The organism is Afifella marina DSM 2698 (assembly GCF_900102695.1).
GTDB classification, from domain to species: domain Bacteria; phylum Pseudomonadota; class Alphaproteobacteria; order Rhizobiales; family Afifellaceae; genus Afifella; species Afifella marina.
In genome coordinates, this window is record NZ_FMVW01000012.1 from 1 (window position 1) to 55470 (window position 55470).

General features: G+C 64.7%; 55 protein-coding genes and 1 riboswitch (1 of these 56 only partly in view). Of the genes, 29 read left to right on the forward strand and 26 right to left on the reverse strand.

Annotation, left to right across the window (positions count from 1 at the left end; all coding sequences use genetic code 11):
- Positions 1-297, forward strand: a 297-nt coding sequence (locus BLP76_RS18960) for a hypothetical protein (protein ID WP_210183564.1), incomplete at its 5' end; no start/stop codon positions are given.
- Positions 298-488: 191 nt separating this feature from the next.
- Complete coding sequence (locus BLP76_RS17520) at positions 489-1220, forward strand: YiiX/YebB-like N1pC/P60 family cysteine hydrolase (protein WP_092816356.1); 732 nt, start codon at positions 489-491, stop codon at positions 1218-1220.
- Between the two features lie 290 nt (positions 1221-1510).
- Here BLP76_RS17520 and BLP76_RS17525 read toward each other — a convergent pair whose 3' ends face one another.
- Positions 1511-2371 carry a LysR family transcriptional regulator gene (locus BLP76_RS17525; protein ID WP_092816358.1) on the reverse strand — a complete coding sequence of 287 codons (861 nt, stop codon included), beginning with the start codon at positions 2369-2371 and terminating at the stop codon, positions 1511-1513.
- A gap of 95 nt (positions 2372-2466) precedes the next feature.
- Between BLP76_RS17525 and BLP76_RS17530 the strand changes: the two genes are divergently transcribed.
- The gene (locus BLP76_RS17530; RefSeq protein WP_092816466.1) at positions 2467-3426 is read left to right on the forward strand and encodes a quinone oxidoreductase family protein; all 960 of its coding nucleotides are present in this window, start codon (positions 2467-2469) and stop codon (positions 3424-3426) included.
- Positions 3427-3488: 62 nt separating this feature from the next.
- Here the strand turns inward: BLP76_RS17530 and BLP76_RS17535 are convergent, their stop codons facing one another.
- The 4 genes from BLP76_RS17535 to BLP76_RS17550 all read right to left on the reverse strand — a co-directional run bounded on the left by BLP76_RS17535 (position 3489) and on the right by BLP76_RS17550 (position 7105).
- A complete protein-coding gene (locus BLP76_RS17535; protein ID WP_092816360.1) occupies positions 3489-4094 on the reverse strand; it encodes a LysE family translocator in 606 nt (201 codons plus the stop codon).
- Complete coding sequence (locus BLP76_RS17540; RefSeq protein ID WP_092816362.1) at positions 4084-5379, reverse strand: MFS transporter; 1296 nt, start codon at positions 5377-5379, stop codon at positions 4084-4086. Before BLP76_RS17540 ends, BLP76_RS17535 begins: the two co-directional genes overlap by 11 nt.
- Positions 5380-5638: 259 nt before the next feature.
- Complete coding sequence (locus tag BLP76_RS17545) at positions 5639-6103, reverse strand: NUDIX hydrolase (RefSeq protein ID WP_092816364.1); 465 nt, start codon at positions 6101-6103, stop codon at positions 5639-5641.
- 132 nt (positions 6104-6235) lie between these two features.
- The gene (locus BLP76_RS17550; protein ID WP_200170591.1) at positions 6236-7105 is read right to left on the reverse strand and encodes a LysR substrate-binding domain-containing protein; all 870 of its coding nucleotides are present in this window, start codon (positions 7103-7105) and stop codon (positions 6236-6238) included.
- Between the two features lie 288 nt (positions 7106-7393).
- Here BLP76_RS17550 and BLP76_RS17555 point away from each other — a divergent pair, with 288 nt between their 5' ends.
- Genes BLP76_RS17555 through BLP76_RS17570 form a run of 4 tightly spaced genes read left to right on the forward strand, consistent with a single transcriptional unit; the run spans position 7394 to position 13491 of the window.
- Entirely contained in the window at positions 7394-8554 is a 1161-nt protein-coding gene (locus BLP76_RS17555) for an efflux RND transporter periplasmic adaptor subunit (protein ID WP_092816366.1), read from the forward strand.
- Positions 8555-8566: 12 nt separating this feature from the next.
- Complete coding sequence (locus tag BLP76_RS17560) at positions 8567-11659, forward strand: multidrug efflux RND transporter permease subunit (protein ID WP_092816368.1); 3093 nt, start codon at positions 8567-8569, stop codon at positions 11657-11659.
- A 55-nt stretch (positions 11660-11714) separates the two neighbouring features.
- Positions 11715-12416 (forward strand): response regulator, encoded by a 702-nt coding sequence (locus BLP76_RS17565; protein WP_207145390.1) that lies wholly within the window; start codon positions 11715-11717, stop codon positions 12414-12416.
- Positions 12409-13491 (forward strand): ATP-binding protein, encoded by a 1083-nt coding sequence (locus tag BLP76_RS17570; protein ID WP_244514658.1) that lies wholly within the window; start codon positions 12409-12411, stop codon positions 13489-13491. The genes BLP76_RS17565 and BLP76_RS17570 overlap by 8 nt, the downstream gene beginning before the upstream one ends.
- A 51-nt stretch (positions 13492-13542) precedes the next feature.
- On the opposite strand, the gene BLP76_RS17575 is transcribed toward BLP76_RS17570, so the two are convergent.
- Together BLP76_RS17575 and BLP76_RS17580 are read right to left on the reverse strand one after the other, a co-directional pair.
- Positions 13543-14742: a YbfB/YjiJ family MFS transporter gene (locus BLP76_RS17575; RefSeq protein WP_244514659.1), complete on the reverse strand. Its 1200-nt coding sequence runs from the start codon at positions 14740-14742 to the stop codon at positions 13543-13545.
- A 1-nt stretch (position 14743) separates the two neighbouring features.
- Positions 14744-15643, reverse strand: a complete 900-nt coding sequence (locus BLP76_RS17580; protein WP_092816370.1) for a LysR family transcriptional regulator — start codon at positions 15641-15643, stop codon at positions 14744-14746.
- Positions 15644-15800: 157 nt separating this feature from the next.
- Here BLP76_RS17580 and BLP76_RS17585 point away from each other — a divergent pair, with 157 nt between their 5' ends.
- On the forward strand, positions 15801-16976 hold the full coding sequence (locus BLP76_RS17585; protein ID WP_092816371.1) for a winged helix-turn-helix domain-containing protein: 1176 nt from the start codon (positions 15801-15803) through the stop codon (positions 16974-16976).
- A 42-nt stretch (positions 16977-17018) separates the two neighbouring features.
- Here BLP76_RS17585 and BLP76_RS17590 read toward each other — a convergent pair whose 3' ends face one another.
- Positions 17019-17561 carry a GNAT family N-acetyltransferase gene (locus tag BLP76_RS17590; protein ID WP_092816373.1) on the reverse strand — a complete coding sequence of 181 codons (543 nt, stop codon included), beginning with the start codon at positions 17559-17561 and terminating at the stop codon, positions 17019-17021.
- A gap of 131 nt (positions 17562-17692) precedes the next feature.
- Positions 17693-18790: an N-acetylglucosamine-6-phosphate deacetylase gene (locus BLP76_RS17595; protein ID WP_092816375.1), complete on the reverse strand. Its 1098-nt coding sequence runs from the start codon at positions 18788-18790 to the stop codon at positions 17693-17695.
- Between the two features lie 457 nt (positions 18791-19247).
- Here BLP76_RS17595 and BLP76_RS17600 point away from each other — a divergent pair, with 457 nt between their 5' ends.
- The 11 genes from BLP76_RS17600 to BLP76_RS17655 all read left to right on the forward strand — a co-directional run bounded on the left by BLP76_RS17600 (position 19248) and on the right by BLP76_RS17655 (position 29531).
- Positions 19248-20828 carry a DEAD/DEAH box helicase gene (locus BLP76_RS17600; RefSeq protein ID WP_092816377.1) on the forward strand — a complete coding sequence of 527 codons (1581 nt, stop codon included), beginning with the start codon at positions 19248-19250 and terminating at the stop codon, positions 20826-20828.
- A 164-nt stretch (positions 20829-20992) separates the two neighbouring features.
- A riboswitch (cobalamin riboswitch) is annotated at positions 20993-21205 on the forward strand.
- A 159-nt stretch (positions 21206-21364) separates the two neighbouring features.
- The gene (locus BLP76_RS17605) at positions 21365-22162 is read left to right on the forward strand and encodes a DUF4198 domain-containing protein (RefSeq protein ID WP_092816379.1); all 798 of its coding nucleotides are present in this window, start codon (positions 21365-21367) and stop codon (positions 22160-22162) included.
- A 15-nt stretch (positions 22163-22177) separates the two neighbouring features.
- Positions 22178-22810 (forward strand): cobalt transporter CbiM, encoded by a 633-nt coding sequence (gene cbiM / locus BLP76_RS17610; protein WP_092816381.1) that lies wholly within the window; start codon positions 22178-22180, stop codon positions 22808-22810.
- Positions 22807-23445 carry a hypothetical protein gene (locus tag BLP76_RS17615; protein ID WP_092816383.1) on the forward strand — a complete coding sequence of 213 codons (639 nt, stop codon included), beginning with the start codon at positions 22807-22809 and terminating at the stop codon, positions 23443-23445. The genes cbiM and BLP76_RS17615 overlap by 4 nt, the downstream gene beginning before the upstream one ends.
- 2 nt (positions 23446-23447) lie before the next feature.
- Complete coding sequence (cbiQ, locus tag BLP76_RS17620) at positions 23448-24230, forward strand: cobalt ECF transporter T component CbiQ (RefSeq protein ID WP_092816385.1); 783 nt, start codon at positions 23448-23450, stop codon at positions 24228-24230.
- An 11-nt stretch (positions 24231-24241) separates the two neighbouring features.
- A complete protein-coding gene (locus BLP76_RS17625) occupies positions 24242-24928 on the forward strand; it encodes an energy-coupling factor ABC transporter ATP-binding protein (RefSeq protein WP_092816387.1) in 687 nt (228 codons plus the stop codon).
- 166 nt (positions 24929-25094) lie between these two features.
- Positions 25095-25358 carry a metal-sensing transcriptional repressor gene (locus BLP76_RS17630; protein WP_092816389.1) on the forward strand — a complete coding sequence of 88 codons (264 nt, stop codon included), beginning with the start codon at positions 25095-25097 and terminating at the stop codon, positions 25356-25358.
- Positions 25359-25368: 10 nt separating this feature from the next.
- Positions 25369-26268 (forward strand): nickel/cobalt efflux transporter, encoded by a 900-nt coding sequence (locus BLP76_RS17635; RefSeq protein WP_139163772.1) that lies wholly within the window; start codon positions 25369-25371, stop codon positions 26266-26268.
- Between the two features lie 162 nt (positions 26269-26430).
- A complete protein-coding gene (locus tag BLP76_RS18965) occupies positions 26431-27741 on the forward strand; it encodes a threonine/serine exporter family protein (protein ID WP_200170590.1) in 1311 nt (436 codons plus the stop codon).
- A 155-nt stretch (positions 27742-27896) separates the two neighbouring features.
- A complete protein-coding gene (locus BLP76_RS17650) occupies positions 27897-29132 on the forward strand; it encodes an MFS transporter (protein ID WP_092816391.1) in 1236 nt (411 codons plus the stop codon).
- Between the two features lie 42 nt (positions 29133-29174).
- Positions 29175-29531, forward strand: coding sequence for a TraR/DksA family transcriptional regulator (locus tag BLP76_RS17655; protein WP_092816393.1), 357 nt, complete (start codon positions 29175-29177; stop codon positions 29529-29531).
- Between the two features lie 57 nt (positions 29532-29588).
- Here the strand turns inward: BLP76_RS17655 and BLP76_RS17660 are convergent, their stop codons facing one another.
- Both BLP76_RS17660 and BLP76_RS17665 read right to left on the reverse strand, forming a co-directional pair.
- Complete coding sequence (locus tag BLP76_RS17660; protein ID WP_092816395.1) at positions 29589-30131, reverse strand: cytochrome b/b6 domain-containing protein; 543 nt, start codon at positions 30129-30131, stop codon at positions 29589-29591.
- A gap of 1 nt (position 30132) precedes the next feature.
- A complete protein-coding gene (locus BLP76_RS17665) occupies positions 30133-30417 on the reverse strand; it encodes a PepSY domain-containing protein (protein ID WP_092816477.1) in 285 nt (94 codons plus the stop codon).
- Positions 30418-30575: 158 nt separating this feature from the next.
- Here BLP76_RS17665 and BLP76_RS17670 point away from each other — a divergent pair, with 158 nt between their 5' ends.
- Together BLP76_RS17670 and BLP76_RS17675 are read left to right on the forward strand one after the other, a co-directional pair.
- Complete coding sequence (locus BLP76_RS17670) at positions 30576-31232, forward strand: response regulator (RefSeq protein ID WP_092816397.1); 657 nt, start codon at positions 30576-30578, stop codon at positions 31230-31232.
- Positions 31229-32569 carry a sensor histidine kinase gene (locus BLP76_RS17675; protein ID WP_200170589.1) on the forward strand — a complete coding sequence of 447 codons (1341 nt, stop codon included), beginning with the start codon at positions 31229-31231 and terminating at the stop codon, positions 32567-32569. The genes BLP76_RS17670 and BLP76_RS17675 overlap by 4 nt, the downstream gene beginning before the upstream one ends.
- A gap of 15 nt (positions 32570-32584) precedes the next feature.
- Here BLP76_RS17675 and BLP76_RS17680 read toward each other — a convergent pair whose 3' ends face one another.
- Positions 32585-34111: a UbiD family decarboxylase gene (locus BLP76_RS17680; protein ID WP_092816401.1), complete on the reverse strand. Its 1527-nt coding sequence runs from the start codon at positions 34109-34111 to the stop codon at positions 32585-32587.
- A 97-nt stretch (positions 34112-34208) separates the two neighbouring features.
- Here BLP76_RS17680 and ubiT point away from each other — a divergent pair, with 97 nt between their 5' ends.
- Genes ubiT through ubiV form a run of 3 tightly spaced genes read left to right on the forward strand, consistent with a single transcriptional unit; the run spans position 34209 to position 36716 of the window.
- On the forward strand, positions 34209-34769 hold the full coding sequence (ubiT, locus tag BLP76_RS17685; protein WP_244514665.1) for a ubiquinone anaerobic biosynthesis accessory factor UbiT: 561 nt from the start codon (positions 34209-34211) through the stop codon (positions 34767-34769).
- Positions 34766-35752, forward strand: a complete 987-nt coding sequence (gene ubiU, locus BLP76_RS17690; protein ID WP_092816403.1) for a ubiquinone anaerobic biosynthesis protein UbiU — start codon at positions 34766-34768, stop codon at positions 35750-35752. Before ubiT ends, ubiU begins: the two co-directional genes overlap by 4 nt.
- Positions 35753-35786: 34 nt before the next feature.
- Positions 35787-36716, forward strand: coding sequence for a ubiquinone anaerobic biosynthesis protein UbiV (gene ubiV, locus BLP76_RS17695; RefSeq protein WP_092816405.1), 930 nt, complete (start codon positions 35787-35789; stop codon positions 36714-36716).
- Between the two features lie 31 nt (positions 36717-36747).
- Here ubiV and BLP76_RS17700 read toward each other — a convergent pair whose 3' ends face one another.
- The 3 genes from BLP76_RS17700 to BLP76_RS17710 form a co-directional block, all read right to left on the reverse strand.
- On the reverse strand, positions 36748-37122 hold the full coding sequence (locus BLP76_RS17700; protein ID WP_170130523.1) for a HigA family addiction module antitoxin: 375 nt from the start codon (positions 37120-37122) through the stop codon (positions 36748-36750).
- A gap of 315 nt (positions 37123-37437) precedes the next feature.
- Positions 37438-37920 (reverse strand): hypothetical protein, encoded by a 483-nt coding sequence (locus BLP76_RS17705; protein ID WP_092816408.1) that lies wholly within the window; start codon positions 37918-37920, stop codon positions 37438-37440.
- Between the two features lie 80 nt (positions 37921-38000).
- A complete protein-coding gene (locus tag BLP76_RS17710) occupies positions 38001-38885 on the reverse strand; it encodes an HTD2 family dehydratase (RefSeq protein ID WP_092816410.1) in 885 nt (294 codons plus the stop codon).
- Between the two features lie 426 nt (positions 38886-39311).
- On the opposite strand from BLP76_RS17710, the gene BLP76_RS17715 reads away from it, so the two are divergent.
- A complete protein-coding gene (locus BLP76_RS17715) occupies positions 39312-40112 on the forward strand; it encodes a GntR family transcriptional regulator (RefSeq protein ID WP_092816412.1) in 801 nt (266 codons plus the stop codon).
- A 34-nt stretch (positions 40113-40146) separates the two neighbouring features.
- On the opposite strand, the gene BLP76_RS17720 is transcribed toward BLP76_RS17715, so the two are convergent.
- From BLP76_RS17720 to tkt, 10 genes are all read right to left on the reverse strand, one after another.
- A complete protein-coding gene (locus tag BLP76_RS17720) occupies positions 40147-40977 on the reverse strand; it encodes a tetratricopeptide repeat protein (protein ID WP_092816414.1) in 831 nt (276 codons plus the stop codon).
- Between the two features lie 72 nt (positions 40978-41049).
- On the reverse strand, positions 41050-41334 hold the full coding sequence (gene rpsU, locus BLP76_RS17725; RefSeq protein ID WP_370642386.1) for a 30S ribosomal protein S21: 285 nt from the start codon (positions 41332-41334) through the stop codon (positions 41050-41052).
- A 98-nt stretch (positions 41335-41432) separates the two neighbouring features.
- A complete protein-coding gene (locus BLP76_RS17730) occupies positions 41433-42788 on the reverse strand; it encodes a tetratricopeptide repeat protein (protein ID WP_092816418.1) in 1356 nt (451 codons plus the stop codon).
- Entirely contained in the window at positions 42785-43471 is a 687-nt protein-coding gene (locus BLP76_RS17735) for a thiamine phosphate synthase (RefSeq protein ID WP_092816420.1), read from the reverse strand. The genes BLP76_RS17730 and BLP76_RS17735 overlap by 4 nt, the downstream gene beginning before the upstream one ends.
- Positions 43472-43547: 76 nt before the next feature.
- Positions 43548-44576, reverse strand: coding sequence for a class I fructose-bisphosphate aldolase (locus tag BLP76_RS17740; RefSeq protein ID WP_092816422.1), 1029 nt, complete (start codon positions 44574-44576; stop codon positions 43548-43550).
- Positions 44577-44635: 59 nt separating this feature from the next.
- Positions 44636-45835: a phosphoglycerate kinase gene (locus BLP76_RS17745; protein WP_092816424.1), complete on the reverse strand. Its 1200-nt coding sequence runs from the start codon at positions 45833-45835 to the stop codon at positions 44636-44638.
- A 69-nt stretch (positions 45836-45904) separates the two neighbouring features.
- Positions 45905-47845 carry a potassium/proton antiporter gene (locus BLP76_RS17750; RefSeq protein ID WP_420867630.1) on the reverse strand — a complete coding sequence of 647 codons (1941 nt, stop codon included), beginning with the start codon at positions 47843-47845 and terminating at the stop codon, positions 45905-45907.
- A 56-nt stretch (positions 47846-47901) separates the two neighbouring features.
- Entirely contained in the window at positions 47902-48486 is a 585-nt protein-coding gene (locus tag BLP76_RS17755; protein WP_092816426.1) for a putative glycolipid-binding domain-containing protein, read from the reverse strand.
- Positions 48487-48499: 13 nt separating this feature from the next.
- Entirely contained in the window at positions 48500-49504 is a 1005-nt protein-coding gene (gap, locus tag BLP76_RS17760; RefSeq protein WP_092816428.1) for a type I glyceraldehyde-3-phosphate dehydrogenase, read from the reverse strand.
- Between the two features lie 9 nt (positions 49505-49513).
- Positions 49514-51514 (reverse strand): transketolase, encoded by a 2001-nt coding sequence (tkt, locus tag BLP76_RS17765; protein WP_092816430.1) that lies wholly within the window; start codon positions 51512-51514, stop codon positions 49514-49516.
- A gap of 255 nt (positions 51515-51769) precedes the next feature.
- On the opposite strand from tkt, the gene BLP76_RS17770 reads away from it, so the two are divergent.
- Genes BLP76_RS17770 through BLP76_RS17780 form a run of 3 tightly spaced genes read left to right on the forward strand, consistent with a single transcriptional unit; the run spans position 51770 to position 53288 of the window.
- Positions 51770-52081, forward strand: a complete 312-nt coding sequence (locus BLP76_RS17770; RefSeq protein WP_092816432.1) for a DUF4164 family protein — start codon at positions 51770-51772, stop codon at positions 52079-52081.
- Positions 52082-52085: 4 nt separating this feature from the next.
- Entirely contained in the window at positions 52086-52481 is a 396-nt protein-coding gene (locus BLP76_RS17775) for a cell division protein ZapA (RefSeq protein WP_092816434.1), read from the forward strand.
- 36 nt (positions 52482-52517) lie between these two features.
- Positions 52518-53288 carry a sulfite exporter TauE/SafE family protein gene (locus BLP76_RS17780; protein ID WP_244514660.1) on the forward strand — a complete coding sequence of 257 codons (771 nt, stop codon included), beginning with the start codon at positions 52518-52520 and terminating at the stop codon, positions 53286-53288.
- 23 nt (positions 53289-53311) lie between these two features.
- On the opposite strand, the gene BLP76_RS17785 is transcribed toward BLP76_RS17780, so the two are convergent.
- Positions 53312-54046 (reverse strand): sulfite exporter TauE/SafE family protein, encoded by a 735-nt coding sequence (locus tag BLP76_RS17785; RefSeq protein ID WP_092816436.1) that lies wholly within the window; start codon positions 54044-54046, stop codon positions 53312-53314.
- A gap of 211 nt (positions 54047-54257) precedes the next feature.
- Between BLP76_RS17785 and BLP76_RS17790 the strand changes: the two genes are divergently transcribed.
- A protein-coding gene (locus BLP76_RS17790) for a putative bifunctional diguanylate cyclase/phosphodiesterase (protein ID WP_171904422.1) crosses the window boundary here: on the forward strand, positions 54258-55470 show its 5' portion. The gene runs 1073 nt beyond the window's last position; the window shows 1213 of its 2286 coding nt (coding positions 1-1213); it begins with the start codon at positions 54258-54260; the stop codon falls past the right edge of the window.

Consider the following 55470-nt stretch of genomic DNA (forward strand, 5'->3'; position numbering starts at 1 on the left):
GAAGGTCAGAGGTTCAAATCCTCTCCCCGCAACCATATCAAAACAATCCCCCAAAGCCCCGCACACCAAGCGGGGCTTTTGCGCGTTCTGGGGCCCAAAAAGCGGCGCCCCGACAACGCAACAAAATACCCCGCCGGCCCGACCGCTATCCCCGATCCCGCCGCGGCCAGCGCGCAGGCCGCGATTCCGGCCCGTCAGGCATCGCGGTGGTCTGCCAGCGGGATTGACCCGGGAGGCGCCGCCCTTCTACACTTTCTGATCGCGAATATCGACGAAGTGAGACTTCAGAAAATGTGAAGGGACGGATCCCGCCGGGCCGAGCCTGTGCAAGGTTTTGCTTCGGGACTCGCGACGCGCCTGGCGGGAAGCGACAGGTGATGGGGCCGGCTTTCAAGCGCCGCTCGCGCGCTGAGGGGGAGGCGGAGCGTGGGGCTGCGTCGGGACCTGCCTTGAGCATTGGCTCAACGTAAGACGATGGATGGGTCGTGATGACGACGAAGCTGCGCCGATGTCTTTCCTTGGCCATTGCTGCTGCGGCGGCCATTGCGGCCGCGGCGCTGAGTTTCTCGGTCAGCGCCTTTGCAGAGTCAGGCGAGAGTGTCGTCGAAAGGTACTTTTTCGACAAGATTCCGCCGAGCGGGGCGTTGATCTTCCAGCAGCGCGACGGCCTTGAAGGAACGGCTCTCAGCCTTGCGACGGAGAGCCCCTACACGCATGTCGGGATCATCCGGATGACCGGTGGAGGCCCTTATGTCATGCAATCCTCGCCGGAGACGCTGGGCGTCGACGAAATGCCTCTGGAGGACTTCATAGAGGCGGGCGTCGATCAGAAATTTGCGATCTATGTGACGAAGAAAGATTATCGGCCGGCCGGACAGCTGAACAGTCCCGCCTCGCTCGCGGCCTATGATTATTACTACTTCCCGTACGATGACTTCTATCGGCCGGATTCGGAGGCGATTTACAGCGCGGAGCTGATTTTCAAGATCTTCCGGGATATCGGTCATCCGATCGGACATCTGCGCAAGATCGCGGATCTGAACTTCGACACGGAGGCGGGGCGCCGGTTTCTCCTGAACGACTGGCGTGCGCGCCCCGAATGCCAATCGGGAGGCATGTCCCGGCAAGCGTGCTGGGACCGCATCCAAGCCGAGGCGATCGTCACGCCGAAGGATCTGGCCGAAGACGGGAAGCTGAAACTCTATATGACGACTTTTTAGACGCCGGCGGAACGGGGGAACCCGGGGACGAGAGCCGGGGCGCGGTCTCCGATCCGGGTGCGCGGAGACACGACGGGCATCAGAGGTTTCGGTGGTGGAGCGACCTGGGGCGTTTCACGGCTCGGAGGTGCTCTCCGAAGGCGCGATGTGGCCATCGGCAGCCCAAAACGCCCGGGCGTCCGTTCCGATTGCGCCCAATGACGGATCTTCGAGGGCCGGCATCGGATCGGAGCTTCGCCTTCAGGCGTCAGGGGCGAAGGCCCCCGGAGGCATTCTGAGAGCCTGCGGTCTCAGCTCGTTCCATGCTCTTGCGCAAGTGCGGTTTTCAAAGCCTCGATCGTGACGCGGATCCTTTCCACGGCCTTCATGTCGGAGTGAACCACCAGCCAGATGTCGCGCCGGAAGACAGGTCCATCGTCGCTCACGGCGACAAGCATCCCGTCTTGTTCGGCCATGAAGTCTGGCAAGATCGCAATGCCGGCGCCCGCCTTTGCTGCTGCGAGCTGGATTTCCGCAGTGCTGGCGGTGAAGGCGATGGGTCTGCCTGCTGCGATTTCCCGAAGTCTCACCTCTTGCGGCGCGGTCGCCATGGACCCGTCATAGCCGATGAATGTCCGGTCAGGCTCCGGCGTCTCGTCCAGATAGGACCGGCTCGCATAGAGACGAAACGTCATCACCCCGAGTTTCGTGATCGTAAATTCGCCCGTTTCGGGGCGGCTCAGCCGGACGGCGATATCGGCCTCGCGTCTTTCCAGGGCGGAACTCCGAAACTCGCCGAGGAGCCTTATCTCCAGCTTGGGATGGCGTTTTCGCAAGGCTGCGAGCGGCGCGGCGAGCCGAGCGGTCGCGTAAGCCGGCGGTGCGCTGATGACGACTTCTCCGCTCAGTTCGGCGCGTGCTCCGGCCGCCGCGCGCGCAATCGCTTCGGCGCCCGATTCCATGGTCCGGGCGATGGCCGCGATCCGCTCGCCGTCCGGCGTCAGTGTCAGACGCCGGCCGCGCCGGTCGACCAGCTTGACCTGAAGATGCGCCTCGAGCGCGGCGATCCGGCGGGCGACCGTTGCATGCTCCACCCCGAGGACGCGCGCAGCGCCTGCGAGACTGCCATGGGTGGCAAAAACCGAATAATGGCGCAGGTTCTCCCAATCCATATGTCAATATATTCACAGGCCGGGTGCAGAAAAAGGGAATTTTCTCACGCCGTGTGAGCCGTCATCCTCGTGCCGAACAGATGGAGGCCCAGATGGTGGATATTGAGGTTCGGATCGTAGCACCCGGCGAGCCGGAGATGCTTCAGGTGGTGGAGGCGGAGCCCAGGGCGCCGGGTCCCGGCGAGATTCGGCTGCGCCAGCATGCCATTGGCGTCAGTTTCATCGATATCTATCACCGCCGGGGACTTTACCCGTTGCCGGCGCCGGGGATTCCCGGTGTCGAGGGTGCCGGGATCGTCGAGGCCATCGGGCCCGATGTCGAGGGACTTCGGGTCGGCGACCGCGTGGTCTATGCCGGCGTTCCCGGCGGCTACGCTTCAACGCGGCTCGTGCCCGCCTGGCGGGCCGTTCGGCTGCCGCCGGAGGTCCCTTTCGAGATTGCCGCGGCGTCGATGCTGCGTGGCCTGACCGCGCATATGTTGCTTACGGTCAGTCATCCGGTGCGGGACGGATCAGTCCTGCTCGTTCATGCCGCCGCCGGCGGGCTCGGTGTGATGCTCACCCGCTGGGCCAAAACGCTCGGGGCCGTGGTGATCGGCACCGTCAGTACTGAAGAGAAGGCGGCTTTCGCCACAACCAATGGTGTCGATCACGTCATCGTCGGACGCACCGCCGATGTGGTGCGCGAAGTTCTGAACCTGACAGGTGGACAAGGCGCCGATTTCGCGATCGATGGCATCGGTGGGGACATGCTGCGGCAATCGCTGCGGAGCGTGCGCCCCTTCGGTGCCGTCGCCAGCATCGGCTGGGTGGCGGGTCCGGTGCCTCCGATTGGGATCGATGAACTGGGAACGGCGACATTGGCGAAACCCAGCGTCATGGCCTATGCGGCCGATCAGGCGCGCTATCCGGAAGCCGCGAAGGCGGTCATCGCGGCGTTTGGATCTGGGATCACCGCCGAGATCGGCGGGCAGTACCGGCTGAACGAGGCCGCGAAAGCGCATGCTGAACTCGAGGCCGGCCGCACGACGGGCAGCCTGGTTCTTCTGCCGTGAGGGGCGTCTTGTCGGTCATCGGGCCCGCGACGGCGCGACGTTGACGGGCAGAGCGCCGGATATCATCCCTCCGCGGAAAGGAGGGCAAAACCGACGGATGCCACCAGCATGACCGCAAAGACGACATTCACGGCGCGTCCGATTGCCGGGTCTGTCAGCATACGTGAGAAGATCGCACCAAAGGCGAGCCAGGCCGTGTTGACGATCACGATGACGAGCGCGAGTGCGGCGAGCTTGCAGACGGCATCGGCCGTGAGATCGTCCGCAATGACGGTGTGTCCCGCATAGACGGCTCCGATCGCGGCAAAAGCCTTCGGATTTGCGATCGCCAGACTGAAGCCTGGCACGAAGGCCGGCGCCTCCTCCGCGCGCGGCGCGAGCGGGCCGACGGGGGCCGTCGCGATTTTCCAGGCGAGATAGAGGATGTAGATCCCGGCGAGGATCGTCAGTGCGGTGAGGAAGACCGGCTGGGCCAGGATCAGGGTGGTCACGCCCGTCGCGATCATCACAAGGACGCCGGTCGTGCCCACGATGATGCCGACAAGGTAGCCGAGGCTGGCGCGAAAGCCGAAGGCCATGCCGAGCCCGGCAAGGCTCATCGTGGCGGGTCCGGGACTTCCCATGAGCGGAAGCGCCGCAAGCCAGAGCAGAACAAGGTCATTCGCCATAGGCGAGGCCGATGCGGGGAGCCGCACGCTCCTGAACGAGAAGATGTGCGACGGCCGAGAGGACGCCAAGGCCGATCGCAAGATACCAGATCTGATCGTAACTTCCGTAGCGGTCGAAGAACAGGCCGCCGAGCCAGACCCCGGCAAAGCCGCCGAGCTGGTGGCTCAGGAACACGAAGCCGAACAGGGTTCCCATCGCGCGCGGGCCGAACATGGTCAAAACCAGTGCGCTCGTCAGCGGCACGGTCGACAGCCAGAGCCCGCCCATGACGAGCGCGAAGATCAAGACCGAAGCGGGCGTCACCGGCAGCGAGATGAAGATCAGGATGGCGAGCGCCCGGAGCGCGTAAATCGCGGCCAGCACATAGGGTTTCGGAAATCGGGTGCCGAGATGCGAGGCGAAGAGCGTGCCGAAGATGTTGGCGAAGCCGGCAAGGGCAAGCGCCTGGAGGCCGAGCGCCCGCAGCTCGGCTGCAGAGGCTGTCGAGACGCAGAAATTCTGCACGTAGTTCGGAAGGTGGGCGGTGATGAAGGCGAGATGGAAGCCGCAGACGAAGAAGCCGGCGCTGAGCAACGTATAGCTCGAATGTCCGAATGCCTTTCGGACGGTCTGCGTGATCGAAGCGCTGTCGGCATCGTCGATCCTCGGACTGCCGTCGGCGACGTGTGCACGAAGAAACGGGATGCACAGGGCCATGGGGGCGAGGGCGAAGGTGACGACGACCAGCGTCATTCGCCAGTCGAGCCATTCGATCAGCCAGGAGACGAGAAGCGGCAGGACGACCTGTCCGGTCGACCCCATGGCGGAGGTGATGCCGAGATAGCGGCCGCGTTTTTCGACCGGCGCCGCCCGTCCGACGACGGCGAGGACGACCCCGAACGCCGTGCCGGAAATCCCCATGCCGACGAGGAGGCCGGCGCCCAGATGCTGCGCCAGCGGCGTGGTGCCGACGACGGTCACCAGCATCCCGGCGACATAGCAGAGAAAGCCGAGCCACAGGGCGCGCCGGTCCCCGAACTTGTCGGCGATGATCCCGAAGCCCGGCTGCGCCAGGCCCCAGACGAGGTTCTGAATGGCGATCGACAGCGAGAAGACTTCGATGCTGCCACCGAACAGGTCGCTCGACAGGGGCTCGATGATGCCGCCGAAGACCGACCGCACGCCGAAAGCCAAGGCGAGGACGACGCTGCCGGCGAGCACGATGATCAAGCTGCCGCGATTTTCATTGCCCCGATTGTCACGGGCGCGATTGTCACGGGCGATCGTCGTTCCATTTGCGGTCATCTCGCGTCCGCCTTCCCTTTGTCGAACCGCGGGTGTGCAGGTTGATCCGCATATCGGGATTGACGGGAAAGCTAGCAGCGCCCTACACTTTTGAATAACGAATATTCATGAACTGCGGATTTTGACTTCGTGAAGTATGTTAGGTCTTCCAGGTCGGCGCCAGGCGGTTGGGAAAAGCGACGTCCTGAGGGGGAGCGCCTTCACCGGAAAGCGATGCGGCAGAGGCTTCACCCGATACGAAAGACCCGGACGCTCCCGGTCATGAATGGTCGTTCTGCTGCAGGGTGAGGTCGGCGGCGAGACGGGCAATCCTGGCGACATCGAGACTGAGGGCAAGTCCGGCGCCGTCCAGTTCGTCGAGGCGAAACCATCGCGCCTCAAGGGCGTCATCGCCGGCGACCGGTTCTCCGGCAAGGTGTTCGCAGAGGACTGCGATCAGCACGAAATGCCGGCGAAGCCGACCGTTGTCGTCGTGGTCGAAGGCATCGACCGCGGTGAAGACCTGACGCGCCTGCCCAGAAATCCCCGTTTCCTCAAAGAGTTCGCGGACGGCGGCGGCCTCGATCGGCTCTCCGGCTTTGATCTTGCCGCCCGGAAAGCCCCAACGGCCGGCATCCGGCGGATTTGCCCGACGGACCAGAAGAATCCGTCCTTCGTGGAAGACGGCGGCGATCGTGGCGGCGATGGGGAGAGCCCCGGACGTGTGCTGTGTCGTTGGAGGCATAAGATCTCTCGATCGAGGCGGGCAGAGGCAGCGAGACGGTGAGACCTCTCCCTTCGCCGGCATGATCCTTGGTGCGAGACGTCGATGCATCCGATCCGATGAGGCAGCACCAAACTCATCGGATCGCGGGTCTCAGGGCGCGACGCGGTCGATCGTTTCCCGGCGCAGCGCCTCGCAGAGATCGTGCGCGGCGGGCGTCGCGTTTTGCGACCTGAGCAGCCTCAGTTCGATCGCAGGCAGGCTCGGCAATCCGAGACCGTCGTCGGCACACACAATGTCGCCCGGCAGACCATGTGCGGTTCTGACCGCGATGCCGAGCTTCGAGCGCAGCGCACCCCAGATCCCGGGCAGGCTCGGTGTCGTCACCGACACGCGCCAGCGCCTGTCTGTCTTATCGAGCGCGGCGAGCGTCGCCTGCCGAAAGAGGCAGGGATGATCGAACATCACCAGCGGAATCCTGTCGGGCACCGCCTGGTCGGCCAGAGCTTCGTGCATGAGCCATCGCATCGGCAGGTTGCAGAGATGCTCTCCATCGCCGCCGGCGCCTTCCGGGAAAAAGACGATTGCTCCATCGAGACGTCCGGCCCGGATTTCGTCACTCAGAGAATGGTTCGGACCGGCGCGGACCTCCACATGCGCTTCGCGATGATCCGCCGCGAACGAGGAGAGCGTCGCCGGCATGACATCGTCGAAGAAATCCTGCGGCAGACCCAGGCGGACGGTCTCCGAGGTCACGGCCGCCCCCAATGTGCGCGCGGCTTCGTCATTGAGGGCGATGATCTGGCGGGCGTAGGCGGCGAGAGCTTCGCCGGCTTCGGTCGGAACCAGGCCTCTCCCCTTTCGGACGAAGAGCTGGGTGCCGGCCTGTTGCTCCAGCTTTTTGAGCTGCATGCTGATCGCCGATTGCGACCGTCCGAGCTCGACCGCCGCCCGCGCGAAACTGCGCAACTCGATGCCGGCCACCACGGCGCGCAAAGCCTCGATATCGAAGGCAGGGTTCACTTCTCGATTCCTGAATTGGACGTTTGAATATATTCGTTATTCAAAAGCGTAAGGTGTTGTCGGCTTCAACGTCAATCCCGATGGGCGGGAATTGCGCCTGCGCGGTCGCCCGGCAACCCTCAACAGCCTCGCAAGATGCGGCGGCTTTCTGCGGTCAGAACAGATCTCGATCCCAACCATCCGGTCGGCGAGGCCGGTGGCGTCTCCACGAAATCTCCACCGTTTCTCGACCGGGTGTCGAAGGGCGCATGCCAGTGAGGGGACCGGACCCCGAGACGGATATGTTGCATGTCGCCCCGCCTTTCGATCATCGCCTTTGGCCTTTGCGCCGCCGGGCTGTCGTTGTTTCTGGTGCTTCGAGGCGAGGCGGGTTCGACGCTCGAAAGTGCATCCTCTGAGGCGCAGGGTCCGACGCAGGTCACCACGATGACGCTTGCGCCGGAGCGCGTCGTCTTGATCGACGAATTGCCCGGGCGCGTGGCCGCCTATCGCAGGGTCGAGATCCGGCCTCAGGTCGGCGGGATCATCAAGAAACGGTTTGCGGAAGGCGGGACGCAGGTCGAGGCGGGCGACATCCTGTTTGAAATCGATCCGGCCCTGCTTCTTGCCGATCGCGAAACCGCGCGAGCCGGCGTGACGCGTGCCGAAGGGGCGTTGGAGCATGCGCAGCGCGGCCTGAAACGCGCCGAAAAGCTCGTGGCGAGCAAAGCGACGAGCCGCAAGGATTACGAAGACGCCCTCAACGAGCTGACCATGGCGCAGGCCAATCTCGCCGAGGCGCGCGCGGTCTTTCACCGGCGCCAGCTCGACCTCGATTTTGCCACCATAAGATCGCCGATCAAAGGCTATGTCGGGCGCACGCTCGCCGATGAGGGGGCTCTCGCATCGACTTCCAGTCAGACGGAACTCGCCGTGGTGCAGGAACTGGACCGCGTCTATGTCGATCTGCGCGTGCCGGCAACCAAGCTCGACGGATTGCAAAGGGCAGCGAGGCAGGGGCTCGGGCCGGTCGAGATCCTCGATGCGGAGGGCAGGCCGCATCCCCGTCCCGGCAAGCTCGTTTTGTCGGACGTGACGGTGGATACGGGAACCGGCAACACGACGGTCCGCGTCGAGGTGGAGAACCCCGGCTTGCGGCTCCTGCCTGGAATGTACGTTCGAGCAAGACTGCCGCGCGGGCTCCTGCCCGATGCGTTGCTGGTGCCGGAAGATGCCGTCGTGCGCAACGGTGCCGGCGAGGCGCAGATCGTGGTCGTCGCGGACGACGGGCGGGCGGAACGGCGCGATGTGGTCCTGGGCGACGCCATCGGCCGGCGTCTCGTCGTCACGTCCGGGCTGAAGGCCGGAGAAGCCATCGTCGTTCGCGGGCAGGACCGCGTGCAGGACGGGATGAGCGTGAAAAGGGTCGCCGCCACGCAAGCCGTCTCGCCGGCCACCGGCAAGCTCTAGAGATCAGATCCCATGCCACAGTTTTTCATCGACCGCCCGGTCTTTGCCTGGGTGATTGCGATCTTCATCGCGCTCGCCGGAATTGTCGCCATTCCGCAGCTGCCGGTGGCCCGGTTTCCCGTCATCGCGCCGCCGAGCATCAGCATATTCGCGACCTATACCGGCGCGACGGTGAAGACCGTCAACGACAGCGTGGTGACGCCCATCGAGAAGGAGCTCTCGAGCGTCAAGAACGTGCTCTATTACGAATCGAGTGCCGACTCGACGGGTGGTGCCAATATCACGGTGACGTTCAAACCCGGAACCAATCCGGAATTGGCACAAGTGGACGTTCAGAACCGTCTGAAGGACGCCGAACCCCGCCTTCCGGAGGCCGTCCGGCGCGCTGGCATCAGCGTCGAGGCGGCAGAAACCGGCTTTCTCATGGTCATCACACTGAAGTCTCGCAGTGGCGACACCGAAGAGCTGGCCCTCGGCGACTATCTGACCCGCAATATCAGCGAAGAATTGAAGCGCGTGCCGGGCGTCGGCCGTGTGCAGCAATTCGGCTCCGAACGCGCCATGCGCGTCTGGGTCGATCCGGCGAAGCTGGCTGCCTACGACCTCACCATGGCCGACGTCACGGAGGCCATCAGGCGCGAAAACGCACAAGTTTCTCCCGGCCGGGTCGGGGACGAGCCGACAGTACCGGGGACGAAGATCTCGACGCCGCTAACGGTGCATGGCCAGCTGACCACGCCGGAGGAGTTCGCCGCGATCCCGCTCAGGGCACAACTCGACGGCTCGCGTCTTCTCCTGTCGGATGTCGCGCGGGTGGAACTCGGCGCTCAGACCCTTGCCTTCAGTGTCAGCAGCAATGGCAAGCCCGCGGCTGCCGCCGCGATCCAGATGGCGCCCGGCGCCAACGCCGTCAGCACCGCCGCCGCCATCGAAAAGCGCCTGGCCGAGTTGCAGCTCGCGATGCCCCGGGATATGGCGGTCACGATCTCCTACAACACCGCGCCATTCGTAAAAGTGTCGATCAGCAAAGTCGTCCAGACGCTGGTCGAGGCGATGGTGCTGGTCTTCCTGGTCATTCTGCTGTTCCTACAGAAGATCCGCTATACGCTGATCCCGACCATCGTCGCGCCCATCGCGCTTCTGGGCACCTTCGCGGTGATGATGGTGGTGGGCTATTCGATCAACGTCTTGACCATGTTCGGCATGGTGCTCGCCATCGGCATCATCGTCGACGATGCCATCGTCGTCGTGGAAAATGTCGAGCGGATCATGTCCCGGCAGGGCCTCTCGCCGAGGGACGCCACCCGTCAGGCGATGCGCGAGATTTCAGGCGCCATCGTCGGGATCACGCTGGTTCTGGCTGCCGTCTTCATTCCGATGGGGATGGCCGGCGGTTCCGTCGGTGCGATCTATCGCCAGTTCACCGTATCGATGGCGGTATCGATCCTGTTCTCCGCCTTCCTCGCGCTGACACTGACACCGGCTCTCTGCGCGACGATTTTGAGGCCTTCGAACACGCATGCGAGAGCCGGGTTTTTTGGCTGGTTCAACAGAAAGTTCGATGCGCTGAGCGCCGGCTACACCGGTGTCGTCGGCTGGATGCTGCGGCGGGGCGGGCGGATGCTGGTCGTCTATGCCGTGCTGCTGGTGGCGCTCGGCATCGGCTATGCGCGGGTGCCGACGTCGTTCGTGCCGGAAGAGGATCAGGGAAACTTCATGGCGATGTTCGAGCTGCCGGCCGGGGCCACGGCCGAGCGCACGCGCGAGATCGTCGCAACCTATGAGGCTCACACCGCGTCCCGTCCCGATATCGTCGAGAGCATCGTCATTCTGGGCTTCGGCTTTTCCGGCTCCGGTCCCAACGCGGCGCAAGCCTTCACCAGCATGAAGGATTGGAGCGAGCGCAAGACCACGGTGAACGAAGAGATCGCGGCAGCCGAGGCGGCGATGGCGGATATTCCCGAAGGCACGGCGATGATCATGAAGCCGCCGGCCATCGAATCTCTCGGCACCACATCCGGCTTCGCTCTCAGGCTCGAGGATCGGGCCAATTCCGGTCCGGCAGCGCTGAAGGCGGCCGAAAACCAGCTGATCGCGCTCGCATCCGAGAGCAGGCTCTTGACCGGCGTGATGACGGAGGGTCTGCCCGACGGCCAGAGCATCGCGCTCAAGATCGATCGTCAGAAGGCGCTGGCGCTCGGCGTTTCCTTCTCGGCGATCAGCGATATGATTTCGACCGCGATCGGATCGAACTACGTCAACGACTTTCCGAACAAAGGCCGGCTTCAGCAGGTGGTGGTGCAGGCCGATGCGCCGGCCCGGATGCATGTCGAGGATGTCCTGCGTCTTCAGGTCCGCAACATCGAGGGCGGCATGGTGACGTTGTCTGAAGTCGTCGAACCCTTATGGGAGACATCACCCCTGCAATTGGAGCGCTACAACGGCTATCCGGCGGCGCGCATCTCAGGTTCGGCCGCGCCAGGGGTGTCGAGCGGCGCGGCGATGGCCGAGATGGAGCGCCTGGCGCAACGTCTGCCAAAAGGCTTCGCGCTCGAATGGACCGGGCAATCGCTGCAGGAAAGACAATCCGCAGCGCAGGCCCCCATGCTCCTGGGCGCCTCGATGCTGGTCGTATTCCTCGTGCTCGCGGCCCTCTACGAAAGCTGGTCGATCCCGCTGGCGGTCATGCTGGTGGTGCCCCTCGGCGTCCTGGGCGCGGTCGTGGCCGTGCTGGCGCGCGGGATGGAGAATGACGTGTTCTTCAAGGTGGGGCTGATCACCATCATCGGGCTTTCCGCCAAGAATGCCATTCTCTTGGTCGAGTACGCCCGACATCTCAGGAATGACGGAATGAGCCTCTATCGGGCGCTGCTGCGGGCATCCCGGTTGCGGCTTCGGCCGATCGTGATGACCTCGCTCGCCTTCATCCTGGGCGTCGTACCGTTAATGATCGCACAGGGCGCGGGGTCCGAAATCCAGAATGCCATCGGGACCGGCGTGTTCGGCGGAATGCTTTCCACGACGGTGCTGGCGGTGTTCTTCGTGCCCGTGCTCTACGTTGCCGTCAGCAAGCTGAGCATGCCGAAATCGTGGCGAAAAACCTGAAACAGTGGGTCTCAAACGAGTGAAGATGCAGGTGCAGTGTGTCGGGAATTGAAGAATGGCCATCAACAACGCGTTGATTCTGATCGTCGAAGACGAGCCCGAGATTGCCGACATCATCGCGGCCTACATGTCGCGCGAGGGTTTTCGGACCATCACCGCGGGCGATGGGCGTGTCGGGCTCGAGCATCATCTGCGCCTGCGGCCCGATCTTGTGGTCCTCGACATCAAGCTGCCGGGACAGGACGGTTATGAGGTGCTGGCGGCGATCCGCCGGCGCGGCGATACGCCGGTGATCATGGTCACGGCGCTGGCCGAGGATCTTGACAAGCTTCAGGCGCTGCGCATCGGTGCCGACGATTATGTCGTCAAACCGTTCAACCCGCTCGAGGTCGTGGCCCGCGCCAAGGCCGTGCTGCGGAGAACCATGGGGCGCGGCAGCGAGCAGGTGCTGCGCGTCGGGCCGCTGAGCGTGGACCCACAGGCTTATCGCGTCGAGGTGGAAAGCCCGACGGGCGCAGTGGCGCTCGAGCTGACGCGCACCGAGTTTCGTATTCTCGCACATATGGCCGCGAGCCTGGGCAAGGTGTTCGAGCGCTCCGAACTGGTCGATGCCTGCCTGCCGGAAGGGGAGGCGCTCGACCGGACGGTGGACAGCCATGTCAGCAATTTGCGCCGCAAATTGGCGGCGGTCGGGGCCGACGGGTTGCTTACGGGTGTGCGTGGCGTGGGTTACCGGCTGGACAGCCCCCATGGCTAGAAACCTGAATTCCCTGATCGTCCGCGCGATGATCGCGTTGACCCTGCTTGCCTTCGCCGTCGTCTATTTCGGGCTGACCGCGTATTTTTTCTTCATCTACGAATGGCTCTATCCGGAGTTCACCGAAGACGATTTTCTGCGCACCGGCGACGTCGTCACGTTGGGCCTGCTTCTGGGAATCGGCATATCGACCGTCTCATTGCTCGGCTGGATCCTTGCGCGGCGGATCGTGGAACCGTTGAAATCGGTTGCCGGGGCTGCGCGCCGGGTCGCGGAGGGGGATTTCTCCGCACGCGCCTCCCTGCGCCGGGGCAATTTCGGCGAGGCGGGCGATCTGGTCGACGACTTCAACCAGATGGCGGAACGGCTGCAGCGGGCCGAGGCCGAGCTGCAATATTCGAATTCGGCAATCGCGCATGAATTGCGCACGCCTTTAACCATCCTGCGCGGGCGATTGCAGGGCCTCCTGGATGGCGCCTTCGCCCCCAGCGCCGAACTCTATGGAAGGCTCATCGAGCATGTGGACGATCTGTCGGCGATCGTAGAGGAATTGCGGACCTTGGCGCTGAGCAATGCGGGTCAGCTCGATCTGCAATCTTCGCGTCTCGATCTGGCGGTGGAGGCCGAGGCGGCGCTGACCTCGCTTGAGGACCAGCTCGGCGAGGCCGGGATCGCAACGAGCTTGGATCTGAGGAGCGCCGTCACGAGCGGCGATCGCTCGCGCCTGCGACAGGCCTTCGTGGCACTTCTCGAGAATTGCTGCCGGTACGCACCGCATAGCACCGTCAATGTCGAGACCGGGGTCGCGGGGCAGCAGGTCTTCTTCCGCTGCACCGACACCGGGCCGGGCCTCTCCGACGAGGCCCGGCTGCGCGCTTTCGAGCGGTTCTGGCGTGCCGACGAATCGCGAGGGCGGAGTGGCGGCGGCTCAGGCCTGGGCCTGCCCATCGTCAAGGCGATCGCGCAGGCGCATGGCGGCGATGCCGTGATCCTTGCGTCGGACGGCCCTGGCCTTGCCGTCGAAATCCGGCTGCCGGTGGAGCGCCTGGGAACGCGGATCGACCGGCGGCCGTGACCCGCATCGGAGAGGGATGCGCTCTCTGGCCGTTCGCTCTCATGCCCTCGTTCAGGTGCGACGTACCTTGAAAACCGAGGCTTTTTCGGGCGTCGCTCGTTTCATGCAGATCGTGGCTGCGATGAAGAGCGCGGCGCTTGCGATCAGGAGCGGCGCGTCGAAGGACTGGCTCTGCCGATAGAGCGCATTGGTGACGAGAGGCCCGACGATCTGGCCGACGCCGTAGGAGGCCGTCATCACTGCCAGGATGTTGACGCGGGCTTTGGCTGCGATCTTGCGGGCGGCGGGCATGGCGATGGTCACCGTCCCCATAAAGGTTCCGCCGACGAGAAGCGCGCTTGCGAGAGAGGCCGCCGGCATGTGGATGACGGGCAGGCCGACGCCGACGGCCTGGAGCAGCAGGTTGACGACAAGGCTCTTTGCGGTTCCGAGCCGCCGATGAAGGACGTGCCAGAAAAAGCAGGACGGCACGGCGCCGAGCCCGAACACGGCCCAGATATGCAGCGGGTTGAGGTCCGCAAACGAGGTGCGCACGAGGAGCGGCAGGTAGGTCGCGGTGATGATGTAGCCGAAACCCGCGAGGCCGTAGACGAGAACGAGGCGGCCCGCTCCGAACGGGGCGGAGGCCTCGCCGTCAGCTTCATGCGGCAGGGTTGGAGCCGGGGCGCCGTCGACGCGGGCCTGCAGGATGATCGTGAGGATCGTGAGTGCCAGTGCCGCGGCCGCGAGAACGAGCCAGATGGCAGGACTTGGCAGGGTGAGGAGATCGCCCGCGGCGACGAGTTCGGCGGAGACGAGGATGCCGAGGCCAACGCCGGCAAAGAGGGCCGGGGCGCCGTCGTGATGGCCGCGTTCATGGATCAGCCAATGCGAGGCGGCAACCATGGCGACGGCGCTGAAGATGCCGGCGAAACCGCGCACGACGACGATGAGCCATTCCGGCAGCGGCAGGCCGAGCGCTGCGAGCGCGGCGACCGTCGCGATGGCGGAAAAGGCACAGAGCTTGCGGCCGGCTGCGCCCGTCACGAGGCCCAAGAGCAGCGCGCCGATGAGATAACCGGCATAATTGGCGGATGCGGCGTAGGAGCCGCCCTCGACGGAGATCTGGCCGCTTTTCACCATCAAGGGATAGAGGCCGGTGAAGGCGAAGCGGCCAAAACCCATGCCGATGACGAGGATGAGGGCGGCGGCGATCCCCGCCAGCCGTTCATTGCGCGACATCTCACGGCACGGCATCTCAGTGCGGGGCATCTCATTGCGGGGCATCGGGGCTCTCGGCGATGTCCGAGAAAGCACGAAGCGTCTTCCGAAATTGCAGGACAGCCGGGGTCTTAAAGCCCGGCCTTTCGGCGAGACAGGTCTCGATCGTCATCAACGGCTTGATCGTGAAGCGGCCCGCTTCGGGTACGAGATCGAGAACGCTGCGCGGCAGCAACGAGAAGCAGGTTCCTGCCGCGGTCAGGGCGATCATGGCGTGATAGGACCTGACCTCCTGAAACTGGAGCCGGGCGGATCTGGTGCCGCCATCCGTCACCCATTCCTCGGCGAGAAAGCGATAGGTGCAGCCGGGCGCAAATGCGGCAAGCGCGCGGGGCTTGATCTCCTCGGCGCGTTCGATTTCCGGATGCCCGGGCGGCAGCAGGAGGACGAGCTCTTCGCGGAAGAGCGGCGTCGTCGCCACCTCGTCGGCTCCAAACCACGCTGCGCCGGGCGGCAGGGCGATCAAGGCGCAGTCGATCCGGTGCGTGAGCAGGGCGTCGACGAGCTGACGGGTCGGCGCAGTCGACAGATCGATCGTCACTTCCGGCCATTTCGCGTTGAACTCGGCCAGGGGCAGAGGCAGGCGGGCGGCGACCGTCGATTCCATGGAGCCGACGCGCAGAGTGCCGGCGGGTTCCTTCGGATTGACGAGCTGTTGCGCTTCCTCGGCAAGATTGAGGATGCGGTCGGCATAGTCGAGATACGCCACGCCTTCGGCCGTGAGCGTCATGGCCTTCCTGTCGCGCTGAAACAGCGGCACGCCGATTTCCGCCTCGAGTTGCTGAATGCGCGTGGTGACGTTCGATGGCACGCGCCCGAGCAATTGAGCGGCGCGGGTGATGCTCTGCTCCCGGGCCACCGTGCGGAAGATGGCGAGCGATGCCAGATCCACGAAAATTCCCCAATGCGAAATATAGCGGCCAGGTTGTTCATATAAAAAGAATAAGAGTCAACGGCTTTTTCCGTCCGAAGAACGTTTCTGGCCCGTGCTGGGTATGCGAGACGGTCTGCTAGGGTGTCCGGAAAGATACGGACGCCGCAGGAACGGAATGGATCATCTCGACAGGATCAGCATGGCCGAGGCGCGCCGCATTGCGCTTGCGGCACAGGGTTTTGGTGTCGCCCGTCCGGCCAATCCGAGCTCGGCGAACCTGCGCCGGGTCCTCGACCGGGTTCAGCTTCACCAGATCGACAGCGTCAATGTTCTGGTGCGGGCGCATTATCTCCCGGCTTTTTCCCGGGTCGGCGCCTATGACCGTGATCTTCTCGACAGGCTCGCCTGGGGGCCGAAGCGGCAGCGCAAATTGTTCGAATACTGGGCGCACGAAGCCTCGCTCGTGCCGTTCGAGGTCCAGCCTTTGCTACGCTGGCGCATGGCGCAGGCCGACCGCGGCGAGGCGGGCTGGACGTCGATGCGCCGATTTGCACGCGAGCATCGGGCGGAGGCCATGGCGGTGCTTCAGCGAATCCGTGAGGAGGGGCCGCTTTCCGTCTCCGATTTCGAGGCACACAAGGGCCGTCCGGGCTGGTGGGAATGGAGCGGCACCAAGCGGGCGCTCGAATGGCTGTTCTGGGCCGGTCATCTGACGACGGCGACGCGGCGGGGAAATTTCCAGCGGGTCTACGACCTTCCCGAGCGCGTTTTACCCGCCTCTGTCCTCGATCAGCCGACGCCTTCTGAGGCGGATGCCCATCGCGCCTTGATCGAGCGTGCCGCACGGGCGCACGGCATCGCGACGGATCGCGAATTGCGGGATTATTTCCGGCAACCGCCGGGGCCGGCACAAGAGGCGATATCCTCGCTTGCCGAGGACGGGGTTCTTTTGCCTGTGAGCGTGCCGGGCTGGCGGCACGCCTGGCTCCATCGCGAGGCCCGCCGTCCGCGCCGGATCAATGCGACGGCGCTTCTCGCCCCATTCGATCCGCTGGTCTGGGAAAGAGACCGCGCCGAGCGTCTGTTCGGCTTCCGCTACCGCATCGAGATCTATGTCCCGGCGGACAAGCGGCAGTACGGCTATTACGTGCTGCCGTTCCTGTTCGGCGACAATCTGGTGGCCCGCGTCGATCTCAAGGCGGACCGACCGAACGCACGGCTTCTCGTGCAGGCGGTGCATTTCGAGGCGGATGCGCCGGACGAAAGCCGCGAGGCGCTCCTTGAGGAACTCGAAAGAATGGCGGCGTGGCTCGGGCTCGAGGAGGTGTCGTTGCCGTCCGGATGGTCGTGACGGCAGGGTGCCGGAATGGGGCCCGGCACTCTCCCTTGCGTATCAGAGCCCGGCCTTCCTCTCCCATTCCTTGCGCAGGATCGCGTATTGCATGGTGTTTTCGAAGACCGGATTGCCGGCCTCGTCCTTCATGAACGAGACGTATTCGATGAAGAGGCCCTCCCGGCGCATGCCGAGCCGCTCGCAGAGGTGCTGCGAGGGATAATTGGTGTCCTCCACATAGGCGTAGAGACGGCGCGCGCCTTTTGTCGTGAAGAGATGCGCGAAGAGGCCGCGGGCGGCCTCCGTGGCAAATCCCGCGCCGGAGAAAGCCTTGTTGAAGTTCCAGCCAAGCGCATAGGTGTCGTCGCCTTCGAGCACGGCGAAGAGATCGCCGATCATCTCGCCCGTGTCGCGCAGGCAGACGGCGACATCGCTGTCGCTTTCGGCGCGTCTTTTCACCTCTTCTTCGGCCGCCGCGAGATCGGCAAGCCGCATGGAGAAAAAGCAGCTCACGGCCGGTTCCTTCAAATAGGCGAAGAGCCCCGGGGCATCGCGCGTCTCGAAGCGCCTGAGGATCAGCCGGTCCGTCTCGATAGGCTCCATTCGTCTCTCTCTGCTTGGTTGGCTCTGTGCCGCGATGAAAGCGAGGCGTGGCGCGCGATCATGTCAGCGGTGCGGCAGCTCGATCGGTCGGGACGTCCGGTCGCAAGGAAGTTTGCCGGTGCGGCGGCGCGTCAGATGTCGATGCGGTTCAGATCCGCGTCGAGGGCGAGGATTTCATCGACGGTGCGGCCGGGCTCGACCGCCGGGGGGATGAGCCCGATGGCAGCGTTCGGGATGTCGGTTGCCATGGCGACGGCCTCTTCGAGGGGGAGGCCGACATGCAAGACTGTGTTCCTGAGGCAGGTGAGAAGGTCGACATGGGCGCCGGCAAGGGCGCTAGCCGCATTCACGAGGGCGCCGTCGCACACGCGAATTTCCTCGCCATAGAGCTCGAAATGGTCGGGCCCGCCGACCGTCGCCATGGCGTCGGAGACGAGGAAGGTCCGATTTTTGAGCGGGCGGGCGCGGCAGGCGATCGCGACCATCGGCCAGGAAACATGGTGGCCGTCGACAATGATGCCGGCATAGGCGCTGCTTGCGAGCGCCGTGCCGAGGATGCCGGGAGCACGCGAGGTCATCGGCGGCATGGCGTTGTAAAGATGCGTGAAGCAGGAAATGCCGGCGGCAAGGCCCGCCTCCGTCTCCGCGGCGTCGGCGGCGCTGTGGCCGGCTGAAACGACGACCCCCATCTCCGCGATCTCACGGATGAGGTTCGGCGGGACGATCTCGGGCGCAAGCGTCAACATGACCGGGATGCCCGCCGCGCGAAGACGCTCCAAGATCGCCAAGGTGGCGCGATCCATCGGCCGCATATGGGTGGCGTCGTGGGTGCCTTTGCGCTCCGGGTTGAGATGCGGGCCTTCCAGATGCACGCCGAGGAGACCCGGCATGCCCCAGGCCTCGATGATCGCCTCGGCGGTCGCCCGCATGCGTTCAGCCGTGGTGGTGATGAGGGTCGGAAGGAGGAAGCCGGTGCCGAGGCGGCGCTGGGCGGCGACGATCGTTTCGATCGCGGCGGGGCTCGCATCGGAATTGAGCATGACGCCGCCGCTGCCATTGACCTGAAGATCGGTGAGGGCGGGGATGAGGAGATGCGGCGCGAGATCGGGCGCCTCATGCGGGCCAAGTGGCCGGATGCGGGCGATCGCACCCGCCTCGATCTCCACGGCAAGGCCGGTCTCAAAGCGGCCATCCATCCAAAGACGGGTCGGGGCGATCAGGCGGGTCACGGAATGAGATCCTCTGAGAAAGACCTGGATACGAGCAGTCTGCGGGAGACGCGGCGGCTCAAAAAGACTGAGCGCTGCAGCGCCGCTTCGCGGTCCGAGCGCGAACAGGCTCGGAGATACGCGCGCGGGCCGATAGCGGCAAGAGCGAGAGGCGGGGAACGCCGCCGGCGAACGCTGCCCGATCCGAGATGCAGGCCGCCCGACGCGCCTCCTTTTAGGGGCGGGCACGCGATTGCGGTTGCCAATTGCCGCAAGGCGTGGTTCAAGGGCGTGATGACCCCGCGCGTAGAGGCGTTCGTCGCCGTCGGTGGTCACAAGCAACTTTCCGTATCGATCGTTGCCCCGAAGACGCCCGTTGAGGCGTAAGCTCCCGGCAGCTGATCTACGCAGGCTTCCAAAACCAAGTGACACAGCTCGCGCCGGCCGTCTCAGGCTGGCCGCGACGAGAAAGCTCATATTGACACTTTTCAATGAACTCGGCCTTGCCGAGCCGATCCTTCGTGCCGTTGCCGCCGAAGGCTATACCAATCCGACTCCGATTCAGGAGCAGGTCATCCCGACCATGCTTGCCGGCCGCGATCTTCTCGGTACGGCGCAGACGGGGACCGGCAAGACGGCGTCCTTCGTGCTGCCGCTTCTCGACAAGCTCAGCCGCACCATGGTGCCGGCCGCACCGCGCACATGCCATGCCCTCATCGTCGTGCCGACGCGCGAGCTTGCCCAGCAGGTCGCCGACAGCGTGCGCAATTATGGGCGCTTTGTGAACATGTCCTCGGCGGTCGTCATCGGCGGCGCCCGTCCCGGGCCGCAGGTGAAGGCGCTGTCGCGCGGCGTCGATTTCATCATCGCAACGCCCGGGCGGCTTCTCGACCATATGCAGACCGGTGCCGTCCGCCTCGACCAGACCGATGTCGTCGTGCTCGACGAGGCCGACCAGATGCTCGATCTCGGCTTCATGCCGGCGATCCGCAAGATCCTGGCGAAGATGCCGCGCGAGCGCCAGACGGTGCTCCTGTCGGCGACGATGCCGCCGGCGATCCGCAAGCTTGCCGGCGATTTTCTCCGCCAGCCGGCGGAAATCTCCGTCGCTCCGGTGTCTCGTCCGATCGAGCAGATCGCGCAAAGCGTCATCAACGTGGCAAGCGCCGGCAAGCGCGACATGCTCGTCGATATCCTGGGCGCAGCCGACATGGAGCGTGCGATCGTCTTCACGCGCACCAAGCGCGGTGCCGACAAGGTGAGCCAGCATCTCGACAAGGCGGGCCTGCGTTCTGCGGCGATCCATGGCAACAAGAGCCAGAATCAGCGTGAGAAAGCGCTCGGCGCCTTCCGCAACGGCCGTGTGGCCGTTCTGGTCGCGACCGATATCGCAGCGCGCGGCATCGATATCGACGACGTCTCGCATGTCGTCAATTTCGAGCTGCCGAACGTGCCGGAAGCGTATGTGCACCGCATCGGGCGTACGGCACGTGCCGGCAAGAGCGGCATCGCGATCTCGCTGTGCGATCATTCCGAGCGCGGGCTCTTGCGCGATATCGAGAAGCTGATCGGCAAGAGGATCGACGCGCATGGCGCGACACCTCGGCGCGAAGGTGGCGAGGTGGTTGCGATGCGCGCGGAGGCCGTCGGCGAAGCCGATGAGGCTCAGGCCCAAAACGGGCGCCAGCAGGCGGGCGAGCGGCGCGACGAAAGATCACGCCAGCCCGGCAAGCGCAATTCGCCTTCCTGCAATCGCAGGCGCTCGGGCAAACCGGCCGCCTTCGAGGCGCGCAGCGAGGGCCGCAGTGAAGGCCGTAGTGAAGGCCGCAATGGCGAGACCCAGAAAGAGGGCCGCAATCGTCGGCCCGAGGGCGCGGAAGCAGGCCGTTCGGCAAAGCGTGCGGACGCCGGAGCGTCCAAGAACCGCAAGGGTGGCCGCGATGGTCGGCGCGACGGTGGCCGCGGAAACGAGGGCGCCCAGGCCGGTCTGGAACGGATGCTGCGCAAGAGCGGCAAGTCGAACGCCGGCGCCGGCGACAAGCGGGTCGCCGCGTACTGAACGTCGTCACACCGATTGATTTTAAGAGGCCGGCCGCCCTTGTGCGGTCGGCCTTTTTTTATTCCGCAGGACGCCGTTCGGCGCCGTCTGTTGCCCGCATAGGCAAGCCATGCCGGACATAGCAGCCAGCACCGCACGGCATTGACAATTGTGACCATTAGCCGGCAGATGGGGGCGTCAATGGTTTCCGGACGCAAAGCGACCGGATTAAAAGGGAACACGGTGAGGCGTACCCAGCAGGGACCAAAACCGTGGCTGCCCCCGCAACTGTGAGCGGCGAGCAGGGCTTCAAGATGTCACTGGCGCATGGGCGCTGGGAAGACGAAGCCATGCTGTGACCCGCAAGCCAGGAGACCTGCCGCTGACGCGCGACGCCGGGCGACCGGTGCCGCACCGCAACGGACGCCGGGGTGAGCGTCTGGCGGTGGAACGGCGCCAGGAATCCTTTTTGCGCCCAATCCTCGCCAAAACCCCGATCGTCCTTTCCGCATCGCTGTCGCGGTTCGTCCGCAACAGTCATTGGAGAGACGATACGAATGAAACTTCGTAAGTTTGCCTGTGCCGCCCTCACATCGGCGGCCTTCCTTCTTCCCGCAGCAGCCGAAGCGCATTTTCAGCTGATCTACACGCCCGAGGTGAACCTCGCCGAGCCGGGCGACGTGCCGCTGAAGCTCATCTTCTGGCACCCGTTCGAGAACGGCCATGTCATGGATATGGGTGCGCCGGAAGAGTTCTACGCCCTCTTCCGCGGCAAGAAGATCGACCTCAAGGACAGCCTCAAGCCGATCACCTTCGCGGGGCTCGAAAACAGCGCGCAGGCCTTCGATGCCACGCTGCCGGCCAAGCGGGCCGGAGATTACACCCTCGTCGTCGTGCCTCAGCCCTATTACGAGGAGAGCGAGGACGTCTACATCCAGCAGATCGCCACGGCCTATCTGAACCGGGCGCAATTGCCGACCGATTGGGCCGAGCCCAAAGGGCTTGCGACGGAAATCGTGCCGCTCGATCGCCCGACCAACATTCTTGCCGGCTCCACCTTCACGGGCCGGGTTTTGTCGGAAGGCAAGCCGGTCGCGGGGGCCGAGATCGAGGTCGAATACATGGCGGCCGAGCCCTCCATGGCCGACAACAAGCCCTCCGAACCCAAAGCCTCGCCGATGCCGGGCGGCGCCGTCATCGCGACGAGCGATGAGAACGGCTACTTCACCTTCGGCGTCCCCAAGGCCGGGTTCTGGGGCTTTGCCGCGCTCGGTACGGGCCCGAAGACGGAGTTCGAGGGCAAAGAGCTCTCGCAGGACGCCGTCATCTGGGTGCGCGCCTACGACGTCGAGTGACGGCAGGAGGGATCGATGCATATTGTCGACGGTGCTCTCGCCAATGACGTCGTCATCGGGGGAACGGTGCTCGCAGTCGGGGGCATCGCTCTCGGCCTCAAATCGCTGACGGCGGAAAAGATGCCGGCTGCCGGCGTGTTGAGCGCCACATTCTTCGTGGCCTCGCTCATCCATGTCCCGATCGGTCCCTCCAGCGTGCATCTCATCATGAACGGTCTGGCCGGGCTGGTGCTCGGCTGGGCCGCCTTTCCGGCGCTGTTCGTCGGGCTTCTCCTGCAAGCGGTGTTTTTCGGCTTCGGAGGGCTCACGGTGCTCGGGGTCAATACCCTCAACATCGCTCTGCCGGCGGTGATCGTCTATTATCTGTGCCGGCGCGGGGTCGCCTCCAACTCGCTGACAACCGCCGCGATTTCAGGCGCCATCGGCGGGGGGCTCGCGATCGCGCTGACGACGGCCTTCGTCGCGATCGCTCTGGCGCTGTCCGGCGACGAATTCATCCCGGCCGCCAAGCTCGTCTTCTTCGCCCATATCCCGATCATGATCATCGAAGCCCTGGTAACGGGAGCGGCCGTGGTTCTCGCCCGCCGCGTCAAGCCGGAGCTTTTCGCAACCTTCAACCGATCCACCACCGAGGAGGTCGCGTTATGAGAAAGCTCTGCGCAGCCCTCGTTTTTCTGGCTTTTCTGCCCGCACCGCAGGCTCTCGCCCACAAGGTCATCGCCTCCGTCTATGCGTCCGGCGATGTGGTGGAAGGCGAAATCGGGTTTTCCAACGGCGACATGGCGAGCGATGCGACGGTCGAGGTTTTCGACGACGACGGCAACAAGCTCGGCGAGACCGTAACCGACGAGACCGGCGCCTTCACCTACAAACCCGAAAAGGCGGTGCCGCTCGTCTTCAAGGCAAATCTCGGCGCGGGCCATGTCGCACAAGTGCGGATGTCGGCGGAGGAGCTGCCGGAGATCGGCGGAGCCGAGGCGACGTCGCCGGCGCTTGTCGCGGCCGAAGCCGCGGCCGGTGCCGCGGAGCCTGCGTCTTCCGCTGCGGCGGCGCCAGGGGCTTCCGCCGGAAGCTCCGGCGTCGATCTCGCCGCGCTTCTTGAAGCGCAGCACAAGATGATCACCGAGGCGGTGCAGAAGCAGGTGATCCCGCTCAGGCGCGATATCGACGCCTATAAGGAGAAGCACGACATGCAGAGCATTCTCGGCGGGATCGGCTATATCTTCGGCATCTTCGGCGTCGCCTTCTATATCGCCGCCCGGCGCAAAATGACGGCGGCCTGACGATGAGCCACGTTCTCTCCGCCGGACGGCGCGCGCTCACCGATACGGGCGAGGCCCGGGGCACGCTGATCGATGGCATCGACGTGCGCACCCGCATCGTGGTTGCTGTCGCCTTCGCCATCGTGATGGTGAGCCTGCAGGATCTCGCCGTGCTGACGACGGGGCTTTTGGCCGCGTTCTTTCTGATGCTGTCGGCGCGGCTGCCTGTTGCGCGGACGCTCAAACGCATGGCGATGATGGACAGCTTCATCATCTTCCTCATCGCCATGCTGCCCTTCACCGTGCCGGGCGATGCGATGTTCACCGTCTTCGGGTTTCCTGCCAGTTGGCAGGGGCTGCGGCAGGCGGCAGAGATCGCGCTGACGGCGAATGCCGTCATCCTGGCCTTGATGGCGCTCGTCGGCTCCACCGAGCCGGTGACGCTCGGCCATGCGCTCAGGCGTTTGATGGTGCCGGAAAAGCTCATCTACCTGCTGATGTTCACCGTGCGCTATGTCGACGTGCTGCAGCAGGAATATCAGCGCCTGCGCATGGCGATGAAGGCGCGCGGATTTCGCCCCTCGAACAACCGGCACACCTATCGCTCCGTCGGCTATCTCGTCGGGATGATGCTGGTGCGGGCGATCGAGCGGTCGGAGCGCATTCTCGGCGCCATGAAATGCCGGGGATTCACGGGCCGGATGCCGCTGTTCGACACGCTCGCCTTCACCTACCGCGATGCCGTTTTCGCGACGGGCGTGACGGTCTTCCTCGCCTGTCTCATCGGCGCGCAGGCGATCCGCTGAGGCCATGACGCATGTCTGAACTCATCGCTCTTTCAGATATCCATTTCGCCTATCCTTCGGGGCCGCCGGTCCTCAAGGGCGTCGATATGTGTCTGATGCCGGGCGAGAGGCTGTGCATCGGCGGGCATAACGGTGCGGGCAAGTCGACGCTTCTGCACATCATCGTCGGCCTGTTGCGGCCATCGCGCGGCCGCATCACCGCCTTTGGAGCTCCGCGGCGCGAGGAGAAGGATTTCCACGAGGTGCGCTGTCGCGCGGGCTTCGTCTTCCAGGATCCCGACGATCAGCTCTTCTGCCCGACGGTCGCGGAAGATATCGCCTTCGGGCCGCTCAATCTCGGCAAGAGCCGCGATGAGGCGATGGCGATCGTCGATGAGGTTTTGGAGCGGCTCGACCTCGTCAGTTTCCGCGACCGCATCACCCACAAGCTCTCCGGTGGCGAGAAGCGCCTCGTCACGCTCGCCGCCGTTCTGGCGATGGAGCCGGAGGTTCTGCTTCTCGACGAGCCGACCAACGCGCTCGACGTCGACAACAAGGCGCGGCTGAAAGAGATTCTCCTGTCGCTGCCGCAGGCGATGATCCTCGTCTCGCACGACCACCGTTTCCGCGGCGATGTCTCGACCCGCACCGTCGTCATGTCGCATGGCCGGCTGGTGGAGCGGGACATGCATTGCACGGCAACGGACGAGACCGGCTAGGCTTCAGGACCGGCTGGCTCGACCGTTCGGTTGCCGGCGTCCAAAACTCCTCACGCTTTCAGCCTCTTAAGCGGAAATTCCATTCCATTTGCCGGCTCACGAGCGCGGCAAACGGCGCTGAGATTTTCGATTGTCCTATCCCCTCCCGGAGGATAGGATCATTTGCATGAAGCACGGTTCTCACGGCGACGTCGTCAAGCGGCTGAAACGGGCCGAGGGGCATCTCAGGCATACGATCGAGATGATCGAGGAGGGCCGTCCCTGTCCGGACGTCGCCCAGCAGCTCCACGCCGTCTCCAAGGCGATCGAGCAGGCGAAGCGCCTCTATATCCACGACCACATCGACCACTGCCTCGACGGCAGCATCGAAGACGGGGCGGACCGCGCGAGCCTGGTCGAAGAGTTCAAGGAAATCTCGAAGTACCTGTGAGGGGATCGCCATGGATATGAGCGGGATGATCGCCGCGGGCGGCAGCAATCCGGTCCTTCTCGCGGCCATGGCGCTCGTTCTCGGCGCGCTGCACGGGTTGGAGCCCGGGCATTCGAAGACGATGATCGCCGCTTATATCGTCGCGATCCGCGGCACGGTGGGGCAGGCGGCCCTTCTCGGCATCGCGGCGGCGCTGTCGCATTCGCTCATCGTCTGGGTTCTGGCGATCCTCGGCATGCGCTTCGGGTCCGAGTTGATCGGCGAGAAGACAGAACCCTTCTTCGTGATGATTTCGGGCGCGATCATCCTGGCGATCGCGATGTGGATGTTATGGCAGACGCAACGATCGGCCAGGACGGCCAGAACACATCCGCATGGGGCGCATGATCACGGGCATGACCACGTGCGTGGGCACGATCACGGGCATGAACATGGGCACGATCACGGGCATGGGCACGAGCACCCGCATCCGTACGATCACGCGCACGCTCATGATCACCCGCATGAGCACGATCATGCGGGGCTCGATGCGCATGCCGCCGCGCATGCGCGCGATCTCGAAACGCGGATCGGGGCGGGCAAGACCTCGACCTGGCAGACGATCCTGTTCGGGCTTTCCGGCGGGCTCATTCCGTGCGCCGCGGCGATCACCGTGCTGCTTCTCTGCCTCCAGATCGGAAAATTCTGGCTCGGCATCACGCTGGTGGCGGCTTTCAGCACCGGTCTCGCCTTGATGCTCGTCGCCGTCGGGGCCGTCGCCGCGCTCGGCATCGGCTTCATCTCCGCACGCTCGTCGCGCTTCGACGCGGTGATGGCGAAGGCGCCCTACCTTTCGGCGATGCTGGTGGCCGCGATCGGCGTCTTCATGATCGTCTCCGGCTGGAGCCATGCCGACATGCACCTCCTCTGAGGGCATCTCCGGTTCAGGCAAGCCTCGCTTGCGACGATTTCTCTGAGAAAATTTTCCGTCTTCGTCATCCGCGATCTCAATCGCGCACGATCTTGTGCTACGCGGCAGGCGTGGGAGGGCGCCTTCGGATCAATCCGCCGCGTGGCGGACACAGGAGACGAAATGACGGACAGAAACGATCCGGTCGTGATGCGCCACAGAAATTTGGAAAAGATCGCCATGACGGCGTTGGCTGTCGGGCGGACGCTCGTCGAAACCGGGGCGAAGACCGATGTCGTGCGCCAGGGCATGACGATGGTCGCCGAAGGGCTCGGCGCGGATCAGATCCACGCCCGCATCGGCTTTGCCTCGCTGTCGCTGACGGTGACGAGCGGCGACAACACCATCACCCGCATGCGCACGGTCGGGGCCCATGGCGTCAATCTGCGCCTGAACCACGGCGTGCGCCGGCTGTGCACGCGGGTGAAGCATCATGACATGACGGTCGCCTCGACCATCGAGGCGCTGACGCATCTCATCACCAAGACGCCGCGCCATCCCTGGTATCTGGTGGCGCTCGCCGTCGGGCTCGCCTGCGCCTCCTTCGGACGGCTTTTGGGCATCGACTGGTCGGCGTTCATGCCGGTTCTCGTCGGCGGAGCGCTCGGCCAGGCCGTGCGGCATTTCCTGCTCAAGGCGCACACGAATCCCTTCGTAGTTGCCGCGATCGTCGCCTGCGTCGCCGCCGCCACCGCCGGGTTCGGCTCGGAGCTTTTGGAAAGCCCGATGTTGCAGACGGCGATGTTCTCCTCCGTGCTTCTCCTCGTGCCGGGCGTGCCCGTGCTCAATGCGCAGACGGACATCATGGAGGGCTATCCGACGATGGGCAGTGCACGCGCCATGACGGTGTTGATGATCCTCGTCTTCATCACCGTCGGTGTGTGGGCCGCGCAAATGGCGCTGGGCGTCGGCGGGCCGAAGGCGGCGCCGATCATGCACGGCGTGCTTCATCAGGCCTTCTTCGGGGCGGTGGCGGCCTTCGGCTTCGGCATTCTCTTCAATTTCGGCTGGCGCACGCTGTTCTGGGCGGCGCTTGCCGGTGGGCTGGCGCTCAGCGTGCGCACAGTCGGGCTGGAGCTCGGCTGGAGCCTCGCCGCCGCCTCCTTCATGGCGGCCGGGGCCGTCGGCATCGCGGTTCGGCTTCTCAATCTGCTGCCGGAGCGGTTCGAGCCGGCCGGGAACGTTCTGGCGGTCGCCGGCTGCATCCCGATGGTGCCGGGAAGTGCCGCATCGCAGGGGATCATGGGACTGATGGAATTGACGGCGCAGGCGCCGGTCGATGCCCATGCGACGCTGCTCTTCACGGTGGAATACACCTTGCGCGCCGTCTTCACGATGGGCGCGATCGGAGCCGGTCTCACCATCGTGACCTCGGTGCTGCGGCGGCCCGATTTTCCGGCCTGGAGCGAGAAAGTCGGCCTCGGCGCACGGTGAGGGGAATAAGAGCGGGCGGTGCCGGGGGTTGGCTGCGGCGGAAATTGGTTTAGGTCGGTGAGTGACGGCGGCCGGAAGCGGTCGCCGCCCGCTCAGCCTCATACCTTTCTCGCGCTCTTTCCGGTGCCCCAGGGCGCCTTCTCTTTCCGGTGCTCATGCTTTCCAGACATATTCAATTGTTTCGCGCCGAGCCGCGCATTCTCGCTTTCGGGGCCTCCTCGGCCTTTCTGTCGAGCCCGGGGCAGACCTTCTTCATCGCGCTCTTCGTGGCGCCGATCGCGGCGAGCCTCAGCTATTCGAGCGCCGAGATGGGCGGGATTTATCTCGCCGCGACGCTGACGTCTGCGAGCCTTTTGCCGGCGGTCGGGCATTGGATCGACCGGGTCGATCTCCGGCTTTACGTGACGATCGTGCTCGCCGGTCTCGCCGCCGCCTGCCTCTCCGCATCGATGGTCGAAAACGGCCTCATGCTCTTTGCCTCTTTCCTGTTTTTGCGGATGTGCGGGCAGGGGCTGATGACGCATATCCAGGCGACATCGGTGGCGCGCTATTTCGTCAATCGCCGCGGATTGGCGCTGTCGATCACGGCGATGGGCCTGCCGCTCGCGATCGCCGTCACACCCAATCTCGCCGCCTTTCTGATCAGCGAAATCGGCTGGCGTGCCGCCTATGCGAGCGTCGGTGTCTTCCTCATCGCCGTTGCCCTGCCATGGCTTTTGTGGCTGACGCGCCATCAATCACGGTTCACGACGCCGCTCGCCCGTGCGGCGGGGGCGTCCGCACCAAGGGTTCTCGACGGGCTCAAGATCGTCGCCACGACGCGCTATTTCTGGCTGGCGCTGCCGATCCTCATCTACATGCCGTTCACGGCGACGGCGCTTACCTTCCACATCGTGCCGATCGGCGAGGCGCAGGGATGGCCGGGCGGATTGATCGCGACCGGCTTCACCCTCATGGCGGTGGGCGATCTTTGCGGGCTCATCGTCTCCGGTTTCATCGTCGACCGGCTGACGGCGCGGCGCATGGTGCCGTTGATGAATTTGCCGCTGTTCGTCGGGATCGCCGTGATGGGATCGTCGTCGAGCACGCTTGCGCTCATCACCTTCTTCATCTGTCTCGGCTTGTCGTCAGGCCTCGTGCAGACGACCTTCGGCTCCGTCTGGGCGGAGGTCTATGGCATCGCCCGGCTCGGAACGGTGCGGAGTTTTGCGGCCATGCTGATGGTGGCAGGAACGGCTGCGGGGCCCGCCGTGCTCGGCCTGGCGCTCGACAGCGGCCTGTCGATTGCGACGATCGCGACGGGGTTCGTCGCGCTTGGCCTTGCCGCGGCCTTGCTGGCGGCTTTCGGCGTGTCGCAGAAAGTGGCGCTGCCGGCCGAGGACATCGTCTGAGGCGGGGTCGCAACACACGATCCAGGAACCCTGGGGGGAAGCATGGACGATCTCAATCCCATACAGATCGCCGAATTGCGTCGGCGCATCGAAGATGAACTCGCCGAGCTTAAGGCGCTGTCGGAGGCCGGTTCGGAGGGAAGCCGGCCTGTCGAACTCGACCAGCAGAGCGTCGGGCGGATTTCGCGCATGGATGCGATGCAGGTGCAGGCGATGGCGCTTGCCTCCCAGAAACGCAGGACGGCCCGCATCGACGGGCTGAAGAGCGCGCTCGGACGGTTGTCTGAGGGAGAATACGGCTATTGCGCGAGCTGCGAGGAGCCGATCGCTTTCGGCCGTCTGAAGGCCGATCCGATGGCGCGGCTCTGTCTTGCCTGCGCGCGGCTCGGAGAAACGTGAAAACGGCGAAAAACATGAAAACGGCGCCCCGGCAAGGCCGGGGCGCCGCAACGCTCGTCAAGCGATGTCGGCGGGGCGGGGGGCACGTTTGCTGCCGCCGATCATAGCTTTGACGAGGTTCTCCTTGTGGCGGTAGCTCCCGAGGAGCACGCCGACGACATGCGCGAGCACCATGACCAGCATGATGTTGGCGACGGCTTCATGGGTCTCTTCCACCCAGTCCACGCCCCAATAGGCATCGAGCGTCATCATCCAGCCGGTGACGGCGGTCGCGGCCATGGCGAGGATGAGAGCGAGGACCATCCAGGCGCCGAGCGGGTTGTGGCCGATGTAGCGGGGCTCATCGCCACGCACTGCCGCCTTGAGGTAGCGGGTGATATTGCCGGGCGAGCGGACGAACTGGCCGAAGCGGGCATATTTGGGGCCGACGAGACCCCAAAGGACGCGGAAGGCGACGAGGGCGCCGGCCGCATATCCCGCCCATTCATGCACCGACATCACGTCGTCGCCGGTGAGCCAGGCGATCGTGAAGCTCGCCACCAGGCTCCAGTGAAAGAGCCTGACGAGGGGGTCCCAGACCTTGATCGTCGGTGCGTCCATCTCAGTCGCGGTCCCCACGGCCCTGGCGCACCATCTTGAGGGTCTTCGGGTCGAAATAGGCTTCGACGCGCTTGCCCTGATCGTCGATCGCATAGGCTTCGTAGCAGCCGTCTTCGGTCTTGATCTGGCGGACTTCCCAACCCTTGGTCTCAAGCTGCTGCTGCAGCGCTTCGCGCGGCTGCCTCTCGGCCATCGGGGCGTTGCAGCGCGCGTCGTCGCTTGCAAAAGCGGTGCCGGCGGTCATCGCACCGAGCGTCAGAACGGTTGCGGTGATAAGCTTCTTCATCTTGCTCTCCAGTCGGATCGGCCTGTTCGCATCGGCCATGGGAGCAAGATGGGGGCGGTGCCTGAAGCCAGCCTGAAGCACGATTTTCTGGGCTTCAGGCTGGCTTCAGGTTCCCCCCGTATCGGGGGAAGTTTCGCGCATAAAGTTCGGGGGCGGCGATGCGGGTTCTGCTCGTGGAAGACGATCGGCTTCTCGGCGATGCCGTGCATGAACATATTGCCGATGAGGGACATGCGATTGACTGGGTCGAGGCGATTGCGGATGCGGAAGCGGCGATCCATTCGACGCCTTACGATCTCGTGCTTCTCGATTTGATGCTGCCGGACGGGCCGGGGCTCGGATTGCTGCGTCGGCTGCGCAGCGGCGGAGACGTGACGCCCGTCATCATCTTGACGGCGCGCGACCAGATCTCCGACCGGATCGCCGGGCTCAATTCCGGCGCCGACGATTATCTCGTCAAACCCTTCAATCTGTCGGAGCTGTCGGCGCGGCTTGCGGCCGTGTCGCGGCGCTATGCCGGCAATCCCAATCCGCTCGTCACGCTCGGCGACATCGAATTCGATCTCGCCGGCCGCTCCGTCTATCGCGGCGGGCGCCCGGTGGAGGTGACGGCGCGCGAATGGGCGCTGCTTGAAGGCCTTCTCCAGCATCCCGGGACGCTTCTGTCGAAGACGCAGCTCGAAGAGCGGCTTTATCCCTTCGGGGCGGAGGTGGAGAGCACCACGATCGAGGTGCATATCAGCCGCCTGCGCAAAAAGCTCGGCCATGACGTGATCGAGACCGTGCGCGGCATGGGCTACCGGCTGAAACGATGATGTGGCGGATCTGGACGGGTGCGCCGAGCCTGCAGCGCCGCCTGAGCCTCGGTCTGGCGATCGGGGTCACGGCGATGTGGCTGGCGGCAGCTATCGCGGCCGGTCTCGTGATCCGCGAAGAGCTGGACGAGGCCTATGACAGCGCGCTGCAGGAGACCGCGCAGCGGCTGTTGCCTCTCGCCGTCCTCGATATCGTGGAAAGAAGCGACGGTGCGGGCGGACGCCGGGTCACGCCGATCGGCGAGCACAAGGAGTTTCTGACCTATCTCGTGCGCGATCCGAAGGGCCGTATCCTGATGCGCTCGCACGATGCCGTCCCGTCCGATTTCCCCGACACGCCGGCGCACGGTTTCCGCACCACGAAGACGCATCGCATCTATGGCGAGAAGGCGGTGAGCGGCACGATCATCATGGAGGTCGCCGAAACGCTCGAGCATCGCCGCGAGGCGGCGATCGAGGCCGCCGGGACGCTGTTCCTGCCGCTCATCGGGCTCGTCCCGGCAAGTCTTTTTGGGGTGTGGTGGTTCGTGCGGGTCAGCATTCGGCCGATCCGGTCGTTTCGCGGTGCCATCGAAGCGCGCGGGGAAGGTGACCTGTCGCCGATCGCGGCCGCGGGCTTGCCGGCGGAGATCGAGCCGATCGCCGATGCCGTCAACCGGCTGATGGAGCGGCTGCGGCGGGCGCTCGAAGCGGAACGGAGTTTCACGGCGAACAGCGCCCATGAATTGCGCACGCCGATCGCCGCGGCTCTCGCCCACACACAGCGGCTCATCGCCGTCAGCAAGGACGAGGCGGTGCGCGAGCGCGGCCACCAGATCGAGGAGGGGCTGACACGGCTCGCATCCCTGTCGGAGAAGCTGATGCAGCTGGCGCGCGCCGAAGGCGCCGGGCTGATCGCCGAGGCGGAGCAGGATCTGACGACGGTTCTGGAACACCTCATCGAGGAATTCCGCCGTGCCGAGCCGGAGAACGCCGATCTCAGGCTCGTCGCGAACGGGCGGCTCGTCTCGCATATGGATGCCGACGCGTTTGCGATCTTGATGCGCAATCTCATCGAGAACGCGCTGAAGCATGGCGATCAGGAGGGGGCGATCGACATCGACGTTCGAAGCGACAATGTCGTGCGGGTCGTCAATGGCGGGCCCATCGTCGGGCCCGACGAGCTGAAACGTCTGCGCGGGCGCTTCGAGCGCGGGGCGACGCGCGCCAAGGGCGCCGGGTTAGGCCTCGCCATCGCGCAGGCGATCGCGGCGGGTTCGGGCGCTGTGCTTACGCTTTCCTCGCCGGCCACGGGGCGCGCGGACGGGTTCGAGGCGGAGCTTCGGTTGCCGGAGTAGAGAGCCGCTCGGCTCTCAGCTGGTCTTTCTCAAAGAGCGGATCTGGTCGAGGCCGGTGAGGCCGAGTTTCGGCCACATCTCATCGACGCGCGCCTTCACCTCCGGTGACATGTCGAGAACCGTGCCCCATTCGCGGTGCGTTTCAGCGCCGATCTTATTGGTCGCATCGATGCCGAGCTTGCCGCCGAGACCGAATTCCGGCGAGGCGAAATCGAGATAGTCGATGGGGGTCGATTCCAGCTGCACGAGGTCGCGAGAGGGATCCATGCGCGTCGACAGAGCCCACAGGACGTCGGCGCCGTTGTGCACGTCGATGTCGTCGTCGACGACGACGATGCCCTTGGTGTAGCTGAACTGCGGCAGCATCCCCCACATGCCCATCATGACGCGCCTGGCCTGGCCCGGATAGCGCTTCTTGATGGAGACGATGGCGAGCCGGTAGGAGCAGGCGTCCGGCGGCAGCCAGACGTCGGAGATTTCCGGCATCTGCTGAATGATGAGCGGCTTGGCGAGATAGTTGAGCGCCTCGCCCATGACCGAGGGCTCGTCCGGGGGGCGGCCGGTGAAGGTCGAAAGATACAAGGGATCTCGGCGATGGGTGATCGCCGTCACCCGCATCACCGGGAAGGGCTCGACGGCGTTGTAATAGCCGGTGTGGTCGCCGTAAGGCCCTTCGGGCGCCGTCTCCTCCGCCGACACATAGCCCTCGATGACGATCTCCGCCTCCGCGGGAACCGGGAGCGGGACCGTGAGCCCCTGCACGACCTTCGGCCTTTCGCCCCGGATGAGACCGGCGAAATCGAGCTCCGACAGAGTTTCGGGGATGGGCATCACCGCCGAGAGGAGAGTGGCGGGATCGGCGCCGATGACGATCGCCACCGGCATGTCCTTGCCCTGTTTCGCCCAGGCGCGGTGATGGGCGGCGCCGCCGCGATGGGCGAGCCAGCGAGTGATGAGATGGGTGTCGTCGAGCACCTGCAGCCGGTAGACACCGACATTGAGCGGCCCGTTGTCGGGCGGGCGGGTGATGACGAGAGGCCAGGAGATAAGCGGGGCCGGCTCGCCGGGCCAGCAGGTCTGGATCGGCAGGCGGGAAAGTTTTGCGTCCGCCCCGCGCAGCACTTCCGCCTGGCAGGGGGCGTTGCGCACATTGTCGGGGCGCGTGTTGAGCGCCGCCTTCAGCATCGGCAGATGCGCGATCGCATCGCGCAGGCCGCTCGGCGGCTGCGGCGAGCGCAGTGACGCCATCATCTCACCGAGCTCCCCGAGGCGTTCCTTCTTGACGCCGAAGCCGGCGGCGACGCGTTCGACCGTGCCGAACAGATTGACGACGACCGGCATCGGGGCCGGCTCGCCGGACGCAACGCGCGCATTGTCGAGCTGCAGTGTCGGTCCGCCCGCCTGCAAGACGCGGCGGTGGATCTCCGTGACTTCGTGCACCATGGAAACCGGCGCCGAAATGTGCCGGAAGTCTCCCGCACCTTCGAGATGCCTCAGGAAGTCTCGCAGATTGCGGAAATGTGGCAGGTCTCGAAAGGTCACCGGCGCCTCCTCTGTGGCTCGATGCGGCAGGGGCAGGGCGGCTGCTTTGAGCTAGATCAAGGACGTTCCCGTTTGTTTGTCGCTGGATTGGACGGTGATGCAAACTTCCCCCAATATCGTCGCAGTGCCGGCGCCCGTGCGCCTGCTCATGCGTCCTTTGCCGCTTCTGCCGTTGCGGCTCATGCTGGAAAGACTGGTTTCCGGGCTGATTCGTCGTCGCCCGGGGCTGTTTCTGCGGCTCGATCATCATGCCGAAAAGGTGTTCCTGATCGACCCGACGGATCTGCCTTTCGTCTTTCGTCTGAAGCCCGATCCGGAGCATCCGAGCGTGGAGCCGCTGCGGCGTGAACGGGCAGGCGCCTGGGACGGCCGAATCGCCGGCCCGCTCGGCGCGCTGATGGGCATGATCCACGGCACCTTCGACGGCGATGCGCTGTTCTTCTCGCGCGACATCATCATCGAGGGCGACACGGAGGCGGTGCTGGCGCTGCGCAATGCGCTCGACGACGCCGAGATCGATTTGATGGAGGAGGCGGCGATCGCCTTCGGGCCGTTCCGCCCCGCGATCGAGCCGTTCTTGCGCAACGTGACACCCGTTGCCGCCCGCATCACCGGACTTCCCCTTTCCCGCAGCGATGAGAACGAGGTCTTTACGTGAAACCGCTCGAACTCGTCTGCCCGGCCGGTACTCCGGCCGCGCTTCGCGCCGCCGTCGAGGCGGGCGCCGATACCGTCTATTGCGGCTTCCGCGACGAAACCAATGCGCGCAACTTCCCCGGCCTGAATTTCTCGCGGGCCGAGATGGAAGAATCGATCGATTATGCGCATCGGCGCGGCTCCAAGGTTCTCGTCGCCATCAACACCTTTCCCCGCGCCGGCGCGCCCGAACTCTGGCGGGCGGCCGTTGACGATGCGGCCCGGTTCGGCGCCGACGCGGTGATCCTTGCCGATGTCGGGTTGCTCGATTACGCCGCCAACCACCAGCCGGGGCTGCGCCGGCATCTTTCGGTGCAGGCGGCCGCCGCCAATCCCGACGCGATCAATTTCTATGCCGAGACTTTTGGTGTACGGCGCGTGGTGCTGCCGCGCGTTTTGACCGTGCAGGAGATCGCCGCGATCAACCGCGAGATCGAATGCGAGACGGAGGTGTTCGTCTTCGGCGGGCTGTGCGTGATGGCGGAGGGGCGCTGCGCGCTGTCCGCCTATGCGACCGGGCGCTCGCCGAACATGAACGGCGCCTGTTCGCCCGCAAGCCACGTGCATTACAAGGAAGAGGGCAGCGAGCTCGTCTGCGGGCTCGGCGATTTCACCATCAACCGGGTGAAGAAGGACGCGCCGGCGCCTTATCCGACATTGTGCAAAGGCTGCTTCCAGGCCGGCGATTATCAGGGGCATGTGTTCGAGGATCCGGCAAGCCTCGATGCGGCGACGCTGATCACCGAATTCGCCTCCGCCGGCGTGACGGCGCTCAAGATCGAGGGCCGGCAGCGCAGCCGCTCCTATACGAAGACCGTGGTGCACACCTTCCGCAAGGCGGTGGAGGCGCAGGCCAAGGGCCTGCCGATCATGGCGAACGAACTCCAGCGGCTGACGGAGGGACAGACGACGACCTCCGGCGCTTACAGCAAGACCTGGCGCTGAGCGCCGGTCTCACAAAACGATAAGAGGTGTAACCGTGGCCGGACAAGCATTGCTCAAGCTCGGACCCGTCCTGTTCAACTGGCCGGTGGAGAAATGGGCGGATTTTTACGCCCGCATCGCCGACGAGGCGCCGGTCGACCGCGTCTGTCTCGGCGAAGTCGTCTGCTCCAAACGGCTGCCGTTCTACAACGACGTCATCAGCGAAGCGGTGGAGCGGCTGGAGGCGGCCGGCAAGGAAGTCGTCCTGTCGTCGCTCGCGCTCATCACGCTGCCGCGCGAACGCAAGGCCGGCGCCGGGCTCGCCAAGGACGAGGAGCATGTGATCGAGGTCAACGACCTCACCATGCTGCGCTATCTGGAGCCGGGGCGGAAGATCGCCGTCGGTCCGCTGGTGAACGTCTACAATGAAGGCACGCTGTCCTGGCTCGCCGGCCGCGGGGCCAAGCATGTGTGCCTGCCGCCGGAACTGCCGATCGCCTCGGTGGAGAGCCTGGCGAAGGCGGGTTCTGCCCTCGATCTCGATACGGAAGTGTGGGCTTTCGGGCGCGTGCCGCTCGCCATTTCCGGGCGCTGCTATCACGCGCGCATCCACAAAGTCTCGAAGGATTCCTGCCAGTTCGTCTGTGGTCTCGATGCCGACGGGCTGCCGGTGAAGACGCTCGACGGCGGGGATTTCCTTGCCATCAACGGCGTGCAGACGCTGTCGTTCGCCTATGGCAGCGCGCTTGGCGAGCTCGACATCCTGATGCAGGCCGGCGTCAATTCCTTCCGCCTGTCGCCGCATGATTGCGACATGGTGGCGGTGGCGGAGCTCTACCGCCAGCGCCTCGACCGCAAGATCTCGGGAGACGAGGCGCAGGCGAAGCTCGCCGAGCTGTTGCCGGAGGCGGAATTCGCCAATGGATTCCTGTTCGGCGATTACGGCGCGGAAATGGTGAAAAAGGCCGAGCGTCAGGTCGCCTGACGCATCAAAGAGCTTTTCGGCCGGCTGCCTTTTATGCGCAGGCGGCCGATTTCGCGCGGCGTCTCTCGCGCTCGTGCCAGAGATCGTAGATCATCTGGGCGCGCAGCCAGAACTCCGGCTCATTGTTTGCCGCTTCCGCAAGCCCGAGCGCCGTGCGTGCCGTGATCGGTGCGTCGCCGCGCAGAATCCGGTGCAGCATCTCGCGGGAAATGCCGGCGATGCGCGCGACGTCGACGACCTTGAGATTGCGCCGCTCCATCACCCAAATGCGGTAAAGCTCGCCCGGATGCATCGGCGTGACGTCGTCTGCCGAACGGTAATCGGCAAGAATGTCCTCGACGTCCTGCGCCGAGATCTCGTTCAGATCGGCTTCTCGGGCAGGGCTGATGTCGGTCTCGGCATTCATTTGAGGTCTCCGCATACGAACTCGGCATTCTCGATGTAGGGATCGTTCCATCTGAAACGCAGAGAAGCGTTGTTTCCCACTCTCACGTAATAACCGTCCGCCTGGTCTTTGATCGGTTGGGCATCCAAGGTCGCAAGCGAGCCCCTTTGCAGGAGGATGTTGATTGCGACTTCAAGCTCGATGTCGACGCAGCCGTGGCAACGACTGCATGCCGCTCGCCAAGTGCCAAAGTCCGGAACTTGTCTCAACTTCACGATATCAACGTCCTGGCTGGTGTGTCAACTAATGGTTGACAGAGTGGTTCCGTCCGACATCTCAATGGTGGTCTCGCCGAACCGCTCTGATGGTTCGCATCTCTGCGAGCAGCCTCTCGATCTCAGCACGTTTCGGCCTGATTCCGTGGCGCAGATCGGCGCGTAACGCGAGATTGAGGACGAGTGCGGCGAGTATCGGCAGGAAGCCCGAGACACAGATCCCAAACGCAAGAAGATTGGGAATCTCAAACCGGGCAAAGAACGCCGCAACAATCAGAAGCGCCACATATAGGCCGACCGTGACGACGCATGCCGCAGCGACGGTTTCGTCCTTGTCCCGAAAGCGACCGACCCGGTCTTGCAGAAGGCCGGTCGCATCATTGATCCGGGCGCCGATGTCCAGTGACCGCGGAGAAATGCTCTCCCATATGAGGGAAAGTTCCCGCAGCGCATCTTCTTCGTGGCGGACTGCAGGCGTGCGGATCTCGTGCAGACCCAGATAAATCGTGTTCATCGCAGCGGCCAATTGGATGACCGACTGCATATCGCTCCATTGCAACGCCGCCCCCGCAGTTGAATATTTGACTTTACTGCGAGAGGGCGCGTTTCGGCAAATGCTGTTGCCTACCAGGTGGCGGAGGCCTGCATGGTGGGGGTGCCGTCTGCGGCGACCCAGAGGGAGAGACCGTCGTCCTTTTCCGTGGCGTTGAGCGTGGCCGGAACGCCGTCGAAGAACGGTGTGACACCGCGGAAATCGAAGGTTTTCGGAAGCTCGCCTTTGAGCTCGGCGGCGTAATGCAGGAGCCATGTCGCCTGCATGGGGCCATGGACGACGAGGCCCGGATAGCCTTCCTCTTCTATGCAGTAGCGGCGATCGTAATGGATGCGGTGGCCGTTGAAGGTGAGCGCCGAATAGCGGAAGAGGCGCACCGCATCGGCGGTGACCGGTTTTTGCTGCTCCGCCTGCAGGGCCTCACGCGAGGGTTCTGCCGCAGCCTGCTCGGGGCGGGGTGATGCGGCCTGGTTCTTCGAGGCGGCCTCGCGATAAACGAGATCCTGGCGCTCGCGGATGGCGAGGCCGCGGCTTGTCGAGATCTCGTGGTCGACGGTCACGAAGCAGAGCTCGCCGGTGCGGCCTTCCTTGCGTACGACGTCGCGCACCAGAGAGCGGCGCTCGACCTCGTCGCCGACGCGGATCGGACCTTCCAATTCGAGGCGACCACCAGCCCACATGCGGCGCGGCAATGGCACGGGCGGTAGAAAGCCCCCGCGACTTGGATGTCCGTCCGGACCAAGTCCGGACATCGGCACGGTGGCCGGCGCGAGGCACCAGTGAATTGCGGCGGGGGCCTCATCGCCTGTTTTCGGCGTGCCGGGCTCGACATCCATCGTGGCGCGGAAGGCGGCGACGAGATGCGGGGTGACGACGTCGCGCACCGTCTCGCTGCGGCCGATCCATTCGCGAAGATGCTCAAGATCGAGCGTTCCTGCGGCAGTCGATGGGGGCATGAGAGGACCTTTCAGGCGTTTCCTTTTTATGATGACGCTGTCTAGCCGAAAGGGGACGCGAGCTGAACGGCCTTGGCGATTTATTCTGCGTTCGCCCTTCACCTTAAGATTCAATCCGCCAATGGTCGCAGGCGGTAATCACTCAGGAATATTGATCCAGTCATTCAGCCGCAGTAAAAGGCTTATTGCGGCGGGACATAGAAATACAAAAACGCTCCAGGGGGATATGACCTTCCTTCCAAAGAGCCGGCACGCGTCAGCGGCTCCCGCATTCTATGGAGCAGGGCGAGTGCGGGCCCGCTTCACCGCGACATTTCATCGATCGGGATCCTGCGCGATCTTTCGTGCCGTAACTGTCTCAAAAGAGGCAAACGAATCAGTTGCGCGACCGTGGCGACATCTCCGTCGTGATGCGGGGGGGGCGTCATGCTGACGAAGATCGTCTCCGACGTGGAGTCTTCGACGCCGTTGCGTGCGCGCCTGACGGAGCGGCTGCGCGAGGCCATTGCCTCGGGCGAGCTGCCGCCGGGAACGCCGCTGCGCGAGCGCCATCTTTGCCAGGCTCTCGGGATCAGCCGGACGTCGCTGCGCGAGGCGCTGCGCGCGCTCGAGAGCGAGGGGCTTGCCGTCTCTGTGCCGCACAAGGGCGCGATCGTGGCGCCCTGCGGACGGAAGGAAGCCGAAGACATTTACGCGACCCGGGCGGTTCTCGAAGGATTGCTCGCGGCGCAATTCGCCGAGAAAGCGAGCAAAACCGCCCGCGTCGAGCTCCGCCACATCGCCGACGAGCTTGCCGAGATCGAGCCGCCGCTCGACGGGCCGCGGTTCTTCGAAATCGCCGGCCGTTTCGGTGCGACCATCATGGAGGGGGCGGGCAATCGGCTTGCTGCCAGCGCGCTGAGTTCGATCTATCTGCGGCAGCGGCAATTGCGGGCCGCCGGCGTTGGCGGCGAACGCTATATGGAAGAATGTCTGAGGGGGATGGCGGAAATTTCGTCGGCGATCGGCCGGCGCGACGCAATGGCCGCCGAGGCCGCCTGTCACCGCCATTGCGCCAATCTTCTGAGGATCGCCCTTTCCTGCCTTGCGGAGAAGAGCGGCAGCCGCTCCGCCTCGTCCGACGCGCGGAAGCTCTCCGCCGGGCCACGCAATGATGCGGCAGAAGCTGACGATGCAGACAGAGAAAGCCTGCCTGCCGGTCATTCCGATGTGGATGAAATCGCCTGAGCTGTGATCACGCTGGCGGCGGAAAATCCGCCGCTCAGGTCGAGCTGGTGCGGTGCATGCCCTCTTTGGCCGGCTGATAGCGCGGATTGAGGGTCGAGGCGCGGGCGAAGGAGTTGAACGCCTTCTTGCGGTCGCCGAGGGCCTCCAGCGCCAGTCCCTGATTCGTCCAGGCGATGTAGGAATTGCGATCGCGCTTCACGGCTTCATCGAAATCGTCGAGCGCCGTCTTGAAATCGCCGATGGCCATGTAGCTCTGGCCGCGGCCATTGAAGGGCTCGGAGGCGAGCGGGGAAAGCCCGATCGCCTTGGTGAAGGATTCGATCGCGGCCGTATGGTTGCCCGACGCCTGGTAGGCGAGGCCCTGATTGTGGAAGGCCTGCGGATCCGTCGGATCGAGGCGCACGGCCGTGCTGTAATCCGACAAGGCCTCGTTGAGGCGGCCCTGCTGGCGATAGATCGTCCCGCGCCCGACATAGGCCGTGGCGTAGTTCGGGTCGGCCTGGATCGCCCGGCTGTAATCGTTGAACGCCTCTTGGGTATCCCCGCGCAGGCGGTGGATGAGACCCCGATTGGCATAGGCCGGCGCAAAATTCGGGTCGAGCTGCAAAGCGGTGTTGAAGTCATCCAACGCCCGCTTGTATTCGCCCGCCTTGCCGTACGCTGCGCCGCGCACATTGTAAGCCGCCGGATCGCGCGGATTGCGCTCGATGACCGAAGTCAAAGATCCGATGTTGGCTTCCGACCCCGTATCGGGATCGACCGACATGTTCGACAGCCCGTTATTGCCGAGCGACTGACAGCCGGCCACGGCCAGTGCAAGAGCACCGGCGGCCAGCCAAGAACGCAAAGAGGATGCTTTCGCCATAGAAGCGGTGTTCCTCAAGTCGCGAGCCCAATGGGATAAGGGCAAATAGGGGCGGATGTGTCGAATAGAAGCTTAGCGGCCGCGCCGCTTGCCCGGAATAAGGCCTTCGCGCTGTGCCCGCTTGCGAGCCAGCTTGCGCGCCCGGCGGATCGCCTCGGCCTTCTCGCGCGCCTTTTTCTCTGACGGCTTTTCGTAGAAATTACGCAGCTTCATTTCACGGAAGATGCCTTCACGCTGCATCTTCTTCTTCAGCGCTTTCAGCGCCTGATCGACATTGTTGTCTCTGACGACGACTTGCACGTTGATCCCGTTCCTTTCGTCTCTTTCACTTGCCACAGAAACCCGCGGCGGAAGTATCGGGCAGGTGACAGACCGCGTCCGCCGCCGCATACGCCCAAAGAATAACAGTTGGAGTGCCCGCTGCCGCCGTACGACCGGGCGGAGGCGATATAGCTCTATTCGCCTGGCTTGTCCACAGCAGCTCCCGTTTCCTCGGAAGGCTGCGTCACTTTCTGCGGAGACCCCGAAGGCAACCGGTCAGGCTGCTTGGCTTCGGGGCCGTCACTCCCGCTTGGAGAACCGGTCGCCGCGGCGTCAGGTTCCATTTTTCTTTGTGCCGCCGGCCTTTGCGATGGGCCTTGGCGGTGAGCCGCGTCGGTTCCGGTGGTGGCGGAGGCGGGCTGCGGGGTCGGCACGCCCGGCCATGCGGCCACCCGGGCATCGGCTTCCTTGCGGATGCCGGAGGGGAGGCCCATCAGCCAGCCTTCCATGAACGGCTCCTTGAGGCCGTGTGAACGGGCGATGAGATACCAGCGCGCGGCTTCGACCTCGTCCTTTTCCACGCCGAGCCCGTCCTTGAGGAGCTTGGCGTAACGCAATTCGCCCACCGGATTGTCGGCAAGAGCGGCCTGGCGAAACCATTGCGCCGCCGTCTTCTCGTCTTTCCGCAAGCCCTCGCCGTTGAAAAGCATGATGGCGTATTCGATCTGCGAGGGAATATGGCCGTTGCGGGCCGCGGTCGCATACCAGCGGGCGGCTTCGGCCGGGTTGCCGACGACGCCCACACCCTCGCGGTAGAGGCCGGCCAATGCGTATTGCGCATCGCTGTCGCCGGCGCGTGCGGCATTGCGCAAATGCGCCGCCGCGAGCATCGGGTTCTTCTCGACGCCCTTGCCCTGCAAGAGGAGATAGGCGAGTTCGCGCTCGGCGACCGGCTGTCCGAGATCTGCCGCGCGCTGGAAATACTCGGCCGCCTTGGCATCGTCCTGGTCGACACCGCGGCCGTCGAGATAAAGCCGGCCGAGCGCGTAGAGCGCTTCACGGTCGCCGGCCTTTGCCGCAAGTTCGTACCAGCCCGCGGCTTCCTTGTAGTCCGTCTTGACGCCGAGACCGCGCGACAGGAGCTCGCCGAGAAGCGTCTGGGCCGCCGTTCTGCCGGCTTCCGCCTGCTGCAGGGCGATCGCGAAGGCGGTCAGAAAATGACCGCGCTGGAACGCGCCATAGGCCCGGTCGACATTGCTGTCGGGAACGAGGCCGGCATCCTTCAAAGACTGGTCGATGCGGTTTTCGAGCTGCCGGCTGTCGATCTCTTCGGAGGGGATCTGCGCGCCGAGGCCATCGACCGTCGCGGTTCCGGGCGCTTTCGGGGGAATGGGCGATGGCAGCGTTGCTTTGGGGTGTCCTGGTGCCTGCCCGCCCATCGCATCGGGCGGTGTCAGAGGCGTCCCGCTTTGGGCGAACGCAGACGATGCAAGGCCGGTCGAAAGGAGCGTTGCGGCAACGACAAAAGCAGGGGCGGAGAGAGGCTTCATGCGGCGACCGGTCGCTGCATGACGATGTCGGAGACGCGCCGCATGGCCTCCGCCGGACCTTCCGGCGCTTCCCAAACGGCGCGGCGAAGGGCGACGAATTCCGCCCCCGTCGCCACGGCCTCCGGCAGGGTCTCAAGGCTCGCGCCGGCCATGATCACGGCCGGGACCTCCATCATGCTCGCCCACCATTCGGCAAGGGCGAGCGCCTTCGGATGCGGCTCGTCGTGGCTGTCGCCGTCGGGTTCGCCGAAGAAGAGATAATCGACGTCGAGTTCGCCGGCGAGCATGGCGATGTCGCGCGTCTTGAGCTTGCCCGCCCCGACGATGCGCTGCGGGCGAAAGTTTTCCGCGGCCATGACGAGGTTCTGGTGGCCGTTGGCGATATGCACGCCGTCGGCCCCCACATGCCCTGCCGCGCGGGTGAAATTCTCAAGGAGCGCTGCGGCGCCTGCCGCCTGGATCACCGGGACGAGGCGGCGGGCGCGGGCTTCCGTCTCGCTCTCGCTCGGCGAGGCGGTGATGAGGACGGCCGCCACGGGTGCGACGGAAAGGGCGGTTTCGAGCGCCTCGACGTCCTTGGTTTCGTCCCCGTAAGACGGCGCGATCAAAAAGATCTGCGGAGGGAGCGCTTCGTCTTCCGTGGGCCGGGGGCTCATCTGATCGGCATCGGTTTTCTGGTTCATCGTCCTGGCACATAAACGAAAGGAGGCGTCTCCGCCTCCTCAACGTCGCAAATTCGGCGATTGTTTGAGAGAGGCCTCAGGCGGCCTTCTTCTCCTCGGTTTCGCTCCACCGGCCCGTCGCCGCAAGCGAATTCATGCGCGCCCGGTGGTTGAAGGCCCGCTGACCGGCGGCTTCGTTCTCCATCTTGCCGCCCCAGGCGTTGAGCGCCGCCGTCTGCAGGGCGCGGCCATAGGAGTAGGTGAGCTTCCAGGGAAGCTGCCCCATGGCGTTCATGGCGGAGAGATGCGCCGTCGCCTGTTCGTCCGACTGGCCGCCGGAGAGGAAGGCGATACCCGGAACGGCCGGCGGCACGCAGGATTTGAGGCAACGCAGCGTCTTCTCCGCGACCTCTTCGACACTCGCCTTCTGACCCGAATGGTCGCCCGGGACGATCATGTTCGGTTTCAAGATCATGCCTTCCAGCATGACATTGGCGTCGTAGAGCTCGGTGAAGACCGTCTTCAAGGTCCACTCCGTGACCTCGTAGCAGCGGTCGATGTCGTGTTTGGCGCGCTCGCCATCCATCAGCACTTCCGGCTCGACGATCGGGAGGATGCCGTTTTCCTGGCAGAGTGCGGCATAGCGGGCGAGCGCATGGGCGTTCGCCTTGACGCAGTTCCAGGACGGCAGCGGGCCGTCGATGGTGATGACGGCGCGCCATTTGGCGAAACGCGCGCCGAGTTCGTAATATTCCTTGAGGCGGCCGCGCAGACCCGTGAGGCCTTCCGTGACCTTCTCGCCCGGCGAGAGCGCCATGTCCTTGGCGCCCTGATCGACCTTGATGCCGGGCACCGCGCCCGCATCCTGAATGATCTTGGAAAACGGCGTGCCGTCGCGCGCCGCCTGACGGAGGGTTTCGTCGAAGAGAATGACGCCGGAAATGTAGTCCTTCATCGCGTCGGCGCGGAACAGCATTTCGCGGTAGTCGCGACGCGATTCCTCCGTCGAGGTGAGGCTGATCGTATCGAAGCGCTTCTTGATGGTGCCGGTGCTTTCGTCGGCCGCAAGGATGCCCTTGCCTTCCGCCACCATCTTGTTGGCGATGTCTTCGAGGCGTTCCGTCATTCAATCCTCCGTTCCAAGTGCCCGCAGGATGCAGGCCGGTGTGGCCAATGTTGGGCCGATCAGGCCTTCTTCAAGGCCGTAACACCCGGCAGCTCCTTGCCTTCCATCCATTCCAGGAAGGCCCCGCCGGCAGTGGAGACGTAGGAAAAATCGTCCGCGACGCCCGCCTGATGCAGGGCGGAGACGGTGTCGCCGCCGCCGGCGACCGAGACGAGCGAGCCGGCCTTGGTGGCCTCCGCGGCATGACGGGCGCAGGCGACCGTCGCCTTGTCGAAGGGCTTCGTCTCGAAAGCGCCGAGCGGGCCGTTCCAGACGAGGGTTTCGGCCTTGTCGATCCATTCGTTGACGGCGGCGATGCTCTCAGGGCCGACGTCGAGGATCATGCCGTCGTCCGGCACCTTGTCGAGGGGAAGCGTTTCGCAGGCCGCGTTCTCCTTGAATTCCTTGGCGACCACGACGTCCTGCGGCAGCACGATGGCGCAGGCGGAGGAGGCGGCTTCCGTCATGATGCGGCGAGCGGTTTCGGCGAGGTCCGCCTCGCACAGCGACTTGCCGATGGCGACGCCCTTGGCATGCAGAAACGTGTTCGCCATGCCGCCGCCGATGACGAGGGCGTCCACCTTCTTCACGAGATTGGCGAGAAGATCGATCTTGGTCGACACCTTGGCGCCGCCGACGATGGCGAGGACCGGACGCTTGGGCCGGCCGAGCGCCTTCTCAAGAGCCTCCAGCTCCTCCTGCATGGCGCGGCCCGCATAGGCCGGCATGTGGTGGGCGAGGCCTTCGGTGGAGGCATGGGCGCGGTGGGCGGCGGAGAAAGCGTCGTTGACGTAGATGTCGCCGTTCTTGGCGAGCTCGGCGGTGAAGTCGGCGTCGTTCTTTTCCTCGCCGGCATAGAAGCGGGTGTTTTCCAGAAGAACGATGCCGCCATTGCCGAGGCTGTCGATGGCGTGGGCCGCCTTGTCGCCGATGCAATCCTCGCAGAATTCCACGGGCTTGCCGATCACTTCGGCCACGTCGCCGGCGATCTGGCCGAGCGACATTTCCGGCACGGGCTTGCCTTTCGGCCGGCCGAAATGGGCGAGGAGGGCGACGCGCGCGCCCTTGTCGGAGAGCTCGCGAATGGTGCCCGCCACCCGCTCGATGCGGGTGCGGTCGGTGACGCGCCCGTCATGGACCGGAACGTTGAGATCGACACGCAGCAGGACGCGCTTGCCGGTGATGTCACCGGCGTCGTCGAGTGTGCGGAAACTGGCCATTAATTTTCCCCCATCGCATGAATATTCGCCCGGGAACATACAGGCAGAACGGGCGAAGGCAAGCGGCGCTCAGGCTTCCTCGGCGGGGGCTGCGCGCGTCGGACGCGGCTCCTTCTGCAGGCTGTCGAGATGGGCTCTCCTGCGCGACTTTCCCTCGTCCTTGCCCCGGCGAAAGGGTGTGGTGAGCCAGTGCCAGATGCCGCCCACGCTCAATATGGTCACGATGCTCTCTGAAGGCTTCGGCGGGTCGAGGGACACGCCGACAGAGGTGATGCGCCCCTGCGGATCAGCGTCGCGGACGATGAGCTCGATGTCGCCGAGAACGACGCGGTCGCCATATTCGGGGCTGCCGCCGACCCGCGCCGTGATGAGTTCCGCGATCGTCCAATCTGCCTCTTCGGCGGCAAGCTCCAGCTCATAGGCCTCCGCCAATTCGCGCACCGGGCGCTGCGGATCGAGGGTGAAATCGCCGAAGAATTCGACGTCTTGCGGATCGAGCTCGGCGCGGCTTGCGAAAAGCCGGTCGAGAAGATGCGGAAAGGCGCCCGGAATGACGATGTAGACGTAATCGCCAGGTTGCAGCCGGCCAGCATCCTGGAAGGAGAGCGAGCGGCCGTCGCGCAGCACCAGAGAGGGGCGCGCCCAGCGCGGAATGCGCTCGCCGCGCGCCACCGGGCTGTCGGCGATGACACGGTAGGTCAAAAGCTCATGATGGCGCGTGCCCGGCAGATCGAGCGTGATCTTTTCCATCGGGCCGAGGCGTGGCGGCAGGACGAGACCGAGGCGGCGCGCGACCTTGCCGACCGTCCAGCCCTGTACGATGAGCGAGACGAGCACGATGATGAAGGCGAAGTTGAAGAGGGCGCGGCCGTTCGGGATCTCCGAGATGAGCGGCGTGATCGCGAGCAGGATGGAGACGGCGCCACGCAGGCCGACCCAGGAGACGAAGGCCGTCTCAGCACGCGGGAAGCGAAAGGGGATGAGACACAGGGCGACGGCGAGCGGGCGGCCGATGAAGATCAGAAAGAGCCCGATGGCGATCGCGTCGCCGATGATGATCGGAAATTGCGACGGGGTGGCGAAGAGCCCGAGGACCAGAAACATGATGATCTGGGCAAGCCAGGTCATGCCATCCTGGAAGCGCAGGAGGCTTGCGGCAGCACGCAGCCGCGCATTGCCGGCGATCAGCCCGGCGATATAGACGGCAAGAAAGCCGGAGCCGCCGATCGCGCCGGCGGCCGCGAAGACCATCAGGGACAGCGCCAGAACGAAGATCGGCATCAGCCCGCGGTCGAGGTCGAGCTTTTCAACGAGCCACAGGATGAGCCGCCCGCCGACGAGGCCGCCGGCGACGCCGAGCCCCATCTGCACGAGAAAGCCGGTGAGGACGTCGCCCGCGAGCTGTTGCGGCTTGATCGCTTCGCCGGTGGCGAGAACCGAGACGAGCGTCAACGTCAGGAAGATGGCGATCGGGTCGTTGGAACCGGATTCGACTTCGAGCGTGGAGCGCACGCGGTCGCGGATCGAGATGTTGCCGACGCGCAGCAGAAAGAAGACGGCCGCCGCATCGGTGGAGGCGACGATGGACCCGAGAAGGAAGGATTCCAGCCAGGAGAAATCGGTCAGGTAATGCGTGCACAGCCCGACGAGGCCTGCCGTCAGCACGACGCCGAAAGTGGCGAGCGACAAGGCCGGCAGCGCCGCCTGCTTGAAGGCGGCGACGGGCGTTCGGAAGCCTGAATCGAACAAGACGACGGCAAGCGCCAGCGAGCCGACGAAATAAGCCAGCGGTGCATTATCGAAATCGAGGCCGAGCCCGTCCGTGCCGGCGGCGAGGCCGATCAGGAGAAAGATGAGCAGGAGGGGAGCGCCGAAGCGGAAGGCGATGAGGCTCGAAAAGGCCGCGACCAGCACGAGTGCCGTGCCGATGAGGATGACGAGATAGATACCCTGCTCGTAGATGCCGCCCTCCCTGCCATTGCGCGCCGTGAACCGATACGGCCGATGCACCCTATCCCTTGTTGCGGGAGGGTGTGGCAAAGGCAAGGCCTTGTGGTGTTCACTCTTTACGAAATGTCGACGGGAATGCGCCGGAACAAGGTCGGGTAGTCGAGAACGAGGCCGTCCTCATCGACGGGAAGTTCGACCGTGAAGGAGCGGTCGGCGGCTTCGTAGCGATAGAGCGATCCCGCCGTCAGGCAGGTGTAGATCTGGTGATCGCGCACTGGCTTGAACGTGTCGAAGGGCACGTAGGCCATGGTGAGGCTGCCGGAGCATGCGCCTTCTGCGAGCTTCAGGCGGCGGATCGGCAGGGTGTTGGTGAAGGCGGAGCCGGCGAGATCGACGTCGATGGCGCCGTCGAGACATTCGAGCGGGCGTCCGCCGGCCTCGTGCCAATGGCCTTCGCCATCGGAATGGATGTCGATGCTGCGTCCGGAAGTTGCCTTCAGGATCAGCGAGCGCGTGCGCCACGCATCATCGCAGCTGAGGCGGTAGAAGACGCCGTAAGGAATTCCGCCGCGGTCTCCGATGACGGTGCCACGGATCAGAAATCCGGTCGGGGCCGGCCCCAAGCTCACATGCTCAAGGCCGATCCCCTGTTCGGGTTGCCAGCGCGCGGCGCGCGCCGGCAAAGAGCGGAAGCCGCCCATCGCGAAGCTTGGCTTAGATGGTCTTCGCCATGGCAACCGCTGTGTCGTTCATGCGGTTGGAGAAGCCCCATTCGTTGTCGTACCAGGACATGACCCGGCACAGCGAGCCGTCCATGACCTTCGTCTGGTCCATGTGGAAGACGGAGGAATGGCTGTCGTGGTTGAAGTCGGAGGAGACGAGCTTCTCGTCCGTGTAGCCGAGGATGCCCTTGAGGTCGCCATCGGCGGCGGCGCGGATTGCCTCCTGGATCTCTTCCACCGACGTGGAGCGCGACGGCACGAACTTGAAGTCGACGACCGAGACGTTCGGGGTCGGCACGCGGATCGCGACGCCGTCGAGCTTGCCGTTGAGCTCCGGCAGGACGAGGCCGACGGCCTTGGCCGCGCCCGTCGAGGTCGGGATCATGGAAAGAGCCGCGGCACGGCCGCGATAGAGATCCTTGTGCAGCGTGTCGAGCGTCGGCTGATCACCCGTGTACGAGTGGATCGTCGTCATGAAGCCCTTGTCGATGCCGATGGCGTTGTTGATCACATAGGCGACCGGGGCGAGGCAGTTCGTCGTGCACGAGGCGTTGGAGACGACGACGTGGTCGGAGGTCAGCTTGTCGTCATTGACGCCGTAGACCACGGTCAGATCGGCTCCGGCGGACGGCGCGGAGACGAGGATGCGCTTGGCGCCGCCTTCAAGATGCAGCGCCGCCTTTTCGCGGGCGGTGAAGATGCCGGTGCATTCCATCACGATGTCGACGCCGAGCTCGCCATGCGGGAGCTTCGTCGGATCGCGCTCGGCCGTGACCTTGATCGGACCGCGGCCGACGTCGATGGTGTCGCCGGAGACCTTCACTTCGCCCGGGAAGCGGCCATGGACGCTGTCGTAGCGCATCAAATGGGCGTTGGTTTCGACCGGGCCAAGGTCGTTGATGGCCACGACCTCGATGTCGGTGCGGCCAGATTCGATGATGGAGCGCAGAACATTGCGCCCGATGCGGCCAAATCCGTTGATGGCAACCTTAACCATTTGCGTCTCCTAATCCGTCTCTTTTGGTTCAAGCCGGGCAAGTGCCTTTTCGCAGATCGCCTCAGCCGTAATCCCGAAATGCCGATATAGCTCCTCGTAGGGACCGCTCGCGCCGAAGCCCGTCATGCCGACGAAAAGTCCGTGTTCGCCGATGATCGCGTCCCAACCCTGGCGAATGGCGGCCTCGACGCCAATACGCAAGGGGGCGGTCCCGATTATTTCCTGGCGATAGACATCGCTTTGCTGCGCAAAGAGATCGAAGGAAGGGATCGAGACGACACGCGTCGGATGGCCCCGCTCGTCAAGCAGATCCTTGGCCGCAACCGCGATCGCGACTTCCGAACCCGTGGCGAAAAGGCTCACCTCGGCGTCGCCGCTGCAATCTGCGATGACATAGGCGCCGCGGCGGCAGAGATTGTCTTCCTCATACTCGCCGCGCATGGGCGTAAGGTTCTGTCGCGTCAAAACGATGACGCTCGGCCCGGTCGACGTGGCGAGCGCAAGCTGCCAGCATTCGGCCGTCTCCACGGCATCGGCCGGACGCAGGACCGTCAGGTTCGGGATCGCCCGCAGCGCCGCCAGATGTTCGACCGGCTGATGGGTGGGGCCATCTTCGCCGAGACCGATGGAATCGTGCGTCATGACGAAGATGACGCGCTGACGCATCAAAGCGGCGAGGCGGATGGCCGGCCGGCAATAATCGGAGAAGGTCAGGAAGGTCCCGGAGAAGGGGATCAGCCCCTTGTGGAGCGCCATGCCGTTCATGGCCGCCGCCATACCGTGCTCGCGGATACCCCAATGAATGAAGCTGCCGGAGAAATCGCCCGGTGCCACCGCCTTCATCTCGCTGGTGCGGGTGTTGTTGGAGCCGGTCAGATCGCCCGAACCGCCGATCATTTCGGGGACGACGGGAACGATGCATTCCAGCACGGCTTGCGAGGCCTTGCGGCTTGCGAGCGTCGGCGGCTCGGCTGCGTATTCCCGCTTCAGCTCGGCAATGGCGCGATCGAGCCGCGGCGGAAGGTCGCCGGCCATGGTGCGGGCGAATTCGCCGCGCAATTCCGCGTCGAGCCCCTCGAAGCGCTCCTGCCAGGCTTTGCGGCGCGGACGGGCCCTGAGGCCGGTGATGCGCCAGGCGTCGAGAATGTCGGCGGGGATATGGAAGGGCTCATAGGGCCAGTCGAGCCGCTCGCGCGCCTCCTGCACTTCCTTTTCGCCGAGCGGGCTGCCATGGGCCGCCGATTTGCCGGCCTTGTTGGGGGCGCCGAAGCCGATGGTGGTGCGTGCCGCAATCAGGGTCGGCCGATCCGATTGCCGCGCATCCGTCAACGCGCGGTCGATCTGTTCGGGGTCGTGGCCGTCGATGCGCACGGCGTTCCAGCCCGAGGCCTCCACACGCGCCACCTGATCGGTGGAATCCGACAGCGAGATGTCGCCGTCGATGGTGATGTGGTTGTCGTCGAAGATGACGATGAGGCGGCTGAGCTTCAGATGGCCGGCGAGTGCGATGGCTTCCTGGCTGATGCCTTCCATGAGGTCGCCATCGGAGCACAGGACGTAGGTGTGATGATCGATGATGCCGTCGCCGAAACGCGCATTCAGCATGCGCTCGGCGAGGGCCATGCCGACGGCATTGGCGATGCCCTGACCGAGCGGGCCGGTGGTCGTCTCGATGCCCGGCGCTTCGCCGACCTCCGGATGGCCGGCCGTTTTGGAGCCGAGCTGGCGGAAGTTCTTCAGCTCCTCGATCGTCATCTCGTCGTAGCCGAGAAGATAGAGGAGGGAATAAAGCAGCATCGAGCCGTGCCCGGCCGACAGCACGAAACGGTCGCGGTCGGGCCAGTTCGGATCGGTGGGATCGAACTTCAAATGTCGGGTAAACAGGACGGTGGCAATATCGGCCGCGCCCATCGGCAGGCCGGGATGCCCCGATTTTGCAGCCTCCACCGCGTCCATGGCGAGCGCCCGGATCGCATTGGCCATGGATGCGTGCTTTTCGGCCTCTGGCATGGGAAACTTCCGAGATGGTGCCGGACATCAGGCCGTTCAGGCGCTGACCCGCGCTTCTTATCGTCCGGCGGGCGCCGCGAGACATACACGGCTCTCAATGCGAGTCAACGCCACAGCCACGAAGCAGCTGCGTAGGAAGCATCTTGGGCAGTTGACTGCTCTTTCAAGCGCTGCATAACCTCTTCGCCCCAATCCGTTGATTTTTGACGGCTCGGGGGTGAACCTTTGGCTCAAAGACGTGCATAGTGTGCTGCCATGGATCCTGCTTCCCCAGCCAATTCGACGCCCGGCCATGCGCCGAGCCGTTTCGCGCAAGCGACAGAGCTTCTCGAGAAAGCTCTGAGCGAGCTCGAGCTTGCGGTGGAGCGCAGCGAATCGCGCGGCGGCCATCACGAAACGCTCGTGCAGCAGCTTCACGATTCCGAACAGGACAGGGCGCGGCTCGCCGAGGCGCTGGATGCGGCCGGTGACCGCTCGTCCAAGTTGGAGCGGGCCAATCACGAAGTGGGCCAGCGTCTCGACCGTGCCATCGCTCAGCTGAAATCGGCTCTCGGAGAGGATTTCTGACATCATGGCGACCGTAACGGTCAGCATCGGCGGGCGGCGTTTCCGGCTCGCATGCGAGGATGGCGAGGAAGAGCACGTCATGGAGCTCGGCGAGCGGTTGGATCAGACCGTCACCGAGTTGCGCAGCAATGTCGGCGAGATCGGCGATCAGCGCCTGACCGTCATGGCGGCGATGCTGATGACCGACCGTCTGAGCGAGGCGGAAGGTCGCATCGCCGGGCTTGAAAGCGAAATCTCCGAACTGCGCGAAAGCCGCAACGAGGCCCTCGACCGCTTCGAGGCGCTGGAGAGCGAGGCGAGCGACGCGATGGAGCGAGCCGGCCGGCGCATTGCGCGGCTCGCGCGGGCGCTGCGCGGCGGCTCAACGAGCAGTAGCTCATCCGGCGGCGAAGAGGAGTGACGTGGCGCAGGCGAGCCTGATGCTGCGCGTTCCTGCTTGATCCAAGATCCGTTCTTTTATCTGGTGGCGGTTCCGGCCGTCATCATGATCGGGCTTTCCAAGGGCGGCATCGGCGGTGCCGGGGCGATGCTCGGCGTGCCGCTCGTCACCCTTGCCATCGATCCGGTGCGCGCGGCGGCCATCCTCTTGCCGATCCTCGTCGCCATGGATCTCGTCAGTCTCTACGCCTGGCGCGGGGTCTATCAGACGAAGAGCCTTGCCATTCTGCTGCCGGGCGCCGCCCTTGGTGTCGGCATCGGCTGGGTGCTCGCCGGCTCGATCGGCGAAGAGGAGATCCGCCTCATCGTCGGCGGGATCGGGCTCGTCTTCTCTCTCGATCATTATCTCGGGCATTATTTCGGCGGGGAAGCGAAGCGGGCGCCGCGCCCGCATCAGCCGGCGAAGGGGATGATCTGGGGTACCGTCGCGGGCTTCACGAGCTTCGTCGCGCATGCCGGCGGGCCGCCATTTCAGATGTATATGCTGCCGCTGCGGCTGCCGCCGCCGGTCTATGCGGGCACGTCCGTGATCTTCTTTGCGGTCGTCAACGCGCTCAAGCTGTTGCCGTATTTCATGCTCGGACAGTTCTCGGCGGCGAACCTTCAAACCTCCCTGGTTTTGATGCCGCTGGTGCCGGTCGCGACATTGACCGGCGTCTGGCTGGTGAAGGCGGTGTCGCCGAAGTTCTTCTATGCGCTGAGTTATGCGCTGGTGCTTCTGGTCTCCCTCAAGCTCATCTTCGATGCCGGTATGGCGCTGATGGCCTGAGAGGGCGTCCCGGAACGACGACCTCAAAACAGCGCGTCGGCGAAGAGTTTGACGGTGATGACGGCGAGGATCGCGAGGATCAGCCGGTCGAAACTGCCGGGCTTCATGTCGCGGCCGAGCCATTGGCCGAGGCGCATGCCGAGAAACACCGGCACGAGGGCCGCGATGCTGAGCATGAGGCGCTGCCAGGTGAGGATGCCGGCAAGCGCGAGCGATGGGAGCTGCGCGACGGCAAAGCTCGTGAAAAGAACCGAGACCGCGAAGACGAATTTCGGACGCTCCAGACGCAGGGCGTTCATGAAGGTGACGCTGACCGGAGCGGAGATGCCGGTCGCGCCCTGAAGGGTTCCGGCCAAAAAACCGATGGCCGGGGCGATCGCCGTGGCACGGGCCATTGCGAGCTTCACCTGGGGGTGCAGGAGGCGGAGCGCGATATAGGCGAGCATGACGAGCGCGAGCCCGAGCGAGAGAAAGCGGGCAGGCAGGCTCGTCAGAAGAAGGGTGCCGGCGGCAATGCCGATCAGGCTCATCACCACAAGTCGCGGGAGAAAGGGCAGGTCGGCGCTATGGGCGCGGAACCTCCAGACCTGCGAAAGGTTGGCCGTCAGGATCGGGATGGTCAGGATGGCGATCGCGTAAGGAACGTCGAGAAAAGCCGCAATGCCCGGTATCGCCACGAGCGGCAGTCCCATGCCGGCAACGCCTTTGATGGTGCCGCCCGCAGCGAGGCAGAAGAAGATGACAAGAAGTTCGTTCAACGTGGGTCGCTCGTGATGAGTTGTCTCTGGCCTGTCGAATAGGCCGAAGAGGCGACCGTTGTCGCTCCACTTGTGTCGCGGGCGGTCGGCAAAGCGGGATATCTTGGAAGTGTTGCCGGCCGGGATATGGTCTGACAAAATGGAGCGAGCTTAGCGGTTTTTTCATCCTCCCGTCCGATCGTTAGCATGAGAGCATCCGACAGCCAGGATGATGGAGCACGGTTCACACATATATATCGACCGCCGCGCCGAGCCGGATATCTATATCTCGCTGGTCAATTCCCTCTACAGCTCCATGCGATCTCTCGTCGCAGGGGCGATCGGAGGGACGGCGGCCGTCCTTGTCACGGCGATCCAGATCGACGGGTTGCCTCTCTATGTGTGCGCCGCGCTCATTGCCGTTGTCGGCTTCCTTCGCGTGGCCGTCGCCTTTGCCTTCCGCCGACGTGGCGGCGACAAGCTGCCGGTGGAGCGGCCGGTGCTGTGGGACGTGCTCTACGGCATCGGGGCGTGCGCGTTCTCCTTCCTCCTCGGCGTCTGGTGCTACATCTGTCTGACGTTCTATGACGATGTGACCGCGCAGCTCGTCGCCGTCTCGGTGACGATCGGTTATTCCGCCGGCATCGCCGGACGCAATGCGGGCCGTCCGCAACTCGTCTCTCTGCAAATCCTATTTGCCTGTCTGCCGCTCGTCACCGGTTTCGTGGTGCAGGGCGAGCCGCCTTATCTGGCGCTCGGGATGCTTCTCGCTTTCTTCTTCTGGAGCATGCGCGGCGTTTCGATTTCCATCAGCGAGACGCTGCTTGCGGCATTGCGGGCCGAAAAGGTGATGACGCTGCTTGCGGGGCGTCTGGAAGCGGCGCTGTCCAGCATGTCGCATGGCGTGCTGATGATCGATGCGGAGCAGAAGCTGCGGGTTCACAATCAAAGGGCGCTCAGTCTTCTCGGTCTTTCACCTGAATCGATCCGGCATGGCATGCCGATCAGCGAGCTTGTCCAGGCCTGCGTGCGCGAAGGCGTCTTCTCGCGTTCGGAGCTGAAGCGTTTGCAGGAGCAGTTCACGGTCGGGCGAACGCTGCAGATCGTCACCAACGACCGGCGCACCATTTCTCTTACCAGCGAGCCGGCGAAGGACGGCGGTTTTGTCATCGTCGCGGAGGATGTGACGGAGCGCAAACGCACCGAAGCGCGCATCTCCTACATGGCCCATCACGACGAGGTGACGGGGCTGCCCAATCGCGTGCGCCTGAAAGAGGAGCTGGAGCAGTTCCTGCGCAAGAGCGCCGAGGAAAACTCGGCCTTTGCCGTCTTCTGCGTCGATCTCGATCACTTCAAGAGCGTCAACGATACGCTCGGCCACCCGGTCGGCGACAGCCTTCTGCGCGCCACGGCGCGGCGGCTTGCCTCCATGACGCGCAAGAGCG

What these genes read in the sequence shown, in the direction of transcription:
- BLP76_RS17520 (WP_092816356.1), top strand. Translation starts at nt 489, where the DNA reads ATGACGACGAAGCTGCGCCGATGTCTTTCCTTGGCCATTGCTGCTGCG.
- BLP76_RS17525 (WP_092816358.1), bottom strand. Translation starts at nt 2,371, where the DNA reads ATGGATTGGGAGAACCTGCGCCATTATTCGGTTTTTGCCACCCATGGC.
- BLP76_RS17535 (WP_092816360.1), bottom strand. Translation starts at nt 4,094, where the DNA reads ATGGCGAATGACCTTGTTCTGCTCTGGCTTGCGGCGCTTCCGCTCATG.
- BLP76_RS17540 (WP_092816362.1), bottom strand. Translation starts at nt 5,379, where the DNA reads ATGACCGCAAATGGAACGACGATCGCCCGTGACAATCGCGCCCGTGAC.
- BLP76_RS17545 (WP_092816364.1), bottom strand. Translation starts at nt 6,103, where the DNA reads ATGCCTCCAACGACACAGCACACGTCCGGGGCTCTCCCCATCGCCGCC.
- BLP76_RS17555 (WP_092816366.1), top strand. Translation starts at nt 7,394, where the DNA reads ATGTCGCCCCGCCTTTCGATCATCGCCTTTGGCCTTTGCGCCGCCGGG.
- BLP76_RS17560 (WP_092816368.1), top strand. Translation starts at nt 8,567, where the DNA reads ATGCCACAGTTTTTCATCGACCGCCCGGTCTTTGCCTGGGTGATTGCG.
- BLP76_RS17565 (WP_207145390.1), top strand. Translation starts at nt 11,715, where the DNA reads ATGGCCATCAACAACGCGTTGATTCTGATCGTCGAAGACGAGCCCGAG.
- BLP76_RS17570 (WP_244514658.1), top strand. Translation starts at nt 12,409, where the DNA reads ATGGCTAGAAACCTGAATTCCCTGATCGTCCGCGCGATGATCGCGTTG.
- BLP76_RS17575 (WP_244514659.1), bottom strand. Translation starts at nt 14,742, where the DNA reads ATGCCCCGCACTGAGATGCCGTGCCGTGAGATGTCGCGCAATGAACGG.
- BLP76_RS17585 (WP_092816371.1), top strand. Translation starts at nt 15,801, where the DNA reads ATGGATCATCTCGACAGGATCAGCATGGCCGAGGCGCGCCGCATTGCG.
- BLP76_RS17590 (WP_092816373.1), bottom strand. Translation starts at nt 17,561, where the DNA reads ATGGAGCCTATCGAGACGGACCGGCTGATCCTCAGGCGCTTCGAGACG.
- BLP76_RS17605 (WP_092816379.1), top strand. Translation starts at nt 21,365, where the DNA reads ATGAAACTTCGTAAGTTTGCCTGTGCCGCCCTCACATCGGCGGCCTTC.
- cbiM (WP_092816381.1), top strand. Translation starts at nt 22,178, where the DNA reads ATGCATATTGTCGACGGTGCTCTCGCCAATGACGTCGTCATCGGGGGA.
- BLP76_RS17615 (WP_092816383.1), top strand. Translation starts at nt 22,807, where the DNA reads ATGAGAAAGCTCTGCGCAGCCCTCGTTTTTCTGGCTTTTCTGCCCGCA.
- cbiQ (WP_092816385.1), top strand. Translation starts at nt 23,448, where the DNA reads ATGAGCCACGTTCTCTCCGCCGGACGGCGCGCGCTCACCGATACGGGC.
- BLP76_RS17625 (WP_092816387.1), top strand. Translation starts at nt 24,242, where the DNA reads ATGTCTGAACTCATCGCTCTTTCAGATATCCATTTCGCCTATCCTTCG.
- BLP76_RS17630 (WP_092816389.1), top strand. Translation starts at nt 25,095, where the DNA reads ATGAAGCACGGTTCTCACGGCGACGTCGTCAAGCGGCTGAAACGGGCC.
- BLP76_RS17635 (WP_139163772.1), top strand. Translation starts at nt 25,369, where the DNA reads ATGGATATGAGCGGGATGATCGCCGCGGGCGGCAGCAATCCGGTCCTT.
- BLP76_RS18965 (WP_200170590.1), top strand. Translation starts at nt 26,431, where the DNA reads ATGACGGACAGAAACGATCCGGTCGTGATGCGCCACAGAAATTTGGAA.
- BLP76_RS17650 (WP_092816391.1), top strand. Translation starts at nt 27,897, where the DNA reads ATGCTTTCCAGACATATTCAATTGTTTCGCGCCGAGCCGCGCATTCTC.
- BLP76_RS17655 (WP_092816393.1), top strand. Translation starts at nt 29,175, where the DNA reads ATGGACGATCTCAATCCCATACAGATCGCCGAATTGCGTCGGCGCATC.
- BLP76_RS17660 (WP_092816395.1), bottom strand. Translation starts at nt 30,131, where the DNA reads ATGGACGCACCGACGATCAAGGTCTGGGACCCCCTCGTCAGGCTCTTT.
- BLP76_RS17665 (WP_092816477.1), bottom strand. Translation starts at nt 30,417, where the DNA reads ATGAAGAAGCTTATCACCGCAACCGTTCTGACGCTCGGTGCGATGACC.
- BLP76_RS17670 (WP_092816397.1), top strand. Translation starts at nt 30,576, where the DNA reads ATGCGGGTTCTGCTCGTGGAAGACGATCGGCTTCTCGGCGATGCCGTG.
- BLP76_RS17675 (WP_200170589.1), top strand. Translation starts at nt 31,229, where the DNA reads ATGATGTGGCGGATCTGGACGGGTGCGCCGAGCCTGCAGCGCCGCCTG.
- ubiT (WP_244514665.1), top strand. Translation starts at nt 34,209, where the DNA reads ATGCAAACTTCCCCCAATATCGTCGCAGTGCCGGCGCCCGTGCGCCTG.
- BLP76_RS17700 (WP_170130523.1), bottom strand. Translation starts at nt 37,122, where the DNA reads ATGAATGCCGAGACCGACATCAGCCCTGCCCGAGAAGCCGATCTGAAC.
- BLP76_RS17705 (WP_092816408.1), bottom strand. Translation starts at nt 37,920, where the DNA reads ATGCAGTCGGTCATCCAATTGGCCGCTGCGATGAACACGATTTATCTG.
- BLP76_RS17710 (WP_092816410.1), bottom strand. Translation starts at nt 38,885, where the DNA reads ATGCCCCCATCGACTGCCGCAGGAACGCTCGATCTTGAGCATCTTCGC.
- BLP76_RS17715 (WP_092816412.1), top strand. Translation starts at nt 39,312, where the DNA reads ATGCTGACGAAGATCGTCTCCGACGTGGAGTCTTCGACGCCGTTGCGT.
- BLP76_RS17720 (WP_092816414.1), bottom strand. Translation starts at nt 40,977, where the DNA reads ATGGCGAAAGCATCCTCTTTGCGTTCTTGGCTGGCCGCCGGTGCTCTT.
- BLP76_RS17730 (WP_092816418.1), bottom strand. Translation starts at nt 42,788, where the DNA reads ATGAAGCCTCTCTCCGCCCCTGCTTTTGTCGTTGCCGCAACGCTCCTT.
- BLP76_RS17735 (WP_092816420.1), bottom strand. Translation starts at nt 43,471, where the DNA reads ATGAACCAGAAAACCGATGCCGATCAGATGAGCCCCCGGCCCACGGAA.
- BLP76_RS17740 (WP_092816422.1), bottom strand. Translation starts at nt 44,576, where the DNA reads ATGACGGAACGCCTCGAAGACATCGCCAACAAGATGGTGGCGGAAGGC.
- BLP76_RS17745 (WP_092816424.1), bottom strand. Translation starts at nt 45,835, where the DNA reads ATGGCCAGTTTCCGCACACTCGACGACGCCGGTGACATCACCGGCAAG.
- BLP76_RS17755 (WP_092816426.1), bottom strand. Translation starts at nt 48,486, where the DNA reads ATGGGCGGCTTCCGCTCTTTGCCGGCGCGCGCCGCGCGCTGGCAACCC.
- gap (WP_092816428.1), bottom strand. Translation starts at nt 49,504, where the DNA reads ATGGTTAAGGTTGCCATCAACGGATTTGGCCGCATCGGGCGCAATGTT.
- tkt (WP_092816430.1), bottom strand. Translation starts at nt 51,514, where the DNA reads ATGCCAGAGGCCGAAAAGCACGCATCCATGGCCAATGCGATCCGGGCG.
- BLP76_RS17770 (WP_092816432.1), top strand. Translation starts at nt 51,770, where the DNA reads ATGGATCCTGCTTCCCCAGCCAATTCGACGCCCGGCCATGCGCCGAGC.
- BLP76_RS17775 (WP_092816434.1), top strand. Translation starts at nt 52,086, where the DNA reads ATGGCGACCGTAACGGTCAGCATCGGCGGGCGGCGTTTCCGGCTCGCA.